Here is a 43311-nt window from a genome sequence, read left to right on the forward strand (position 1 = left end):
GCAGCTTACAATGAACAGTTGGATGGCACTACAAGGTCAAGAAAGAGGCCCAACAGCGGCACTGGAAGAGAGCTGGAATGTTCAGTTTTGGCCAGACAAAAAGAACACCACAGGTCTAAAAATGCGTCAGCTGACTCAGCAAGATAAAGCTTGGTCACAAGACGAAATTGCACAGCAAAGTGTGACCGTTCAGGGGCTTGGCGCCTTGGAGTGGTCTCTGTACGACGAGCAATCTCCACTGCTTCAAGACAAAGCTTCAGGCTGTCTATCTTCACCAGCTATCGCACAAAACTTGGCAATGAAATCGGCCTCTATTGCTGAAGCTTGGCAGGTTAACCCGTGGCTAGCGCTAGACGAGATGCGTTGGGAATCTGAATACATCGCTCTATTGACTAACCAGCTTGATTACAGCATGAAAAAGCTGAGTCGCCCGATGGCGAAAATTGGTCATCCGCGTCCTTACTTCTCAGAATCATGGCGTGCACAAACCTCGATGACTCAACTAAAAGCGAATGTAGCAGCACTTCAGAATTTGTACCTTGCCGATGGCAATGGCCTAGACGGCTTGTTGAGAGAGAAGGGCTTAAACGATCTTGCTGACCGTGTTGCTGACCAGTTCACATTGACGCTAGATACTTGGCCTACAGACTCAAGCTTGTTTGAGTTATTGCAGAGTAAAGAGGGCTACCGAGATGTGCTGACTCAATACAACAAACTAGAACGTTTGAAGTACCTGATTCATGAAGAAGTGGCGATAGAGCTTGGCGTGGTAATAGGATTTAATGCTACCGATGGTGACTGATACTACGCGAAGAACGCTACTCAAGGCTGCACTGGGTTGTGCAGCTGTTCCATTGCTTCCGTTTGGCTGCGCTAGTCGCTCTGGTGCTGTGAGCTCATCTAATGATCCTCAGCTGATAGGATGTGCGCTGAATGGGCGAGGTCAATATTCAGCGGTTGTGGCTGACGAATATGGAATGCCATTGAGTCAACTGCCGATTCCAGATCGTGGTCATGGCGTCGCGATTTGCCCAACCTCATCACATGCGGTGGTTTTTGCTCGTCGTCCTGGTGACTATTTTATGGTGTTTGACTATAAAAACGGTCAGCAGATCAAAATGGTCGTGAAAGGTAAGAACCGTCACTTCTATGGTCATGGCGTTTACTCATTAGATGGTAAGTTACTGTATGCCACTGAAGGGAAAACGGACAGCAGCCAAGGTGTGATTGGCGTTTACGATGTCGCGCAAGGCTATCGTAAGGTCGAAGAGTTCAGCGGTTTTGGTATTGGGCCTCATGAAGTGATCATCATGCCGGATGGTAATCTCGCGATCGGCGTTGGTGGCGTTCATACTGATGGTAGAACACCGAAAAACCTAGATTCGATGCAGCCGAGCTTGAGTTATATTTCTCCTGAAGGTGCGCTGCTTGATCAGGTTGAATTGTTGGATAAGAAGCTGAGCATTCGACACTTAGCCCATGATGGTGCTGAAACCGTGCTTTGTGGCCAGCAATATCGTGGTGAACCAGATGAGTATCCTTCGCTATTGGCGATGCATACTAAAGGCGGGCAGTTTGAATCACTGAACGCAGAGCCAGAGCAATGGGCAAGGTTCAATCACTATATCGCCAGTATTGCGGCGTCAGATGATTGGATTATTGCGACTTCGCCAAGAGGCAACTGCTACGGTATTTGGTCCAAAGAGAGTAAAGAGTTAGTCGAACTTTCTGCGCTATCTGATGCCTCTGGTGCCGTGTTACTTGATGGAGAGTTTCGACTCAGCTCTGGGGCGGGGAGTGTGGTTAGCCAGCGAAAGCCTCATGAGAAATCGACCCAGCAATCTACGGTTCAGTGGGATAACCACTGGTCGTCAATTTGATGCATATAGCACCTTAAAAATTAACATGCTTACTCCAATTTCTTTGCCATACTTATGAGATTATGGGGATGGAGTTAAGCATGTTAGCGAAATACTTCTGTGGATTATTGGTGTTAGTTTCTGTGCACGCATGGAGCTATACGAGTTCTGACGAGAGCCGTTTCATTCCGGCTGATTCAGAGCTCTCTTTTATGCTGATTTATCCAGAGCTTACCCAGAGTATTTATCAAGACACTTCTCTTCCTATCCTTTGGGATTCGCCAGAACTGGTTAAAGCGTTTGAATTTCAATTGTCGCTTCTCGAACAAGCTCAAATGGCACCGCTCTTTGAACGACAACTTAAGCAAATCCGTCACTATCAATCCTATGCTCAATGGCAAGAGTTGGACATATTACTTACCGATACCTTTATCTACTACCTAAGCTACGTTGAAAATGCGCCACTTGCCGGTAAGGAGTGGTACTTTTCGGGTAAGCTACATTCCAAATTACCAGCGCCTTCGCCCCATATTCTGATGAGACTGAAAAGCAGTGTCGCCAATGATTACTTATTGGAGATGGTGTTGTCTTACGCACCGCCAGTGGGGGATTTCGACCAATTCAAGGCGACTTATTCAGTATTAGAAACCGCGTCCGAGCTCAAGATTGATCGGTACAGACAGAAAGGCTTGAAACGCTTGGGCGACCAGCTTTCAGATAAAGCCATTCTTGTTGAACGTATTGCCTTGGTCGGTGTTGATACTTCGATGATCGCGGTCGATTTCCCTAAGTTCGATCGAGATCTGCAAACGGCGATTAAGTCCTTCCAGCGTATGCACGGTCTTACAGACGATGGGATCATCGGCCCTGACACGATAAAGTGGATCAACATGGGCTTTGATGATCGATTAACCTCATTGGCTCTGAATGCTGAACGTGTTCGTTTGTGGCCAAGAGACCGAGATTCTCTCATCGTCGTTAACGTGCCGAGTTTTGACATGAAGTACTGGGAAGATGGCGAAGAGGTGTTTGAGTCTAAAGTCGTCGTGGGAAGAAAATCGCGAAAAACACCGCTTTTAGAGATAAACCTAGATTCTGTCATTCTAAACCCGACTTGGAATGTGCCATGGAAAATCATGGTCAAAGACATCCTGCCTAAAGTAAAAGCGGACGAAAGCTACCTTGAAACGAACAACTTCCAAGTGATTGACGGTTGGCGTTCAATGGAAACGGTCGACACCACAGAGATCGATTGGCAGACAATCAACTTCAATTCGTTTCCATATCGGATGCGTCAGCAGGCTGGCTCGCGAAATGCATTAGGTTTGTATAAGTTCAACACACCTAATAAGCGAGCCATTTACCTGCACGATACACCAAGTAAAGGCCTGTTTAATGACGACTTCCGTGCTTATAGCTCAGGTTGCATACGTGTTGAACACGCAGAAGAACTGGCTGAGTTATTGTTTGCCACTAAGGTAAGGAAAGTCCCGAACCAAAATGCTGACCTCGCTCCGAATACTAAGGTTCGCCTCAAGAAGCGGATTCCAGTGCATATCATCTATCAAACCGTGTTGTTTGAAGAGGGCGGCATACAGTACCGCGGTGATATCTACCAATATGATTAAGAGGGTGGTTGATTGAAATGAGTTCAACTAAGGTGATCTTGACCAAAAAATGACAACCAAGCTTCTATTGATAAAATTATAATGAGTATCAATAACTAACCGTACAAAGGTTACAAATACTAACGTTTTGCGCGGTTTTTGTACGTTGACGCAGCAAATGCCATTATGTATCGTGCATTTTTCGTTCGATCTAATTGGTTTTTTGCTGTATGTCTCAAAGTTTATTTTCACGCCGTCAGTTTCTGACTTACGCTGGTGGTACTGCTGTTGTCGCCTCTCTTACTCCTTCTATCGCTTTTGCTTCATACCCTGATCAACCAAGAACGATTAGCATGAACAATCTTCACACTGGTGAACGTTTAGAGACTTGTTATTTCGATGGCACTAACTATGTCGGTGACGAAATGGCACGCCTTAGCAAACTATGTCGCGATTTCCGTCGTAATGAAATTCACCCAATGGACAAGAACCTGTTTGATCAGATCACTCAGATTCAAAACGTGTTGGGTATTCAAAAAGAAGTTCAGATCATCTCTGGTTACCGTTCTCCAGCGACCAATGAAGCACTTCGTTCTAAGTCGAGTGGTGTGGCTAAAAAGAGTTACCATATGTTAGGTAAAGCAATCGACTTCCGTATTGATGGTGTTGATCTGAAAGAGCTGAGAGACGTAGCTAAAAGCCTAAACGCAGGTGGTGTGGGGTATTATGCGCGTAGCAACTTTATCCATATTGATACTGGCCCAGTACGCAGCTGGTAAAGCGAATCTGAGTTGAAGGGCGATACCGTAGGCACTTGTCAAAGTAGACATCCAATGTCATAGTTTGCCCAAATTTCAGTTTGCCCTCTAAGGTTTGTATATGTCTCTTAAGTATCAAGTTGTACCTGTTACCTCTTTCGCTCAAAACTGCTCGATTGTGTGGTGTGATGAAACCATGGAAGGCATCGTTGTTGATCCGGGTGGTGATGTTCAACAACTGGCTGCGATCATTGAAGAGCTGGGTGTTAAAGTGGTGAACTTGGTACTCACACACGGTCACTTAGACCATGTAGGCGGCACGGTGCCTCTTGCTGAGATGTTGAACGTTGAAATTGTTGGCCCACATAAGGCTGATAATTTCTGGCTTCAAGGCCTAGAGAATCAAAGTCAGATGTTCGGCTTCCCATTGTGTAAAGCCTTTGAACCAAACACTTGGTTAGAAGAGGGCGACAAAGTGACTTTTGGTAACCAAGTTATCGATGTGATTCACACGCCGGGCCACACGCCAGGTCACGTTGTGCTATTCAGTGAACAAGCACGTCTAGCATTTGTAGGTGATGTATTGTTTAACGGTGCAATTGGTCGTACTGATTTCCCACAAGGTGATTTCAATACACTTATCGCTTCAATCAAGACTAAGCTTTGGCCGCTAGGCAGTGACGTAACATTCGTTCCGGGTCATGGCCCTGAATCGACATTCGGTCGTGAGCGTGCATCAAACCCGTTCGTCGCAGATGAAATGCCACTCTACTAAGCCTCTGACCTAGTAAAAGAACGATTGAAAATGAAGCTTAGCTTTTTTTATGAAAGCTAAGCTTTTTTATTGGATGCGAGTTTATTTATGAACCGGTTTGATTTTAATCAGAGAGGCGCTCGGCAGCGGCCAAGTAGCGTCGAGCCAGACCAACAAACTCTTCTCCACTAATATTCAAATCATGGGTTGATATGAAAATGTCATAACCGTGGAAGCCTCTTTGGTACTTCATTCTGTTGGCGAGCATCGCCTGTAACCCTGAATAGTCTTTGATCACCGCGTTTTGATTATTTGCTGCATCGGGTGAATCCGCATCCATTTGCGGTGGTTGAGCGCTGAAATGCACCTCGTCATTACTCTTTGATTCTTTATATTGGCTCAATTCAACACATCCGTTTTCGGTACAACGCGTGTGGTAGTGCGATGAGTCTAAAACCATGTCTTCAAAGTTCGACTCTTTACCCGCTTGCTTCGCTCCCAAGTACAAAAGTGCACGTTGGCTCAGCAATAACTCACAGGTGATTTTGGGGCAGATCGAATCGAGGTAGGGCGAGTAATCTTTAACCTTGATACCAATCCAAGGCAGAGGTTGGTGCCAACCATCTTGTTCATAGGTGCAAAGGCCAATTTTTTGGATGTTGTTCCACTTTAAGACCCAGCCCCCTTTATAAAAATGTTGTTGAAAATGAGTCGGTGTGAGGGTGAACATCACTCTGCTGCGCAACATTAAATAATAGCCAGTTCCTAGTAGGGCAATAATGCAAAATGCACCCACGATCAGTAACTTTGGATTGTCGCTGTAGAGTGCAATGATCAAGCAAACGAAGCCTAAAATAACGGCGAGAATACGGTACGAACGTGTGAACGAGGGCAAAGAGAAATTTGTTAGGTGACGAGTGTCCATAGGCAACACCAAGTTTTCATATTTTTGTCTGGATGGATAACCAGTGTATATGACCCTGAATTGATAAGTCGATGTTTAAATAATAGACGCTAGTAGACAATATCGGTATTTTTCGTCGACTTTCGACGCTTCACTCTACAAATAGCTCCTGTTTTTTGGTATAAATCGCGCTTCAAATTTTCACCACTGCGAAAAGAGCAGTGAACTGGAGAAATATTCAATGAGACTTGCTCATAAGCGTAAGGTGCAGGCTAAACTGCAGAAACGCACTAAAGCGGCTGTAGTTAAAGCAGTGGCAACGCCGAAAAAAGCGAAGCCTGTCGCAGAGAAAGTTGTAGCAGAAAAAACTGTAGCAGCAAAACCAGCGGTAGAGAAAACAGTAGCAGCAACAAAAGAAGTTGCAGTAGCACTGACTCCTAAGCAACAACAAGTTCTAGACATCGTTGTTAGCAATGCTGAAGGCATTAACCCTAAAGGTATCGGCCTAGCAGCTGGTCAAGAAGACGCGAAAGCAGCTTCATGGGCAACAGGCGCATTGAAAAAACTTCTTGAAGAAAACCTAGTAGCGAAAGAGCAACTTGCAGGTAACAAGGTTATCTACAAAGCTATCTAATCCCGCGGGATTATATTCGCTTCGTTAAGTTTTTAAGCCTCGATTATCGAGGCTTTTTTGTATCTGTCATAAACTTCATTTATCGCTTATTCTCATTTACCGGTTATTCCCATTCCAATCTACCGTTTAACTTGTTCACTTTAACTTCTAGCTTTGCTTCTCATCAGCAAGCCCTAAAGTAGGGCGCCTTACTAAAAAGCGCGGGTGACTTTCCCTAAAATGCAGCAATGGATAGAGCTTCATCACGAAATGGGAATCAATTGTTAATCGCGGTTCATTATAACTACTTAGGTATTTATCAATACGCATTCCCTTGGTGAATATCCAAACTCCTTTAAAATCGACACTATTCAATCATCTCCTACGTAGTTCTACTTAATCCTTTGGTCTAATACGTAACTTTGCTCACGCCATGCGTGCGTGCTCTCCCTGATATCTTGTTGCCTCATCACGGTGCACTCTTATGTTGAATCATAAAAAATGCTCATAGAAAGAGTGTTAACCCAACAAAGGACGTGAACATGAGTCTCATTTCTAACTCCCTCACACGAGTTTTTAAAAACGTTGCAGTAACCGCTGCGGCTTGTTTAGCTTTGGTCGCTACTGGTGCTACAGCCGCTGATAAGGTTTACCGTTTAAAGCTTGCAGAAACGTGGGGACCAAACTTCCCAGTTTTCGGTGATGCTACGAAGAACATGGCGGCGATGGCTGAGAAGATGTCGAATGGTCGACTGCAAATCAGAATCGATTCAGCAAACAAACACAAAGCCCCTCTTGGCGTTTTTGACATGGTTAAGTCTGGTCAATACGACATGGGTCACTCAGGCTCTTACTACTGGAAAGGTAAAGTTCCAAACACTCTTTACTTCACTTCTATGCCTTTCGGTATGACGCCAGCAGAACAATACGCGTGGTTCTATCACGGTGGTGGTATGGAGTTGATGGAGCAGGTTTACTCTCCACACAACTTGATGTCGTTCCCAGGTGGTAACACGGATATCCAGATGGGCGGTTGGTTTCAAAAAGAGATCAACAGCGTGGAAGATCTACAAGGTCTGAAAATGCGAATCCCAGGATTTGCAGGCGAGATTCTTGCAGAGCTAGGCGCTAAGCCGACCAACATTGCCCCAGGTGAGCTATACACGTCTCTAGAGCGCCGAACGATTGATGCACTAGAGTGGGTAGGTCCATCACTGGATTTACGTATGGGTTTCCACAAAATCGCGCCTTACTACTACACAGGTTGGCATGAGCCGGGTTCAGAGCTTCAATTCCTAGTGAACAAACGCACATGGAACAAGCTGCCTGAAGACCTACAAGAAATCTTGCGTGTTGCAATGCGTACTGCGGCTTACGACATGTACACACAAGCAACGCACGAAAGTGGTAAGAACTGGGTTTCAATGAAGACAGAATACCCAGATGTACAAGTGAAAGATTTCCCGCCAGAGGTTATGTCTGCACTGAAAGAAGCGAACGATCGCCTACTTGCTGCACATGCTGAGAAAGATGAGTTAGCAAAAGAGATTCAAGCTTCACAAGCAAGCTACCTAGAGCAAGTTCGTTCATGGACGGATATTTCACATAGAGCTTACTTAAATAGCCAAGCGAAATAGTCGACAGTTGTTGAACTGAATCTAAATGAACCCAAAGCTTCCCATATTAGGCAGCTAAGAGTGAGCAAGTGGCGGGTTCATTTAAAACATAATAATTAAATGCTCAAGAACCCTTTCTACGTCGTGCCTATTGCTAGCTATAAACTGAATCGTTTTTAGTTGGGTTAGCTGTACTGCAAGATGTCTTTTCAAATTCCATGGAGTCGGGAATGCGAAGTCTAATTTATATTGAACGCGTGTTTAATCGTATCGGTGATGCACTGGGATGGCTTTCCAGTATGTTGTTTATTCTACTTATCGCTAACGTTGTGTATGACGTTGTCATGAGATATGCCTTCAATGATGTCTCAATCGCTTTCCAAGAAATGGAATGGCACCTCTTCTCAGCCGTTTTCCTATTAGGTGTTCCTTATGCCATTAAGGCTGGTGGTCATGTTCGAGTTGACGTGTTCTACGAGCAACTGAGCTTTAAAGCACAAGCGATAATTGACCTGCTAGGCACACTTATCTTCTTACTGCCGTTTTGTTTGCTGGTGGCTTGGTTTGGTATCGATGTTGCCAAAGAGAGCTATGAACTGGGTGAAACCTCAGGCGATCCCGGTGGCCTGCCGTATCGCTGGATCATCAAAGCCATGATCCCACTGTCATTCTTCTTAATGGCACTCAGTGGCGTAGGTTTGATCCTGCATTCACTGAACAAGATTTTTAATCCCCATCTTATCCATGCCAATAACAAATAGAGGCTAAACATGATTGGAATAGTAATGTTTTTCGTAGCCTTGTTTGCGCTTCTACTTGGCTTCCCTGTGGCGTTCACCTTTGGTGGTATCGCGTTAATCTTTGGTGTTTGGGCTGAGGGCATTGAAATGTTTGCCTTCATGCCATATCGAATTCAATCCATTATGGAAAACACGGTGCTGATGGCCGTTCCATTGTTTGTTTTCATGGGGCTTGTTCTACAAAAGACCAAGCTTGCTGAGCAGTTGCTTGAGTCGATGGGACGACTGTTTGGTGGCGTTCGTGGTGGTATCGCGATTTCAACCGTCTTAGTAGGCTCACTGCTTGCGGCTTCTACTGGTGTGGTTGGTGCTTCTGTGGTTGCAATGGGACTTATCTCGTTGCCAGTAATGCTTAAGTACAATTACGACAAAGGCTTAGCGTGCGGCACCATTTGTGCGTCTGGTACGTTAGGGCAAATCATTCCACCATCCATCGTATTAATCTTATTAGGTGACGTATTAGGTGTGCCAGTAGGTGACTTGTTCCAAGCGGCGATTTGGCCGGGCGTGATGTTAGTTGGTGCTTATATCCTCTACATCTTGATATATGCCAAGTTACACCCTGAAGCGGCTCAACCGATTGAGCGAGACGATTCAATCAGCCGTAAGCAAGAGGTGTTGGATGCACTTAAAGCGATTCTTCCGCCTCTTGCGTTAATCATTGTCGTACTGGGTTCAATCTTTGCGGGTGTGGCTACGCCAACAGAGTCTGCTGCATTAGGTGGCGCGGGTGCGATGGTATTAGCACTGCTTTACGGTCAGTTTAGTTGGTCGATGGTGTATGACGCATCGAAAGAGACGGTGAAAGTAACGGCGATGGTATTTGCTATCTTGCTGGGTGCGACTGCGTTCTCGATGGCGTTCACTTATACCGGTGGTGATTATCTGGTTGAAGAGTGGATGCTACAGCTTCCGGGTGAGAAGTGGGGCTTCCTGATCATCACCATGTTAGTGATTTTGATTCTGGGTTTCTTCATCGATTTCGTAGAGATCTGTTTCATCATCGTGCCAATCATTGCGCCGGTTGCTGAGTTGATGGGCATTAACATGACATGGTTTGCTATCCTGATTGCGATGAACCTGCAAACCTCATTCTTAACACCGCCGTTTGGTTTCAGCCTGTTCTACCTAAAAGGCGTGGCACCAAAAGGCGTAACTACGAAGGATATCTACCGAGGTGTGATGCCATTCATTCTGATTCAGATCCTCGTACTTGGATCACTTCTCGCATTTCCAGCCTTCTATGGAATGTGAGTGAAGCCAAGAATGTGAATGATATGTTTCAAGGGTTAACGATAAATTGCTAAAATAAAACGGCTTATTGGTGTTCAGTAAGCCGTTTTTTGTGAGGAAAAGGAATGCCTCTAAAAGCCAAGCTGATTTTGCTGACGCTGCTCCCGTTGCTACTGGTAACGGCGAGTATTAGTTGGATCTCGTTACACCAAACTAAAACGTTGGGCGCGAAAGAGGTCGAAATCTTCAGAGACAGCTTAATCAAGTCACGTGAAAACGCCCTCAAAGACACAGTAGACCTCGCATTCGATGCCATTGAGCACATCTACAACGACCCTGACATCCAAGAAGCTCAAGCCAAAACGGAAGTTCGAGCCATATTGTCTAAACTTAGATACGGGTCGGACGGGTATTTCTTTGCCTACGATCGCCACGGAACCAATTTAGTTCATCCGATTCAGCCTGAATTGATTGGTCAAAACCTACTTGAACTGCAAGACGAGGATGGCGACTTTCTGATAGAAGCCCTGCTAAGAGAGGCACAAACGGGCGGAGGATTTCACCAGTATTTATGGCAAAAGCCATCGACGGGTGAGGTGGTGTCTAAGTTGAGTTACGCCGCATGGCTAGAACGCTGGGATTGGATGATTGGCACCGGTTTGTATATTGAAGATGTGCACCAAGAAGTGGCTTCAATGCAGGCTGAGATAAACAAGAATATTGAAACCACGTTCTTTTCTATTGTGGTGATTTTGAGTGTGACGGTGGCGGTTATTATCGTGCTTACCTTAGCCATCAACATGCATGAACATCGTATTGCCGATAACAACCTCAAAGAACTGGCGCATAAGACGGTGATGTTCCAAGAAGACGAGAAGAAACACCTAGCACGTGAGTTACATGATGGTATTAACCAATTATTAGTGTCGAGTCGTTGTCACTTAGAGCTACTCGGTAATAAGCTACAGAGTGAGGATCTCAAAGCACATTTGAATAAGTCACAGCATTCACTGATGCGAGCGATTGAAGAGGTGAGGCACATTTCACATCAACTTCGCCCAAGTTCACTGGATGACATAGGCTTAGAAGCGGCATTGTCTTCGTTGTTATTAGATTTTCAGGCGCACTCCGGTATTGAGGTGGAAACTTTATTTAGCACTCAACCGGGTAAGTTAAAATCAGAAGCCGCAACGACCTTGTATCGAGTGGTGCAAGAGTCATTGAACAACATAGAGAAACACGCGCAAGCGACCAAGGTAACGGTTATCGCTCAGCAAATTGGCAACGTGTTGCAACTGCTTATCCAAGATAACGGTGTTGGTTTCAATACCTATAAAGCGATGGAGAAACGAGGGATCGGACTGCGTAACATGAGAGAGCGAGTGGAGTTCATCGGCGGTGATTTTGAGTTGATGAGTGAGATTGGTTTCGGAACGGAAATTACAGTGTTACTGACACTAGAAGGATTAGTGAATGAGTGAAGTTATTCGAGTTGTGATTGCTGACGATCACCAAGTCGTACTGGATGGCTTTATGGCGAGATTAGAACTCGAGCCTGATATTAGCGTGATAGGCACAGCCAGTAATGGATTAGAAGCGGTTGAGACAGTGAAAACGCTGCGCCCTGATGTGGTGCTGATGGATATTAGCATGCCTATCATGAATGGTATTGATGCGACCCACCTGATTAAAGAAGAAGACCCTGAAGCCAAGGTGTTGATGCTGACCATGCATAACAACCGTGAATACATCATGAAGGTGATGCAGTCGGGTGCGGTCGGCTATATGTTGAAAGAGATTTCGGCTGAAAAAATGGTGCAGGCAATCAAAACCGTCAATCAAGGCTCGACCTATTTCTGTGAAAAAGTAACGCAGAATTTGTTTACTCAGCCAATTACTCCGACGCAATCTGTGAAGAATCCATTGAGCAGACGTGAAGAAGCGGTATTGAAATTAGTCGCGAAAGGGGAGAGCAGTAAAGAGGTCGCGAAGGCACTGAATATCAGCTATCGAACGGTCGAAACCCATAGACAAAATATTAAGCATAAGCTAGATATTCACTCTACAGCAGAGCTCGCTAAATACGCAGTCAGCTCCGGGCTTGTGGACTGATCTTACGCTAAATTACATTAAATGTGTAATTTAATTACTAAATGTGTAATTTGGGCCTCCTTTATGGAGGTTTTTTTAGTATTTTTGCGACAGGTTGATATTCTTCTTTTCGAAATTTAAGCGCCGAATGCAATGTTGCAAACAGTGCGCTGCAAATTAGAGAGGAAGCATGGAGCCTGTAAAAGATAGGTATAGTATTGAAAATACCGATTATACAGTAGGACAAGATAACGTTCAGAAATGGGGGTTCGATGTTCATAACCCAGTATTTGGAATCAGTGCAGGAGCGATCATTGTCTTCCTTCTGGCACTTCTAGTCGCAGACCCTGATACCGCAAAAGCGGCGCTTGATGGAATCAAATGGAAAGTCATCGGTAACTTCGATGGTTTCTTCATGTGGGCAGCCAACATCTTTGTTATTTTCTGTTTTGCCCTCATTGTATCCCCGTATGGCAAGATACGTATTGGTGGCAATGATGCCAAAGCAGAGCACTCCAACCTATCTTGGATGTCGATGTTATTCGCCGCGGGAATGGGTATTGGTTTGATGTTCTGGGGTGTGGCTGAGCCAGTAGCTTACTTCACGGGCTGGTATGAAACGCCACTCGGTGTTGAAGCTTATTCTCCTGAAGCGGCTAAGTTGGCGCTCGGCGCAACTATCTACAACTGGGGTCTTCACGGCTGGGCTATTTACGCCGTTGTTGCTCTAGCCCTCGCTTTTTTCACCTTCAATAAAGGCTTACCGCTTTCGATTCGTTCTATTTTCTACCCGATCTTAGGCGACAGAACTTGGGGTTGGTTTGGTCATATCGTTGATATCGTGGCTGTACTTGCAACGCTTTTTGGCCTTGCTACATCACTTGGCTTAGGCGCACAACAAGCTACCAGTGGTATTAACCATGTGTTTGGTACCGATGGTGGTATTGGCATGCAGTTGATTGTTATCGCTGTGGTCACTTTCTTAGCAACAATGTCGGTGGTTCGTGGCATCAATGGTGGCGTAAAAGTACTAAGTAACGTCAACATGCTGGTTGCTTTGGGCTTGCTTATCTTCGTAACCATCGCTGGTGGCATGGCGGGTATTAAAGCTATCCCAACCGCTCTAATGGGCTACATTGAAAACTTCATTCCTTTAAGTAATCCTCATGGCCGTGATGATGAAACGTGGATGCAAGGTTGGACGGTATTCTACTGGGCGTGGTGGATGTCTTGGTCTCCATTCGTAGGTATGTTCATCGCTCGTATCTCTAAAGGTCGTACGATTCGTGAATTCATCGTTGCTGTATTGTTCATTCCAACGACAGTAATCATCATCTGGATGGCAATTTTCGGTGGTATCGCGATTGATCAAGTGGCGAACAAGGTGGGGGAAATTGGTGTGAATGGTCTGCAAGATATTACACTTTCTCTTTTCCATACTTACGATGCGCTGCCAATGAGCTCTGTGCTTTCTGTAGTATCGATTGGTTTGATCATGGTGTTCTTTATCACCTCATCTGATTCTGGCTCGCTTGTTATCGATAGCATCACCTCGGGCGGTAAAGTCGATGCGCCAGTACCACAACGTGTATTTTGGGCGTTGATGGGCGGTGCAATTGCAGCGGTTCTACTGTGGGTTGGTGGCACGGAATCTATTCAAGCACTACAAGCTGGAACGGTCTCTATGGCGCTGCCATTTGCATTCATATTATTGCTTATGTGCCTAAGCTTATTGCTTGGTTTACGAACTGAAAATCAATTGGTTAAGCACCAAAATGCTTTGAGTTAAAAGTATTATTGAAACAACGGCCGACTTGTTCGGCCTTTTTTTCGCCAGCAATTTGAGTAATTACGTGAATATTGGATGAAAACCCATCGAACTGATTCAGGTTTACTGAAAACAATAAGTTCACCTGCTAAACTTCAGACATCCAAGTATTTGAATTATTGTGACAACAACTTGTACTACTTGGATTGTATGTTCGAGTTTGTAATTAAGTCACAGGTAAGTAAGGGATACGAGGTCAATAGACCTTATGAGTATTCCGTAGAGAGGGATAATGACTAAAGGTATAGATAAATACAGTATCGACAGTACGGATTACACTGTTGGTCAAGATAACGTCCAAAAATGGGGTTTTGATGTTCATAACCCAGTATTTGGTATCAGTGCGGGACTTATCGCTTTGTTCCTGATCGGTGTTCTTATTACAGATACCGCTTCGGCAAAGGCTGCACTAGATGGCGTTAAAGGCCAGATTATCAATTCGTTTGATTGGCTTTTCATCTGGTCGGGTAATATTTTCGTAATTTTCTGCTTAGGTTTGATTGTTTCTCCGTACGGCAAAATCCGCCTTGGTGGTGTTGATGCGACGGCAGATTATTCTTTTATGTCTTGGCTATCGATGCTGTTTGCCGCAGGTATGGGTATCGGCTTGATGTTCTGGAGTGTGGCTGAGCCAGCAGCATATTACACCGGTTTGTATGAGACTCCGTTAGGTGTTGAAGCGAATACACCAGAAGCGGCTAAGCTAGCACTAGGTGCAACCATGTATCACTGGGGACTGCACCCTTGGGCGATTTATGGTGTAGTGGCATTGTCACTGGCTTTCTTCTCTTACAACAAGGGATTACCTCTTTCAATTCGTTCTATCTTTTACCCAATCTTAGGCGATAGAGCTTGGGGCTGGGCAGGTCACATTGTTGATATTCTTGCAGTGCTTGCAACCCTATTCGGTTTGGCGACATCACTTGGCCTAGGTGCACAACAAGCGGCAAGTGGTATTCAACATGTATTCGGTATTGAAGCGGGCTTAGGGCTGCAAGTTATTGTGATTACAGCGGTAACTTTATTGGCGGTGGTATCCGTACTTCGTGGTATTGATGGTGGCGTTAAAGTTATCAGTAACATCAACATGTTGGTTGCTTTCCTACTGCTTATCTTAGTGGCTCTAATCGGCTACGCGGTGACTTTAGGTTCTATCCCAACAACATTGATGGCATACATTGAAAACATCATTCCGCTAAGTAACCCTCACGGTCGCGAAGATGAAACGTGGATGCACGGTTGGACTGTATTCTACTGGGCTTGGTGGATCTCATGGTCTCCATTCGTAGGTATGTTTATCGCACGTGTTTCTAAAGGTCGTACCGTTCGTGAGTTCATCACAGCAGTACTGATTGTACCGACTACAGTGACTATCATTTGGATGTCAGTATTCGGTGGCATGGCGATTGACCAAATCGTGAATAACGTTGGTATTCTTGGTCAAGACGGCCTAACGGATGTATCACTAGCAATGTTCCAAATGTTTGATGCACTGCCGTTCGGTACTCTGCTTTCAATCATTGCGGTTGTATTGGTTCTAGTATTCTTCATTACATCGTCTGACTCAGGCTCTCTAGTAATCGACAGCATCACCGCGGGTGGTAAAGTTGATACGCCTGTGCCTCAACGTGTGTTCTGGGCGTTCCTTGAAGGTGCGATTGCTGTGGCTCTATTGTGGGTTGGTGGTACTGAAGCAGTGCAAGCTCTACAAGCGGGTGCAATCTCGACGGCATTGCCATTCACCATCATTCTCTTACTGATGTGTGTGAGCTTGCTAATGGGTATGCGTACAGAAAAACGCTAGGCTTTTTAAGCTGAAATCTACTGCAATTTATACGCAGTAGAACGTTAAATACTATGAAGGCAGAAGAGGAAACTCTTCTGCCTTTTTTGTTTCAATTTACCGTGTTTTTTTGTCTATTTTAACGTGTTTGGTGCGATAAAAAATCTAATAACCGTAGAGGCAATACCGCCTTAAATTTGGCGGCAAGCCAAGGATTTGACATTACTTAAGCTTATGGTTTGCTTAAAATTATATTCCAATATTAAATTGTGAAATCGCTCGAATTTAATACTGATATTGGGTAGTATGCGCGAGATTTCCCACCACTCGTGAAACTTTGACATGAAACTAACACTAAAGCAGAAGTTGATAGGTGCTAGCCTATCTGCTGTTGTCGTTATGGCTACAGCGTTGACTTGGTTGTCAGCAAACCAATTATTTGAACAGACTCGTAATGGCGTATACCTACGAGCTGAAAGCGTATCTGAAGCAGCATCTGAAGGTATTAAAAACTGGATTGATATCCGTACCGATATCGCATCAGCATTTAATGAGTTTTCACGAGAAAGTGATGTTGTTCCTTTCCTTAAGCAAGCTCGTGTAGCGGGTGGTTTTGACGATATCTTTTTAGGTACTCCTGAAGGCGGAATGTACCGTTCACATCCTGAACGTAATCGTGCAGATTACGATCCTCGTCAACGTCCTTGGTACCAAGAAGCAAACGCTGCAGGTAAGCAAATCATTACCACGGCTTATCAAGATGCAATCACGAAAGCACTACTAGTAACGATCGCAGAGCCTGTTCGCCACAACGGCCAACTTGTTGGTATTGTTGGTGCAGACGTACTTATCGACCAATTGGTTAACGATGTCATCAGCCTTGATGTTGGTGACAACGCTTACGCAATGCTAATTGATGCCTCTGACGGCACATTCCTAGCGCATCCAGATTCAGCACTAAGCTTGAAGCCAGTAAGCCAGCTTTCAAACGATATCTCTATGCCTATTATCGAAAACGCAGTGCGTACGGGTAGCATCGAGATCATCAAACAGCGCGGCGCTGACAAGCTGCTTTACTTCACGAAGGTGCCTAACACTAACTGGATCTTCGCGGTTCAGATGGACAAAGCAACAGAAGAAGCGAACCACTCAACGCTACTTACTCAGCTGATCATCACTGCTGTCGTTATTACGCTCATCGTAATCGTACTCGTGTCTTGGTTAGTGAGCTTCCTATTCCGCGACCTAAACCGCGTTTCAGCGGCACTTGAAGAAATTGCTTCAGGTGAGGGCGACCTTACTCAACGTCTTGAGCCTAAGAGCGACGACGAAATTGGTCAGCTTGCTGCAAACTTCAACCGTTTTGTGGGCAACATGCACACCATGGTGATCAAGCTAAGCGAAGTATCTGCTGCGCTGGGCAACCAAGCTCGTCAAACGGCTTCTCAAGCAGAAGAACGTAGTGCTCGTATCCAAATGCAACAAGACGAGATCAACATGGTAGCAACAGCCGTTAACGAAATGGCTGCAGCAACACAAGAGATCGCAGGTAACGCAGACCACACTGCACAGAACTCATCTGAAGCGGTTGGCGCGTGTGAGCACGGTACTGGTCAAGTGACACAGACTCAAAGCTCTATTCAAAACCTTGCTCAAGAAGTTCAAATCGCAACCAACGTGATTCTAGAACTTGAAGAGCACGGCAACAGCATCAACGCTATCTTGTCTAATATTCAAGGTATTGCAGAACAAACGAACCTACTTGCACTTAACGCCGCTATTGAAGCTGCACGTGCCGGTGAGCAAGGTCGTGGTTTCGCAGTAGTAGCGGATGAAGTTCGAGTTCTGAGCCAACGTACACACGGTTCAACGCAAGAAATTCAACAGACGATTGAATTGCTGCAAGGCACAACAGGCAAAGCGGTTAACATCATGAATGATAGCCGTACACTTGCTGAAACCAGCGTTGATGACGCTAACTCAGCAGCAGCGAGCCTAACGCAAATTCATGCAGCTGTTGAACGCATCAGCGACATGGCAACACAGATCGCTTCTGCTGCAGAAGAGCAAGCGTCAGTAACGTCTGAGATCACTCGTAACACTGAAGGAATCCGTGACGTATCTAACGAGCTAGCAGACGAAGCACACCAAGCTGCAGAGCAAGCCGCGCAACTTTCTGAGCTGTCTCACGAGCTAGAGAGCGAAATCAGCCGCTTCAAGCTGTAAGCGCTAACTCGTAATTTAAAAGCCGAATGTGATTGTCACATTCGGCTTTTTTGTGCGTGCTAGTTAGAGTTGTGATCCAAACTAGTTGTTCGGATAACCAGGGAATTTAGCTTTAAGTGCTGCGCGAGTAGGGAAGTACTGCTCCATAAATTTAACCATCTCTGGGTCGTTTGCTTGTAGCTCTGTGAACGTCGCAGAACTTAACTCTTGAGCACGGTAGCCTTTATAGTTCACGTCGTAGTAGGCATACAGAGAGTAAGCTAAGTACTCTTGATCGTAAGACTCAGCATCTAGATCAGCTTCGACAATTGTTGAGTCTTTACCGTTTGGAAAGTAAGAGCCTGCAAGAATCGCTTTCTCATTCAGTTCATCTAACTCTTTCTGCATCACACCCCATTTCGATGAAGATGATTGTACTGCTAGGTTCATCACACCGTAATCGTGAACAAAGTGAATGATCTCTTCAAACGCAGCGTCTCTTTTCATTGCCAAGTCCGGCTTGTTCTCGCCTGTTGTCGTGGTTGTGGTTTCAGTCGCGAACAAATCTTGGAAACGGTAATTCTCATCTAAATATTCGCCTGCATCTCTATTCGGGCCATCAGCCCAATCTTCATCGTAAAAGAATGCCATCGCAGCTTTACTATCGTAAATGGCCTTGGTGACTTCTGCAGGGAAGCTATCAAGGTAATACTGCATGATGTTCTTAACGTGTGCGACCTTTGCTTCCGAATTGTTTACAGTTTTATCTTCAATCAACAATGGAATTTTATAACCGTGTGCTTCTACGCAGGTGCGTTGTTTGATGCCATTGTCGAGCAAATCACCTGTCGTGTTTGAGATAACAGAGCAATCACTCGTTGGGACTCTTGCAAACGCCCCTGACGTACTTTGCGCGAAGGATGGAACAAATTGAATACCGTTACTAAGCGTGTTACCAACACGAACGTAAAGGTTCATCGGTCTCATTTGATCGATATTAAATTTGTCGCCAGTAGCATCAATAATGAACTGCTTATTGATGGTCACGGTATCCGCTTTTTTCCATCGAATGACGTTGTTTATATTGTTTTCAACTTCTGCAATAGCAAGCTTTTCAAGAGTGCTCGTTGAGTTAAAGTTTTCGTAGTAAATACTGAAATTGTCAACGTCGAACGTTTTACCCGCTGAGTTTGTTGCCGTTACAGAGAAGGTGATATCTGCATCGCTTTGGGTTTTATAATTGCGCTCAGGAATGCCGTGAACTTGTGCGAAGCTGCCGCTAGATTTTAGATTATTACCATACTGAGTAATATCAATGTTCACGTTTTTGTCTGTACCCGCAGCAATCGATTTCACGCTGAATTGTAGTGAGTAATTGCTTCCTAAACTAACCACTGAGCTAGCGCTTGATGCATCGATTACATTCTTTGACGCGCTCGTGTTATTGCTGTCGCTGCCGCCGCATGCAGTGAGCATCGTAGTCAGAACAAGAGTTGGAATTGTGAGTTTGTATACCATAGGGGACCAAGTTATCTGCAAGCTATAAAGCCAGCATGTTACAAGAAATGGCATTTGCTCTTAGTAAGCTTTTGTAAGTAATGTATTAATAGTGCTTACAAATAAGCAATAAGTGATTGGCGGTGGTTATCTGTTTGAGCTGCTCGAAACTAGAATCACAGACAAACAAAAAGCCCGAGCATAAACTCGGGCTTTGAATGGTTTTCTTTATAGCTTAAGGAGAAGCTAGATTGCCTGACGAAGTTGGAAATAGCGTCCTTCTTCGTTCAACAGTGTCTCGTGAGAGCCGTTTTCTACAATCTCGCCTTGTTCAATCAGAACGATAGAATCCATCGATTCCAGACCAATCAAACGGTGCGTAATGAAGATAACTGTCTTGCCTTCAAAGTGCTTCTCGAACAGCGCCATGATGCTCTGCTCAGTTTGCTTATCTAAGCCTTCTGTTGGCTCATCAAGAAGCAGGATAGGGGCATCATGAAGGATTGCACGTGCAATACCAATACGGCGTTTCTCACCACCAGACAGTTGACGACCACCGTCACCTAACCAGCTATCAAGTGCATTATTCTCAAGCAGCTTTTCTAGGCCAACGTCTTTAAGGATGTTCGCTAGGTGATCATCATTGGCGTCTGGTTTTGCAATCAACAAGTTGTCACGCAGAGTGCCGTTTAAGATGTCGACACGCTGGCTTACCACACTGATAGATTCACGCAGTTGTGATTCGTTCCATTGTGTCAGCTCAATGCCCGCGATAGAGATGTAACCCTTTTTCGGATCCCAGTAGCGAGTTAGAAGCTGAATCAGTGTCGATTTACCAGAACCCGTTTGACCCACAATCGCAACCTTGTTCGTTGCTGGGATAGTTAGGTCGACAGCGTTCAGAACACTGCGCTCAGAGTCAGGGTAGTTGAAGGTCACGTTTGAGAACGTAATATCAAGCGGCTTGTTGATGTCGAGCTTCTCTTCAGCGAACTGAACTTCAGGCTCTGACAGAATAACCTCGTTCAAGCGACGTGCTGAAGACAGAGTTTGACCTAAATGCTGGAACGCACCTGCAATTGGCATCAACAATTCAAAACTTGCCATAGTAGCGAACGCCATTAGCGCGATGAACGGGTCTGGTGCATTACCACCCACACCGTCAGCCGCAAGCCAAAGCATAAGAACAAGCGTCAAACCATTGAAAAGCATTAGCGCTGCTGACGCCATACCGGTTAGGTTAGCGTTCACAAACTGATTCGCCATCAGCTTCTGCTGTGTTTCTAGAATCGCATTACGGTAACGCTCTTCTGCACCGAACAGAGTCAGTTCGCTGTAGCCTTCAATCCAATCTAGCGTAGTAACACGAAGGTCTGCTTTGTTCTGTGTTAGTTCACCACCGTTACGTTTACCCAACTTGTAGAACAAGACAGGCCAAACCAACAGCATGATCAGAAGGATAGAACCCAAGATTAAACCAAGCGAACTATCGAACCACATCAAGAACAGAGTCAGGAAGAAGATACCAAACACACCAACCGTTACAGGGCTGACTAAGCGCAAGTAAACGTGGTCCATTGCGTCGACATCAGCAACCAAGCGGTTAAGTAGGTCAGCGTCACGAAGGTTTGAAATACGACCTGGGATCAGCGGAGCCAGCTTCTTGAAGAAGAAGATACGCAGATCCGTCAGTAGTTTGAATGTCGCATTGTGGCTCACAACACGTTCACCCCAACGACCAGCAGTACGGCTCATTGCCAAACCACGTACACCACCGCCCGGTAGCATGTAGTTGAAGGTTTCACGCGCAATCGTAAGACCAGCAACCGCAGAAGCTGAAATGAACCAACCCGATAGCGTTAACAAGCCGATAGAAGCCGACAGAGTAGCAAAAGCCAATAGCATGCCTAGCGATAGGCCAAACCAATGCTTTTTATAGAGTTTCAGGTAAGGCAGTAAATCACGCATCTAAATTACCCTTATTGTCTTGTTGAGCTAAGTTCGCGTTTAGCATCTCTTCGAATAAACCACCCGCAGTCGAGAGCTGAGAGTAATGACCTTGTTCCACAAGACCACCATCGCGCATAACCAGAATGTTATCGACCGATTGAAGAGGAGCAAGTTGGTGCGTCACAAGCAGGGCAGTGCGACTTTCGATGTTGCTGTTAATGCCTTTAATCACGAGCTGTTCACTGCGAGTATCTAGGCTGGCAGTAGGTTCATCTAATAACCAGAATTGGCCGTCTTGAATCATTGCACGAGCCAAAGCTAAACGCTGAGATTGACCAACAGATAGGCCACCTGAACGATCAGAAATCATGTAATCCAAGCCATGCTCGTTTACAAATTCGTTAGCAAAAGATTGCTCTAGTGCGTTTTGAACAGTTTGGTCAGTGATATCTTGCTTACCTAGAGTGACGTTGTCACGAATGCTGCCGTGAAGCAACAGTGGGTTTTGACCAACCCAGCTGATCGTCTTGCGCCAAGATACCAAGTCTAAATCACGCAGTTCAATGCCATTGATTTTCAAGCTTCCTTCATAAGGCATGAAACCAAGAATAGCGTTGATCAAACTCGTTTTACCCGCACCACTTGGGCCAACTAACGCAGTCGACTGTCGAGTGTTAAGCGCGAACGAGATAGGACCAACCAATTGAACACCTTCAGGGCTTAACACTTTGAGATCTTGAGCTTCAATATTGATGCCTTGAGCCGGATCGAGTTGAGTGTCGCCTGATTTAACCTTAGTGATGTCTGTTTCTAGGAACTCGACAATACTTTCAGCTGCGCCAACCGCTTGTTGCTTCGCGTGGTAGAAAGTACCTAAGTCACGCAGAGGTTGGTAAAACTCTGGCGCTAAGATAAGGATAAACAAACCAGCGAATAGCGTAATGCCTGCACCGTAGTGGCCAAAGTTCAGCTCACCAATGTAGGTGAAACCAAAGTAAACTGCCGTCATCGCAATAGAGATAGACGTGAAGAATTCAAGTACAGCAGAAGACAAGAAAGCGATCTTCAATACATCCATGGTACGCGTTCTGAACACTTCAGATGCACCTTTCAATACTTCTGTTTCAGCGTTGGTACGATCAAATAGACGGATGGTTGTCATTGATTGCAAACGGTCGTAAAAGTGACCTGAAAGACGCTGAAGCGCTTTGAAGTTTTTACGGTTTGCATCGGCTGCTTTCATACCAACCAATGCCATGAACATCGGCACCAGTGGCGCAGTAATCAAGAAGATCAGACCCGCTGCCCAGTTTACAGGGAATACTACGACCAAAATAATGAACGGAATCATTACCGACAGAGACATCTGAGGTAAGTAACGAGAGAAGAAGTCTTGCATGTCTTCTACTTGTTCTAACAATAGCGTTGCCCACGTACCGGCAGGTTTACCTTTAATGTAAGCAGGACCTAACTCGCGTAACTTATCAAGGATGAGTTGCCTGATGTAGACACGGATTTGTTCACCACAGCGATAACCTGCGATTTCACGTCCCCATGTACAGCCAGCACGGCCAACGACCGATAATGCCAAGCCTGCGAAATGACCAACCAGTTCAGATTTATCGACATTCTCGATGATAAGCTGGTGAAGAATAGAGGCGAGAAGAGCTGCTTGAGCAATTAAAAACACGCTTGAAAGTACGCCAAGGCTAATCGCAATCATAAGCCAGCGTTTCGCTAACTTACTCTGTTGCTTAAGCCACTTGTTCAAGCTGCGTTGTTTTTTCTTATCCATTATGAAGGCTTAATGATAATTATTATTTGTTGAGGGCGGCTAGTATACAAAAGAAAGCCCAGTGGATATACCACTGGGCTCTAGGGATTTACAACAAAATGTGATGACGCCCTGCATCTACTGAGGCGAGAGCACCGATAATCAAATCTGCAATCTCAGATTTACTTATCGTTAAGGCCATCTAGGAAGCGTTCAGCATCCAGTGCAGCCATACAACCTGTACCAGCAGAAGTGATTGCTTGGCGGTAGTTGTGGTCCATTACATCACCCGCAGCGAATACGCCAGGGATGCTGGTTTGTGTCACGTTACCTTCAAGACCAGACTGAACGATGATGTAGTCATCTTTCATGTCCACTTGGCCTTTGAAGATTTCAGTGTTCGGCTGGTGACCGATAGCAATGAACGCGCCCATTACGTCGATGTCTTCTGTCTTGTCAGACTGAGTATCTTTAATACGAACGCCCGTTACGCCCATGTCGTCGCCTAGAACTTCGTCTAGCGTGCGGTCAGTGTGAAGAACAATGTTACCATTCTCTACTTTGTCCATTAAACGCTTCACTAGAATCTTTTCAGCGCGGAACGTGTCACGACGGTGAACTAGATGAACTTCAGACGCGATATTAGAAAGATAAAGTGCTTCTTCAACTGCCGTGTTACCACCACCAACAACCGCTACTTTCTGGTTGCGGTAGAAGAAACCATCACACGTTGCACAAGCAGAAACGCCGCGGCCTTTGAATGCTTCTTCAGAATCTAAACCTAGGTACTTAGCTGATGCGCCTGTTGAGATGATCAACGCATCACACGTGTACTCGCCTGAATCGCCTTTAAGACGGAAAGGGCGGTTTGAAAGGTCGACTTCGTTAATGTGGTCGAACAGGATCTCTGTTTCAAAGCGCTCTGCGTGCTCTTTCATGCGATCCATTAGAGCAGGGCCCGTTAAACCTTCAGCATCACCCGGCCAGTTTTCCACTTCTGTAGTGGTTGTAAGCTGACCACCTTGCTGCATACCGGTAACAAGTACTGGGGTTAGGTTTGCACGAGCAGCGTAAACTGCAGCTGTATAGCCAGCAGGGCCAGAACCAAGAATCAATAAATTACAGTGCTTTACGTCGCTCATGAGGACTCCGAAATTGAAATTGTTTTTATTTATAATCGCTTAGGATTGTATGGAAAATATGGAGGCAATAAAAGGTTAAACAAGGGCTGAAGTGTAATTAATCGTTATAGTTTAGAACTTAATCGAGACAAACGTTTTCGTAGCTGAAATCGATGTTGCAAATGTACCTATTATAAATTATCGTAAACTAGTTTACTAAGTTGCAATCAGCTAGGATGGGAAAAGTGATTTTTGAAGAACGTATTTGTATTGAAGCATCACCTCAAGACATATATTCGCTATATGTCGATGTAGAAAACTGGAATCAATGGGATAAAGAAGTGGTCTACTCTCGGCTACTGGGGGTATTCGAGGTTGGTGTGAAAGGTATTATAAAGCCGACCAATGGACCTAAATCAAAGATAGTAATTACGGATGCTACACCAAATAAGAGCTTTACTGTCATGAGCAAACTGCCATTCTGCCTTCTATCATTTGAGCACCAGTTACAGGTTAAAGGAGAAATAACGGAAGTAACTCATAGAGTTAAGTTTTCGGGGTTAACCAGTTTTTTGTTTGGGAAAGTCGTGGGTAAGAAAATTTATGATGGACTACCGTCTACTCTTGAAGGATTAAAAAAAAGGGCAGAGAACAATGTTTAAGCATGAGCTCCCATCGGACAGCGTAGGGCTACAGCTCTGGGTCGCTTACAATAAATGGCATTCAGAGGTAATGAAACTCCTTAAGCCGCTAAACATCAACCATACTCAGTTCGTTATACTCGCTTCAATACTATGGTGTAACAAGAACAAAAACGAAACCACGCAAACAGAAGTAGTCAATATTACAGGCTTGGATAAGATGACATTATCAAAGTCGATGAAAGCGCTGGTTGCGACTAATCTTATCTCTAAAGATAAAGGTGTTAGAGATTCACGTAGCTTTTCTCTGAGACTCACGGAAACTGGGGAAGCTCTAGCAATAAACGCAATAGCGCAGGTGGAAGAGTTAGACCAACTATATTTCGAAAGCTTAAAGGGCGAAAAAGGACGATTTATTTCTTTGTTAGCAGGCCTTCAAGTTCCTTGAATTAAAACTCACTTTTGGACAATTATGTGTCAGTGTTTTTGCTAAATTAGCAAACCATCAATAACTACAGGTATGGTAAATTGTTAACTTCGTTCCCATTTTAAATGTTTATAGACAAGAGTTATTAAGCGCGCACTCCTACCTCCTATTCAAATACACTTACTTGCTCTTGCAAACATACCCATAACGAAATATAGTAAACTAGTTTACTAACTTCCAATCGAGATGGAACAAAATGATTTTTGAAGAACGTATTTGCATTGAAGCCTCACCTCAAGACATATATTCGTTATATACCGATGTCGAAAATTGGAGTCAATGGGATGAAGAAGTTGACTACTCTCATCTCATGGGAGAATTCAAGATCGGTACTAAAGGTATTCTGAAGCCGAGTAATGGACCTAAATCACAGATTGTAATTGCAGATGCTATACCAAATAAGCACTTTACTGTAACAAGTAAACTACCATTCTGCGTTCTATCATTTGAGCATCATTTGCAGGTCAATGGAAAAGTAACTCAAGTAATTCATAGAGTTAAGTTTTCAGGTTTAACTAGTTTTTTGTTTGGGAAAATCATTGGAAAGAAAATCTATAAAGGTCTACCGTCTACTCTTGAAGGACTAAAAAAAAGGGCTGAACACAATGTTTAAGCACGAACTCCCTTCGAATAGCGTAGGTCTACAGCTCTGGGTTGTTTACAATAAATGGCATTCAGAGGTAATGAAGCACCTCAAGCCTCTAAATATTAATCATACTCAGTTTGTTATACTCGCCTCCATACTATGGTGTAACAAGCATAAAAACGAAACAACACAAGCAGAAATAGTCAATATCACTGGCTTGGATAAGATGACACTATCCAAGTCGATGAAGACTCTAGTCGCTAATGAGATCATAATTAAAGATAAAGACGTTAGAGATACACGTAGTTTTTCGCTCAAACTCTCGAAAACTGGAGAATCTCTAACGAAAAAAGCCATCGCTCAGGTAGAAGAGTTAGACCAGCTATACTTCGAGAGCCTACAAGACCAGAGAGCAATATTCACTTCTCTGCTACTAGGCCTTAAAAATAGTTAAGCGAAAGTAAGGCAAGTTGCAGGGTTTTAAACTGAGTTCAATCCCTCTCTGGCTGACTTTGAGTCATTTTCGAGCTAGGAACTCCCATGCGTTAAAAATCAGACTGTGAAGACTTTGGACAGAAGTTTGTTAGCGGCATTACTAAATTAGAATATAACGGATTAATTGGAGTATGGAAAAGTTATCCGACAGCAGCGCCTTGTTAGCTGCTGTGCGCATCCAGTCGATCAATAGTAAATGCAATGCTTTCTCCTACCACTTTTCGATCACTAGTATCGATTGGTGCTGATAGATGTGTAATACCCACATCAACTATTACCTCAGGATCTATGCCTGTCACGACACCATATGCCCGATAGCGCCAGCCCGATTGATGCTCTAGCTCTTTCTTGGCTTCGGGGTTACCTGAAAACATTGACTCCCATTCTTCGTCTTCATAGTGGAGGCCGACTGATAAACGGATATCGATATTTTCTCCGGCTTGATATCTATCACCTCCAAATTCGTCCATTGCAACAACCTTGACACCATCTACTTCGATGGTTGCCTCAAGATAATCGCCTTCCGTTTTTTTGAAAATTGCTCTCATAGTTTCCCAACAGATAACGCCTGCTGCCGCTTGTTAAGCATATTTTTAAGTTCGCTACTCACAATACGGCCTCTTATCAATTTCGGGATAATCTGACGTATACTCACCCCAACCTCTAAATTGATAATACTTTGTCATAGCTTCGAAATGTGAGTTGGCCTCACATTCCCATATTAGTTTTGAATCAGGCTCCATTAATGATCGAGCATCGTCGCCGTCTGAACCTGCCAGGCAAAACGTATCTAATTCTTGTTCGTTGGACCAAAGTTCGTGCTTCATATTCTTCTAGCGCCTAACGCCAGACATAAACAGTAAGCGATGTTTGATGACCCTGTTAGGCATTATCTTCTGTGCCATATTCGTTCCGGTTTTTGACCTAGCTGCCATTCAATATAATCTTCAGATGGACGATCAATATCAATTACGTGCTCATGAGAAAATGGAATTTCTGCACCGAAGCATAGGTAAATATCGTCTCGACCTGCCTCAATACAGACAGGCTGAAAATCAAGAATACCAATGTATTTGTTACCTACAATCTCGGATACAATCAAGTAACCTCGCTCACCTTCGATGAAGACCTTTCCGTCCTCGTCTTCGCACTCTATTTCCAATATTACTTTCGCCGCATCACCAACTTGTAGCGAGTTTCGTCGTTCAAGTTCTGGAATCCAAAATGTCTCCGGGTTCTCTCTATGAGACTCTTCGCCATTTCTCAATTGCCAATAATCTTCTTCAAAATTGGCTAATTCCATGAAACCTCCTTGATGCGTAACATTATTAATAACAGGCAGTCTCGTTTTTCTACCTGCTCGACTTTCGATTAATTTATCATAAGTAACTAAAAATTAAAGAAAATACATCGAGATTTATACTCTACCCTCATATAAAAACATGCATTGTTATCACTTTTTAACAATGCGCGTTATCCAAGCTGTAACCCACTCAAAAAAAACATTGAAATGCAATAACTTAAAAAGCTAACCATCGGTAAAGAGAGATCAAACATTCAATAAAACATGCCACTTTCCATACTCAAACGATATTAAAACTTAATAAACCGCGAACTGTGTAGATATACAGAAAAGAAAAAAAAGTAAAGATGGTAAGTAATTTATCCATGAACTTGATATTAGGTTTTGTAGGGAAAATGCACGCCCCTAAAATGTGTAGAGTATTTAATCTAAGTAGTTTAGGGGCACAAACGTGTTAGAGAAGAGCATCTGACGCTTGTAAACATGTACCATTTGTCTCGAAGCTACATCCATTTCCGTAGTGGATTTCAAATGCTTTGTACTTCTGCTTCCAAAATTATCCCTGTAACGTCCCACTTCAAACACTCTCTAGACTAAAAGAGTGATCAACTTGGTTCTTTAAAAGAAGTAAACCATTTGGGGCGGCCGAGTTCCCCCCGAACTCGACCTGTTCCAGACGCGCAAGCAAAGGCGTTTGGTTTCTGGCGTACTCATAAATTAACCAATTTCAGTTTGTTGTGTAAATAATCAATAGCTTGCCAACTGATAGGTAGGTCGTATTTCGTTGTGCAAAAGCATAGAAATGAATGATGACGAGTGTGATGCCTGAACTCATGCAAGGAGGCTGGCGTATTGAAGCTAAAGGGCTGACACAATATGAAACACCACTTGCTAGTTAATGATATCGTTAAATTTAAATTTTCAGGGATTTATAACTAGCTAGTGGAGTGTGCTAGTTTTAAGAGTTGGTCATCTTTTATTCTGGTGTAATACACTGCTTTTTAATTTAAAGTTGGATTTAGTATCTGAATTATTAAATCTGACGGGATAAATGATTGTTTAATGTTGATTTGGCAAGATCTTCAAGTATCCTTTATGTAAACAAAACGTTAAATATAGAAAGTTTATTAACAATCATTAAGGAGTCGATGATGTTACATGCTCACGAAAATACCCTACATATTACCCACCTCAGTAACCACGCAGTTGAGGAGTTGTCACCGTCATTCTCTAAGCTTCCAAGCACAGAGCATGCGGATGGTCAGTTTCGATTGAGAAGGTACTCGGTGGTTCAATTCAGTAATGGACAAGTCGTAGAGCTAGACAAACATAACTTTGTTCAGTCTGAAGACATTAATCACTTTCAAGGTGACGTTGTTCGCCAATTCGAGCCAATTGAAGCTCCAATCTTAAGCAGCGAAGGCATGCAAGAGATGTGTGAACTGTTTATTGAAACCAATGGGCTTGAAGACGGACAAGAAATCGAAATCCACCAAATTCGTATCGCTGCCATTTTTGAAGAGACACAGGTTGCGCCAGAAGGTGTTCACCAAGATGGCTTCGACCACATCGCTTTAATTGGTGTTAACCGTCATAACATTGTGGGTGGCGAGATCATGCTGTACCAAGATTCACATGAAGCACCATTCTTTAGAAAAGTGCTTGAAGACGGTGAAGTAGCAATGCTGGCCGACAGCAAGCTTTGGCACAACGCACAGCCGATTCGTACCATAGACCACGATGAGATGGGCTACATGGATGTGTTTGTTCTAACGGCTAAGGATTCGCGCAATGTCCTTCACTCTTAATGATGTGCGCCAGCAGTTTAGCGCGCTAGGCCAATACCATAACGGTAAGCCGGTGACCTTTTTTGATGGGCCGGGTGGCTCTCAGGTTCCTGAAAATGTTTTAGCATCCATGACGGAATACCTAGGGCACTTTAATTCAAACCTAGGCGGTCATTACTTTTCTAGCCAAAAGACTACAAGCTTAATGCAGCAAGCGAGAGAAGCGGCACAAGCGCTACTCAATGCTGAGTCTTCTGTCAACGTTGTGTTCGGTGCGAACATGACTTCGCTGACCTTCCAACTGAGCCGAGCGATCAGCCGCGATTGGAAAGAGGGCGATGAAGTTATCGTCACTGCTTTAGATCATTATTCGAACGTGTCGAGCTGGCAGCAAGCGGCAGACGACAAAGGTGCGATTGTTCGACAAGTTCGTGTCGACGAGTCGGATTGCAGCCTAGACATGGCGCATTTTGAATCGCTGCTTAACGAGAAAACCAAGCTTGTCGCGGTGACGTTTGCTTCGAACACCACGGGTTCGATTGTTGATATGGCGAAAATTATTGAGCTTGCACATCAGCATGGTGCGCAGGTTTATGTTGATGCTGTGCATTACGCTCCTCATCACTTGATCGATGTTCAACAACTGAATTGTGATTTCTTAGCGTGTTCGGCTTATAAGTTCTTCGGCCCGCATGTAGGTATTGCTTACATTGCACCTCAATGGCTGCATACGTTAAAGCCATACAAGGTAGAGCCTGCCACTAACATTGGCCCAGGCCGATTTGAAACGGGTACGCAAAGCTTTGAAGGCCTTGCCGGTGTAATTGCGGCGGTTGATTACTTGGCGCAGTTTGGTGAGCCAACAGATTCACTGCGTTCTCGTTTAGAGCAAAGCTACGCGCTTTATAACAAGCATGAAAGCCAGCTTAGTGAGTACTTCCTTAAACGCTTGTCTGATCTCGAAGGGGCAAAGCTTTACGGGAAAACAGAGTTTGACTCGAATCTAAGAACGCCAACATTTGCCATCACCTTTGATAATCACTCTCCAGAGTTTATCGCTAAGAAGCTGGGCGAGCATAATATCTGTGTGTGGAATGGACACTTCTACGCGCTAGGTTTGGTGAAGCAGCTGGGTATCGAAGAGCAGGGCGTGGTGCGTATTGGTTGTATGCATTACAACTCGATTGAAGAGATCGACTTGCTGTTCAATGTGCTTGAAGGGATCTTGCGAAGCCATTAGCAAGCAGTCACTAGCACTTAATAGCTAAAGAATTAGAAAAGAGCATACTTCTCTCATGAACATTGAGTAGGAAGTATGCTCTTTTTCGTTTCACAGCGCTTATTACTTATTTACGTAACGCCAGTGATTCGATTAAGACCGCTTTTAATCAAGACAGCTGCTCAACAATAGCTACACCCACTGCGTGTGCGCTGGTTGGGTTCTGACCTGTAATGACTCGCTCATCAACAATCACAAGCTCTTGCCAAGGTTGAACCTTGTTGAAACGTGCTGCGCTACGAGCAAGCGACTCTTCCAGTAGGAATGGAATGTCGTTGATCGTACCAAAGTCGATCTCTTCTTCACGTGTAAAGCCAGTCACCGATTTAGAGCTTAGTAGCTTCTCGCCGTTGCTCAGAACAATCGGAAGCAGCGCCGCAGGGCCGTGACATACTGCCGCGACAATACCACCATCTTCATAATGCTTTGCTGCGATGCTAGCGAACTGTTCATTTGTTGCTAAATCTGAAAGCAAACCGAATCCACCTGGGTAGAAGATAGCATCGTAGCTTTCAGTATTGATTTGGCTTACTGGAATCGTATTGTTGATGCGGTTCTGGAAGTCATCATCCGCCAAGATATCAGCGTTAACCACATCTCCTTCAATATCCGTTCCGTAGAGTGGGGCTTTGCCACCATTGATAGAAGCGATGTCGTATTCGAATCCAGCAGCCATGATCTCTTTCAGAGCGTGGGTTAGTTCTGGAGCGTAAGTACCGTTCGCTTGGTCTGTATCGCCAAGTGTTGCGTGGTTAGTTACTGGAATTAGTATTTTTTTCATGATTCATCCCTTTGAGCTGCTGTTTTTTTATTTAGAAACGATGCCTGTAATTAGATGCTGACGCTTTTCGTTAAGCGCTAGGTATCGTGTTGTTACTTAGCTATCGCCGTCTTGTTGTATCTAATACTAGTTCCAAACCAATTAGGTGATAATATACTAAACAGGCAAAACATTGTTGCTATATAGCAAAGATAAGATACGGGTAGATTAAGTATGGACAGCTTTGAAGGTATTAATGAGTTTGTTGCGGTAGCCGAGTGTCACGGCTTTTCTGCAGCAGCAAAACAGTTGGGTTGCAGTACTAGTCATGTCAGTCGCCAAGTTTCAAGGTTGGAAGAGAGAGTTGGCGTGGCGTTGCTTGCGCGTTCAACACGGATGGTGAGCCTGACCGAATCGGGTCATACCTATTATCAGCAGTGCAAAGACTTGGTCATTGGGCTGCAACAAGCGAATGAACAAGTCACGTCTCAACAAACTCAGCTTAGCGGTACATTACGTGTTAGTGCTGCGGGTGCATTTGCAGAAAATCATGTTGCGACAGCGCTGATGGAATTTGCCAAAGATCATCCTGAACTCACCATAGAAATGAACTTCAATACTAAGATGGTGAACTTCATCGAAGATGGTATCGACTTTGCCATTCGTTATGGTCGATTAGACGATTCAGGGCTGGTGGCAAGAAAGTTGGTCGATCGTCCAATGGCGGCTGCAGCCAGTAAAGACTATATAAAGCAATTTGGTTCGCCTACTCATCCAGAGCAGTTGAAAATGCATAGCTGTATTATCGCTAACAGTGATCAGTGGTTATTTGAGAAAGAGGGAAAATCGTTAAATGCAGTACGAGTACATGGGCGCTGGCGCAGTAACAATTCGAGCGCAGTACTCAAAGCATGTGAAGAGGGACTTGGGATTGTTTATCTTCCTAAAAGTAGTTTCAATGGCGGTCTGACTAATGGAAAGCTGGTCCCGGTGCTTGAAGAATATTGGGGAGCAGGAACCAGCAGTTGGGTCGTATACCAAAACCGTCGTTTTTTACCCCAAAGAGCACGACTGGCGATCGACTTCTTAGTCGCTTACTTTTCGGATTGGAATGAATAAGCGACAAGGTGTCAAGCTGGCAGCCAACAAGACAGAAGTTAATACTGAACGGGATTTGAAAAGAGTCGTGATTAACTCTAGCTACGTACTTTAAAGCCGAAAACAGAAAAGTTAATGCTTACATAGATATACGTTATCTTTTTTTGTTTTTTGACGCGCGTAATAGGATTGAGATGCTTGTCTACTTTTGATAACTCGTGTTAGTGATTGAATTGTAGAGAAGCCCGCAACAGTACGATATACTAGATACCATATTAATGTCCCTAACGCGTGAAAGATTCTGTGGAAGCGTTGGCAGGATGTGTTGTTATGCTCCAGTTTATGAAGTGTAGCGAGAGTGCGGAGTTGGCAATGTCTTCAATAAATTTCGAATCCACGTACGGTGTGATAACTATTCAAGATATGAATGTAGTTAGTGTTGACGCTAACTACGCTCGCATCTATGGATACCAATCGCCCGAAGAACTACTTTCTAATATCGATAGCTTTCTAGATTTAATCTCAGAAGATTACCATGTTCTAGCCTATCAAAATTACCTTGAAACGGTGAGTGGTCAACGAGACCCTCAGGTTCATACCTATACCAATGTTGATCGTAATGGCAGAGAGTTCACCGTGTTTTCTATCGACCATGTGACGGAGTGGCAGGGAAGGCCTGCACTGCAAGTCACGGTTATCGATCTTTCCCCTGCGATTCAGCTGCAAAATGCGGTGCGTGAGCAAGATAAGATGTATCACGACATGATCATGCAATCAGGGCAGGGAATCTTGGTTCACCGAGATTTTAAACCTTTGATGGTCAATCAATCGTGGGTCAAATTACAAGGTGGATCGTCCATAGAGCAAGTATTAGCGCTGGATTCGATCCTTGAGTTGGTACCCAAGCAGAACACTGATGGCATCAATAAGCATTATCATGCGCTTATGTCTGGTGAGTTGTCTGGAACGAGCACTGTGGTCGAAAACATTGGGTTTGACGGTGTGCATCGATTTTTCAATATTTACGACAATGCGATTACGTGGAAAGGTCAGCCTGCGGTTCAGGTTGTGCTCGAAGATGTGACGCAAAAGGTGATGTTGGAAAAGCAGTTGGTTCACCAAGCTAATTACGATGAAATGACGGATTTGCTCAATCGTAGGGCTATTTATGAATGGCTAAGAGAGCATATTATCTCTGAAAATTACCTTGTGTGTATGTTGTTGGATATCGATGATTTTAAGTCGATTAATGACACTTACGGTCATATGGTCGGTGATGAGGTCATTTGTGCTTTGGCTAATATTGCCAAGCGCAATGCCGATAGAGTGGGTGGAGTCGCAGGCCGTTGGGGTGGTGAAGAGTTCATTATCTTTATCCCAAATGCGTCTCTTGAACTAGCATACGAGGTGTCAGAAGAGATTCGCCAACAGTTCCATCACGTTGAGTTCAAAATTGATGAACAGGTTCGATTTAATTCGAGTGTCAGTATCGGAATCAGTGATAGTCGAGCTTGTGAAGACGGTGTCACTATTGACGCACTCGTGAATTTAACCGATCAGTCTCTCTATCGCGCGAAAGCCAATGGCAAGAATTGTGTCGACGGAGATGTGGTTGCGCTCTAGTATTTGTACGTTGCTTTATTAAAGCTGATCGTCTCATCTGAAATGAAAAATGCCCTGAAGCTAAAGCGTCAGGGCATTTTTGTATCTCACTTGTGATGGCGCTCAGCTGATTAAGCAGAAACCTCAACTTCGTAAGAACCGAATTTACGGATGTTAATCACACCAGTATCCAAGATAAGGTATTGGCCTTTAATGCCTTGAAGTACACCGGTCACCTCAGGGTTCTTATCAAAGTTGTGCGATACAATCTTCACAGGGTGCTGTTCAACGGGGTAGCTCAATGAAGTGATGTTCTCACTTAGAATTTCGATCGCATCGTCACCAAATTTTGCTCTGATCTCTTGGATTTTATCCTCAACCAGTGGTAGCAGCTCTTTTGCTTTCTCTACCAATTCCATATCGTCGCCGTCGCCTTTTAGCAGCGTGCGCCAGTTGGTTTTATCGGCGATGTGTTTTGCTAATTCAACTTCGATAAGGCCAGAAATCTGACGCGTTTTTACCTTCAAGATTGGTAGGCCTTGAGTCGCACCTTGATCAATCCAACGGGTAGGGATCTGTGTATGACGAGTGATACCTACTTTTAGGCTTGATGTATTTGATAGGTAAACGAAGTGATCAACCATGCAGTTCTCTTCACCCCATTGAGGCTCACGACATGTGCCTTCATCGTAGTGGCAAGTCTCCGGTTTCATGATGCACATATCGCAGCTGGCTAGCTTTTTCATGCACACAAAGCAGTGGCCTTGAGAGTAGCTCTTCTTGGTTTTCTTGCCACACGAGCAGCAAAAAATATTGCCCGTGTGAGTGAGGTTGATGGTTTTACCAATCAGAGGGTTTAGTTCTACAAACTCTTCGCCTACAGGCAAACGGTAGGTTACCGCACCATCAAGGGAAGCACTCATCTTCTTGAGTGTTCCTTTCGCTAATAAAGACATGACATTACTCGTTGTATTTTGATTATTATTTCGTCGACTCGAATGCTCTGTAAGCAGCCTGTTCGGTTAACGATGATTATGCGATGAGTATAACAAATGGAGCCTATTTTTATACGCAATAATACTTGATTCTCGGCGTAAATAATCAGCATGAAATGTAAGCATAAAAATATAGTATGACATTTTGTTCAGGCGTGATATAACGTTTTTTAGTGGATTATTGGTATTAAGCTCACTAATTCACGTAAGTTATTTTATATCGTAAAATCCCAACTCTAGGGATATAAGCCGGAAGCTTAGACGTGAAGTGGATCCATAAGATTGTTATCTTTCTAGTTATCGCAACACTTGCCATTGTGCAGTATTACCGTGTGAGCGGAAATCGTGTGATAACGGCAATTACGCCAGATAAATATGAGTTTATCGCGACCAGCGATCAAGTTGACAGGGGTGTCAGTACCTCTCAATTATCCTATGAAAATGGCCAATATGTTCTTAACTGTGAGCTAAAGGAATCAGAGTATCCTTGGCCTTACTGCGGCTTATCGATTCGTATCGATCCAGATATAACCACAGGTCTTGACCTTTCCCAGTATCACACTTTTAGAGTGAACATCGATTACCATGCAGAGGCTGACTCAAGCGGCCGTTTGAGAACCTACCTACGTAACTATAACCCTGCTTATTCAGTTCCGGATAACGAGTACACACATAAGTACAACGGGATGGAGTTTTCTCCGGGCGTTGATGGTGGTGTGATTGAGATTCCGATCAAAAACCTGCAAGTAATGACATGGTGGTTAGCTGATAACGACATTGCGCTAGAGCACTCAGCACCCGAGTATTCGAATGTGAATATGGTTGAGTTTGCTACCGCATCTGGTGCGAAGCTTGGCCATCATAGAATCGTTATCCGTAGCATCGAGTTTGAAGGCTCTTACATCACAGGCGAGAGCTTGTTCCTTATTTTACTGTTTGTTTGGGTCGGAACCGGCACGGTGTTCTTGCTTTCTGAATTAAACAGTTCAAGAAAGCGTATGCTGATTGCCGAAAAAAGACACCATCACCTTAAGAACGTCAACCGAGCACTGAGAGAGCAAAACTTTGAATTCTCTGAAATGGCACACCGTGATGAGTTGACCGGAATACTAAACCGACACGCGATTCGTGATTGGCTAAAAATGCAGTCTCAGCAGGTTAAGCAGGGGCATGGAAAGCTAAGTATGTTGTATCTCGATATTGACTACTTCAAGAGCGTGAATGACAAATACGGACACCAAATGGGTGACCATATTTTACGCGAGTTTAGCATGGTGGTCGGCAGTTCGATCAGCGCTACCGACAAGTTGGTGAGGTGGGGTGGTGAAGAGTTTATTGTTTTTTGCCCGGAGACTGATCTTGGCGAAGCACAAAGAAAGGCTGAGAAAATCCGACTCTTAGTTAGCCAGCACCTTTGGGTTCATGGCGATCCACTGACATGCAGTATTGGTATCGCTGAGATGAAACAAGAGCGAGTGACAGAGACCATTGCTCGCGCTGATGAAGCTTTATATCAAGCTAAGCATTCAGGTCGAAATCAGGTGATCTTGAGTCACTAATCTGAAAATTGTTTTGATTAGTTTATAAGCCACGCGTGCATATGTGACGTGTGGCGTTTTTATGGCTGCTAGATGAGTTTACCCTCTAGAGCCTTTGTTAGTTTGTTTGGAAAATGTACAAAAATGATTTCCCTGTTCTTTAAATGCTTGCTGGGTGCAGCGGCGGTTTTGTTGATTGCGCTATTGTCGAAGAGTAAGAGCTTCTACATCTCTGGTTTAGTGCCGCTGTTTCCGACCTTTGCTCTGATTGCTCACTACATTGTCGGCACGGAACAAACCATGGTGGAGTTACGCACCACAGCCTTGTTTGGCTTATTTTCGCTTGTGCCATACGCGGCTTATCTTGGCGCTGTGTATGTGTTTAGTTATCGATACAATTTGGTGTCGACACTCTCGTTAGCGACCTTAGTGTGGGTATTGTGTGCTTCGATGTTGCTGCTAGGTTGGACGCGCTTGGTGCCAAGTGTGGCGTGAGAACCAGGTCTTAGAGCGGTAATGATAGGTTGATGGCGAGCTGATACAAAAAAGGTGGCGAAGAGCCACCAAAAGGGAAAAGCGTTTTATTGTTTTTTTGGATGCCCGCTCAGTGATAGCTTCAAGTAACAGAAAGCTTCACACTGAGCGGGCATTTTTGTACTGGTTGAGCCGGGGGAACTGCAACCAGTCTAGGGGAGCACGGCCTATAAGGCGTTATCCTTACCAGAAAATCCAAGCGAACAGTGTCAGAACTAGGATACAAACTAGGTTCAACACCATACCGATTCGCATCATCTCTTTTTGCTTGATGTGGCCTGAGCCAAACACGATTGCGTTAGGTGGTGTTGCTACTGGCAGCATGAAGGCACAAGATGCAGCAACCGCAATCAGTGCAGACAAGATAACCGGCGACATACCCAGCGCTTCAGCAATGGTCGCAAATACAGGGACAAGCAATGCCGCGCTCGCTGTGTTACTTGCGAATTCAGTTAGGAATACGACGAACGCTACTACCGCTAGAATCGTTAGCAGTACGCCTGCTGTTTCTAAGAAACCGCTTAGAGAGTGTGCTAGGAATACACTGGTTCCGGTTGCTTTAAGAATGTTACTTAAACAGATACCGCCACCGAATAGGATTAATACGCCCCAATCCGTTGTCTTCTCAACATCTTTCCATTCGACTGCTCTAGAAGCGCCAAGCAATACAATCGCGCCAATCGCAACCAAGCTATCAAACTTCGAGAAGCCACCGATCATTGCATTGATTGGCTTACCGAATATCCAAAGCGTTACCGTTAAAAGGAAGATAGACAGTGTAATTTTCTTGCTGTTTGTCCACTCAACTGGAGCATGGTCTAGCTCGAATTTATGGTCAAGCTTTGGCTTAGTCATCACGTAAAGAATAATCATCGCGATTGGCAGTAAGATCATTGAGATTGGTAGGCCAAGTGCCATCCACTCTGTGAAGCTCAAGCCAACTTCTGCCGCTGCAATTGCGTTTGGTGGGCTACCAACTAAGGTTGCGATACCACCGATTGAAGCACAGTAAGCGATACCCAGCAGTACGAACACGTAGGTGTTGCGGTCTTCACTTTGGTCGACTTTGTTCATGATGCCAAGAACAAGAGGAAGCATCATTGCAGTGGTGGCCGTGTTTGAGATCCACATGGATAGACCCGCACTCACACCGAACAACATGAACACAGCGACCGACATTCTGCCTTTTGCTATCAGCAGTACTTTGTCAGCAATTGCTTTGTCTAGCTCTTGCTTGTTCAGTGCGGCTGCCAATGCAAAACCACCCATGAATAAGAAGATGATTGGGTTCGAAAAGTTAGCTAGCGCTGCGGGCGTGTTGAATACACCAAACAAGACAGCCAATAGGGGAACGAGCAAAGCGGTGATGCTGACGTGAATCGCTTCTGTTAACCATAGAATGGCAACGAACACGAGAATACTTAAACCTGTATTCACTTGTGCTTCGAATGGCAGGGTATTAAGCAAAACTGCAAATAGCGTGAAATTACCAATTAATATCATGCTGTTGCGGGTAAACAACCAGTGTTTCAGTGTAGTAACAAGTGCCGTCATAAGGCGCTCCTTTTGTTTATCCTCGTTTTATTGGTGCACTACTTCGTTGAGTCGTGCTTATTATTTTCGAGGTATATAGCTTGATGTAGGGTCAGACTTTGTTGGAAGAATGTTACTCAAGTTAATAAAGGAGTGTTGGTGTGTTTTTGCTTAACAACGGGGAAGTGTGAGGCAACAAATTCAAAATGTGTAGTTTTCTACACATCGGTCTCTGTTGGGCCTGCAATCGGGCTTGCTGTAGGGTCTACATCAGGGTTTATAGTGGGGTCAGTAATAGGATTTGGAATCGGAAATGATTCCGGTTTTGGACTGGGTTGAATCGGCTCTTTAGGTCCAAGGAACTTTGGCGTTGTCCCCATAATATACAGATCAAGGAATGCTTTTGTACGCGCAAACACTTCTCGTAAGCGTATTGAGGTTCCGGAATGGTGGGTTGGACCTGAAACCGCTAAACACTGCGCATGAATATCGTAAGAATTGGCGATGAATAGTGCTCTTTCACAGTGGAACTTCTGGGTGATGATCAGAAAGTTATCGGTATCGAATATCTTTTTGGCGCGAACAATCGAATCTAAGGTTCTGAAACCAGCATAATCTAGATTGATGCGTTCATCGGGGACGCCAGCTTTCAACAAGTCGCGTTTCATCGTCCATGGTTCATTGTAAGAGCGGTGAGCGTTATCACCACTTAACAGAAACTGGTCGACTTTTTCACGATCGAAGAGCTCAATCGCGGCTTCGATTCGGTGCTTATAATAATCGTTGAGTGTTCGACCCAAATATTTGCTCGTGCCAAGCACAACAGCGACCTCAAGCTCGGGCACTTCATCAATATCGTAGATGATGCGATCTTCCGCTTGCCATGAAACCCAATAATCGATCGCAATAACCGCAGCGCTGCCTACTAAGAACACGAGGAAAGCGCCAAACAGAAAACCTTGCAGTTTTTTGTAAGCTTTATTTAAGTAGCTACGGATAATGTGAGAATCAAATTTCACTCTCGGTATGGTCCTTTGACTGAGCATTAATTTTTGAGTGCTCGATAATACCAAATAAAAATGAGAAAAATCAGTTAAAAAGACAAGACAGTGTAAAGAAAAAAGCCCCTGCAATGGCAGAGGCTCATATAAGAGTCGTTAACGCTCTTTATTCCAAGCGCAGTACGCTTTATTCAAAGTACAGCACGCTTTATTAGAATGCCGTGCGCTTGTAGCGACGGTAAACTGGCTGCCAGAAGTGCTGGTCAATCGCTTGTTGCAGTGCTTCTTCAGTGATCTCTAGAGCAACGCCCTGTTCAATCGCCTTCTTACCAACAGCAAGAGCAATCTTCTTCGATACCGTGTGGATTTCTTCTAATGGTGGAAGTAGAGCGCCTGTGCCATTGATTGCTAGTGGAGAACACGTTGCAAGTGCACGGCTTGATTCCATTAGCATTTCGTCAGTGATGCGTGAAGCATTCACAGCTAATACACCAAGGCCAATACCTGGGAAGATGTAGCTGTTGTTACACTGAGCGATTGGGTAAGTCGTGCCATTGTGAACTACTGGCTCAAATGGGCTACCTGTCGCAACAAGTGCTTGGCCATCAGTCCAACGAATAATGTCGTTTGGTGTCGCTTCAACACGGCTTGTTGGGTTAGACAGTGGGAACACGATAGGGCGTTCACAGTGCAGGTTCATCTCTTTGATGACTTCTTTGCTGAATAGACCTGGAGCACCAGATACACCAACCAATACGGTTGGCTTCGCGTGGCGAACAACGTCCAGTAGAGAGAAACCAGTGCCGTCGCTTTCCCAGTCTTTAGTGTTTTCGTTGGTTTGAACAAGACGCTGTTGGAAATCAAGTAGGTTTTGCATGCCTTCCTGTAGCAGACCCCAACGGTCAACCATGTAAACTTGAGAGCGAGCTTGTGCATCGCTGATACCTTCAGACACCATTTGAGCAATGATAGCTTCAGCAATACCACAACCTGCAGAACCCGCACCTAAGAAGGTAATACGCTGATCTGACAGTTTGCTGTTTGCTGCTTTACATGCTGCAAGTAGAGAGCCAACCGTTACGGCTGCTGTGCCTTGGATGTCATCGTTGAAACAACAGATGCGATCTTTGTAACGCTCAAGCAGTGGCATTGCGTTCTTTTGTGCGAAATCCTCGAACTGAACTAATGCATCAGGCCAACGGCGTTGAACCGCTTGGATGAACTCTTCAACGAATGCATCGTAGTCAGCACCTGTGATACGAGGGTGACGCCAGCCCATGTACATTGGGTCAGCAAGACGTTGAGGGTTGTTGGTACCCACATCGAGCACGATTGGTAGCATGTAAGCTGGGCTAATGCCGCCACACGCTGTGTAAAGTGCTAGCTTACCAATTGGAATACCCATGCCACCGATGCCTTGGTCTCCCAAACCAAGAATGCGCTCACCATCCGTAACCACGATAACTTTAACGTTGTGGTTTGTCGCATTATTCAGTAGATCATCGATACGATCGCGGTTCGGGTATGAAATAAACAGACCACGACCACGACGGTAAATATTTGAGAAGTTCTCACATGCTGCGCCAACCGTTGGCGTGTAAATGATAGGCATCATTTCAGAGATGTGGTTTTGAACTAAACGATAAAAAAGCGTTTCATTAGTGTCTTGGATGTTACGAAGGTAGATATGCTTATCCATATCACTTTCGAAGTTACAATATTGTTTGTATGCACGTCCTACTTGCTCTTGGATTGTTTCGGTTGTTTCCGGTAACAAACCTTCAAGGTTGAAAGAACTACGCTCTTCAGCAGAGAATGCGCTGCCTTTGTTTAGAAGAGGGGTACTTAGTAGAGCAGGACCAGCATAAGGGATATATAGAGGGCGTTTATCGTTGTTCATTGGATGCCTAATATGGGAGAAAGGGTAACTGAAAAATGATAACGGTTTAGTTATTCAATTGTAAATAGTTTCTCCACGATCTGAGCAAACAAAATGATATTCTTACCTCTGCCCCACACTTATCGAATTTCAACACGATAATTCGTTATACTTTGCTCACACTTTTTCGCGACGCTCCCTTTTTATGTCATTACTTCCCATCGATGCTTATCAAAATGTATTTCACCAACAAATCGTTAATTCTCACCTTGTAGTAGAGGCTGAAACCGGATCAGGTAAATCTACGCGGTTGCCAATTTGGGCTTCCCAACATGGGCGAGTTCTGGTGGTTGAACCAAGACGCATCGCGTGTACTTCACTGGCTAAATATCTCGCACAACAATCGGGCGAGAAGCTTGGTAGCAAAGTGGGCTATGCGATTAAGCTCGAATCGGAATATAACGAGCAAACTGACGTTGTTTTTGTTACGCCCGGTATCGCGCTGCGTTGGTTATCAGAAGATGGACTCATGCGATTAAGCTCGAATCGGAATATAACGAGCAAACTGACGTTGTTTTTGTTACGCCCGGTATCGCGCTGCGTTGGTTATCAGAAGATGGACTCGCTGGCTTTGATGTAGTTGTGGTGGATGAGTTTCACGAGAGGCGCTGGGATATCGACTTGCTGGTGGCGATTCTGAAACAAAAAGCGAGTCATCGTTTAGTGATCACATCAGCAACCATTGAGGGTGAACGCCTTGCTCATTATTTGGATGCGAATCGAATTAGCTGTGAAGGGCGAACTTATCAAGTCGAGATTGAACACCGAGCGAATGAATCCAGAACACTGCCTGATAGTCGACATCTAGAACAGCGCATCGCGGAAGAGGTGAATCATCAACTGATAGCGTCTTCTGGCGATATGTTGGTTTTTCTGCCGGGTAAAAAAGAGATCGTGCAATGCGAACAAGCTTTAGCGAAAAATCCAGATATCCAAGTCGTTAAATTGCATGCCTCGGTGAGTGATAAAGAGCGAGATTTAGCGTTATCGGGTCGGAATACCAATACTGAAGGTGATGGCCAGAGAAAGGTCATCCTTGCTACAAACGTTGCGGAAACCTCATTAACCATTCCTGATATTGGTGTGGTGATAGATTCAGGATTAGAAAGACGCACCGTTCAACGCAACGGCAGAACCACCTTAATGTTGAAATCCATATCACGTGCTAGTGCCAAACAACGCGCGGGCCGTGCGGGTAGGGTAATGGACGGCGTTTGTGTTCGTTTGTATGGCGAACACGCAGCGTTAGAATTGGTTACGCCTCCTGAATTGCAGCGTGAAGAGCTGACCGAACCTATGTTGGCGGCGGCATGTTGTGGTGCGACTCTTGATAGTTTATC

36 protein-coding genes and 1 pseudogene (1 of these 37 running past the window's edge) are annotated in these 43311 nt (G+C 44.5%); 25 read left to right on the forward strand and 12 right to left on the reverse strand.

The features are described 5' to 3' along the window. The 5 genes from CWO27_RS11270 to CWO27_RS11290 all read left to right on the forward strand — a co-directional run. Positions 1-802, forward strand: the 3' portion of a protein-coding gene (locus CWO27_RS11270) for an imelysin family protein (RefSeq protein WP_107898972.1). It extends 260 nt beyond the left edge of the window; the window shows 802 of its 1062 coding nt (coding positions 261-1062); its start codon lies beyond the left edge, outside the window; it ends in the stop codon at positions 800-802. Next, complete coding sequence (locus tag CWO27_RS11275) at positions 792-1880, forward strand: DUF1513 domain-containing protein (RefSeq protein WP_107898973.1); 1089 nt, start codon at positions 792-794, stop codon at positions 1878-1880. The genes CWO27_RS11270 and CWO27_RS11275 overlap by 11 nt, the downstream gene beginning before the upstream one ends. 80 nt (positions 1881-1960) lie before the next feature. Further along, the gene (locus tag CWO27_RS11280; RefSeq protein ID WP_102432393.1) at positions 1961-3487 is read left to right on the forward strand and encodes a L,D-transpeptidase family protein; all 1527 of its coding nucleotides are present in this window, start codon (positions 1961-1963) and stop codon (positions 3485-3487) included. 209 nt (positions 3488-3696) lie between these two features. Continuing rightward, positions 3697-4245 carry a YcbK family protein gene (locus CWO27_RS11285; protein ID WP_102432394.1) on the forward strand — a complete coding sequence of 183 codons (549 nt, stop codon included), beginning with the start codon at positions 3697-3699 and terminating at the stop codon, positions 4243-4245. A 100-nt stretch (positions 4246-4345) separates the two neighbouring features. Further along, positions 4346-4999 (forward strand): MBL fold metallo-hydrolase, encoded by a 654-nt coding sequence (locus tag CWO27_RS11290; RefSeq protein WP_107898974.1) that lies wholly within the window; start codon positions 4346-4348, stop codon positions 4997-4999. A gap of 103 nt (positions 5000-5102) precedes the next feature. Here CWO27_RS11290 and CWO27_RS11295 read toward each other — a convergent pair whose 3' ends face one another. Next, on the reverse strand, positions 5103-5903 hold the full coding sequence (locus tag CWO27_RS11295) for a DUF2982 domain-containing protein (protein WP_107898975.1): 801 nt from the start codon (positions 5901-5903) through the stop codon (positions 5103-5105). A gap of 220 nt (positions 5904-6123) precedes the next feature. On the opposite strand from CWO27_RS11295, the gene CWO27_RS11300 reads away from it, so the two are divergent. From CWO27_RS11300 to CWO27_RS11340, 9 genes are all read left to right on the forward strand, one after another. Continuing rightward, a complete protein-coding gene (locus tag CWO27_RS11300; protein ID WP_004740184.1) occupies positions 6124-6516 on the forward strand; it encodes a hypothetical protein in 393 nt (130 codons plus the stop codon). A 521-nt stretch (positions 6517-7037) separates the two neighbouring features. Next, complete coding sequence (locus tag CWO27_RS11305; protein ID WP_017060957.1) at positions 7038-8132, forward strand: TRAP transporter substrate-binding protein; 1095 nt, start codon at positions 7038-7040, stop codon at positions 8130-8132. Positions 8133-8341: 209 nt separating this feature from the next. Next, positions 8342-8872: a TRAP transporter small permease subunit gene (locus CWO27_RS11310; protein WP_240699185.1), complete on the forward strand. Its 531-nt coding sequence runs from the start codon at positions 8342-8344 to the stop codon at positions 8870-8872. A gap of 9 nt (positions 8873-8881) precedes the next feature. Beyond that, positions 8882-10165, forward strand: a complete 1284-nt coding sequence (locus CWO27_RS11315) for a TRAP transporter large permease (protein ID WP_048664743.1) — start codon at positions 8882-8884, stop codon at positions 10163-10165. 104 nt (positions 10166-10269) lie between these two features. Continuing rightward, positions 10270-11625: a cache domain-containing protein gene (locus CWO27_RS11320; protein ID WP_048664744.1), complete on the forward strand. Its 1356-nt coding sequence runs from the start codon at positions 10270-10272 to the stop codon at positions 11623-11625. Continuing rightward, complete coding sequence (locus CWO27_RS11325) at positions 11618-12256, forward strand: response regulator transcription factor (protein WP_048659561.1); 639 nt, start codon at positions 11618-11620, stop codon at positions 12254-12256. Before CWO27_RS11320 ends, CWO27_RS11325 begins: the two co-directional genes overlap by 8 nt. Positions 12257-12425: 169 nt before the next feature. Beyond that, entirely contained in the window at positions 12426-14024 is a 1599-nt protein-coding gene (locus CWO27_RS11330; RefSeq protein ID WP_061018336.1) for a BCCT family transporter, read from the forward strand. A 271-nt stretch (positions 14025-14295) separates the two neighbouring features. Continuing rightward, positions 14296-15867: a BCCT family transporter gene (locus CWO27_RS11335; protein WP_102432399.1), complete on the forward strand. Its 1572-nt coding sequence runs from the start codon at positions 14296-14298 to the stop codon at positions 15865-15867. A gap of 321 nt (positions 15868-16188) precedes the next feature. After that, positions 16189-18072 carry a methyl-accepting chemotaxis protein gene (locus CWO27_RS11340; RefSeq protein WP_102432400.1) on the forward strand — a complete coding sequence of 628 codons (1884 nt, stop codon included), beginning with the start codon at positions 16189-16191 and terminating at the stop codon, positions 18070-18072. 81 nt (positions 18073-18153) lie between these two features. On the opposite strand, the gene CWO27_RS11345 is transcribed toward CWO27_RS11340, so the two are convergent. From CWO27_RS11345 to trxB, 4 genes are all read right to left on the reverse strand, one after another. Next, positions 18154-19569, reverse strand: coding sequence for a hypothetical protein (locus CWO27_RS11345; protein ID WP_102432401.1), 1416 nt, complete (start codon positions 19567-19569; stop codon positions 18154-18156). 225 nt (positions 19570-19794) lie between these two features. After that, positions 19795-21516, reverse strand: a complete 1722-nt coding sequence (gene cydC / locus CWO27_RS11350; RefSeq protein ID WP_107898976.1) for a heme ABC transporter ATP-binding protein/permease CydC — start codon at positions 21514-21516, stop codon at positions 19795-19797. Continuing rightward, positions 21509-23293, reverse strand: coding sequence for a heme ABC transporter permease/ATP-binding protein CydD (gene cydD, locus CWO27_RS11355; protein WP_102480650.1), 1785 nt, complete (start codon positions 23291-23293; stop codon positions 21509-21511). Before cydD ends, cydC begins: the two co-directional genes overlap by 8 nt. A 161-nt stretch (positions 23294-23454) precedes the next feature. After that, positions 23455-24414 carry a thioredoxin-disulfide reductase gene (gene trxB, locus CWO27_RS11360; protein WP_107898977.1) on the reverse strand — a complete coding sequence of 320 codons (960 nt, stop codon included), beginning with the start codon at positions 24412-24414 and terminating at the stop codon, positions 23455-23457. Between the two features lie 215 nt (positions 24415-24629). Here trxB and CWO27_RS11365 point away from each other — a divergent pair, with 215 nt between their 5' ends. The 4 genes from CWO27_RS11365 (at position 24630) to CWO27_RS11380 (ending at position 26561) form a co-directional block, all read left to right on the forward strand. Continuing rightward, a complete protein-coding gene (locus CWO27_RS11365) occupies positions 24630-25055 on the forward strand; it encodes an SRPBCC family protein (protein ID WP_240493330.1) in 426 nt (141 codons plus the stop codon). After that, a complete protein-coding gene (locus CWO27_RS11370; protein ID WP_017107991.1) occupies positions 25048-25482 on the forward strand; it encodes a MarR family winged helix-turn-helix transcriptional regulator in 435 nt (144 codons plus the stop codon). Before CWO27_RS11365 ends, CWO27_RS11370 begins: the two co-directional genes overlap by 8 nt. A 235-nt stretch (positions 25483-25717) precedes the next feature. Then, the gene (locus tag CWO27_RS11375; RefSeq protein WP_107898978.1) at positions 25718-26134 is read left to right on the forward strand and encodes an SRPBCC family protein; all 417 of its coding nucleotides are present in this window, start codon (positions 25718-25720) and stop codon (positions 26132-26134) included. A gap of 70 nt (positions 26135-26204) precedes the next feature. Then, positions 26205-26561 carry a MarR family winged helix-turn-helix transcriptional regulator gene (locus tag CWO27_RS11380; RefSeq protein WP_240513389.1) on the forward strand — a complete coding sequence of 119 codons (357 nt, stop codon included), beginning with the start codon at positions 26205-26207 and terminating at the stop codon, positions 26559-26561. A 202-nt stretch (positions 26562-26763) separates the two neighbouring features. On the opposite strand, the gene CWO27_RS11385 is transcribed toward CWO27_RS11380, so the two are convergent. Further along, a complete protein-coding gene (locus tag CWO27_RS11385) occupies positions 26764-27150 on the reverse strand; it encodes a hypothetical protein (protein WP_076669526.1) in 387 nt (128 codons plus the stop codon). A gap of 341 nt (positions 27151-27491) precedes the next feature. Continuing rightward, entirely contained in the window at positions 27492-27905 is a 414-nt protein-coding gene (locus tag CWO27_RS11395; RefSeq protein WP_107898979.1) for a hypothetical protein, read from the reverse strand. A 1151-nt stretch (positions 27906-29056) separates the two neighbouring features. On the opposite strand from CWO27_RS11395, the gene CWO27_RS11400 reads away from it, so the two are divergent. Beyond that, a complete protein-coding gene (locus tag CWO27_RS11400; RefSeq protein WP_107898980.1) occupies positions 29057-29713 on the forward strand; it encodes a 2OG-Fe dioxygenase family protein in 657 nt (218 codons plus the stop codon). Continuing rightward, positions 29697-30932: a cysteine desulfurase-like protein gene (locus tag CWO27_RS11405; RefSeq protein WP_107898981.1), complete on the forward strand. Its 1236-nt coding sequence runs from the start codon at positions 29697-29699 to the stop codon at positions 30930-30932. Before CWO27_RS11400 ends, CWO27_RS11405 begins: the two co-directional genes overlap by 17 nt. Before the next feature lie 148 nt (positions 30933-31080). Here the strand turns inward: CWO27_RS11405 and CWO27_RS11410 are convergent, their stop codons facing one another. After that, entirely contained in the window at positions 31081-31752 is a 672-nt protein-coding gene (locus CWO27_RS11410; protein WP_048669269.1) for a type 1 glutamine amidotransferase domain-containing protein, read from the reverse strand. 213 nt (positions 31753-31965) lie between these two features. On the opposite strand from CWO27_RS11410, the gene CWO27_RS11415 reads away from it, so the two are divergent. Beyond that, entirely contained in the window at positions 31966-32850 is an 885-nt protein-coding gene (locus CWO27_RS11415) for a LysR family transcriptional regulator (protein ID WP_107898982.1), read from the forward strand. Between the two features lie 309 nt (positions 32851-33159). Next, a complete protein-coding gene (locus tag CWO27_RS11420) occupies positions 33160-34452 on the forward strand; it encodes a sensor domain-containing diguanylate cyclase (RefSeq protein WP_048669273.1) in 1293 nt (430 codons plus the stop codon). Between the two features lie 110 nt (positions 34453-34562). Here CWO27_RS11420 and CWO27_RS11425 read toward each other — a convergent pair whose 3' ends face one another. Further along, positions 34563-35387: a DUF2797 domain-containing protein gene (locus CWO27_RS11425; protein ID WP_017063586.1), complete on the reverse strand. Its 825-nt coding sequence runs from the start codon at positions 35385-35387 to the stop codon at positions 34563-34565. A 302-nt stretch (positions 35388-35689) separates the two neighbouring features. On the opposite strand from CWO27_RS11425, the gene CWO27_RS11430 reads away from it, so the two are divergent. Together CWO27_RS11430 and CWO27_RS11435 are read left to right on the forward strand one after the other, a co-directional pair. Beyond that, positions 35690-36985, forward strand: a complete 1296-nt coding sequence (locus tag CWO27_RS11430) for a GGDEF domain-containing protein (protein WP_048659547.1) — start codon at positions 35690-35692, stop codon at positions 36983-36985. Positions 36986-37108: 123 nt separating this feature from the next. Continuing rightward, positions 37109-37459, forward strand: coding sequence for a GlpM family protein (locus tag CWO27_RS11435; protein WP_048663603.1), 351 nt, complete (start codon positions 37109-37111; stop codon positions 37457-37459). Between the two features lie 222 nt (positions 37460-37681). On the opposite strand, the gene CWO27_RS11440 is transcribed toward CWO27_RS11435, so the two are convergent. From CWO27_RS11440 to CWO27_RS11450, 3 genes are all read right to left on the reverse strand, one after another. After that, the gene (locus tag CWO27_RS11440; protein WP_048607137.1) at positions 37682-39052 is read right to left on the reverse strand and encodes an SLC13 family permease; all 1371 of its coding nucleotides are present in this window, start codon (positions 39050-39052) and stop codon (positions 37682-37684) included. A gap of 197 nt (positions 39053-39249) precedes the next feature. Continuing rightward, on the reverse strand, positions 39250-40050 hold the full coding sequence (locus CWO27_RS11445; protein ID WP_055319824.1) for a SanA/YdcF family protein: 801 nt from the start codon (positions 40048-40050) through the stop codon (positions 39250-39252). A gap of 193 nt (positions 40051-40243) precedes the next feature. Further along, positions 40244-41932, reverse strand: a complete 1689-nt coding sequence (locus CWO27_RS11450; RefSeq protein WP_019821850.1) for an NAD-dependent malic enzyme — start codon at positions 41930-41932, stop codon at positions 40244-40246. A 184-nt stretch (positions 41933-42116) separates the two neighbouring features. Here CWO27_RS11450 and CWO27_RS11455 point away from each other — a divergent pair. Next, positions 42117-43311, forward strand: a pseudogene (locus tag CWO27_RS11455) (helicase-related protein); the annotation flags it as partial.

This window comes from Vibrio sp. 10N.286.51.C3 (assembly GCF_003050065.1).
GTDB classification, from domain to species: Bacteria; Pseudomonadota; Gammaproteobacteria; order Enterobacterales; family Vibrionaceae; genus Vibrio; species Vibrio crassostreae.

Excerpts from the sequence above, each read along its gene's own strand:
- CWO27_RS11275 (WP_107898973.1), top strand. The coding sequence starts at position 792 with ATGGTGACTGATACTACGCGAAGAACGCTACTCAAGGCTGCACTGGGT.
- CWO27_RS11280 (WP_102432393.1), top strand. The coding sequence starts at position 1,961 with ATGTTAGCGAAATACTTCTGTGGATTATTGGTGTTAGTTTCTGTGCAC.
- CWO27_RS11285 (WP_102432394.1), top strand. The coding sequence starts at position 3,697 with ATGTCTCAAAGTTTATTTTCACGCCGTCAGTTTCTGACTTACGCTGGT.
- CWO27_RS11290 (WP_107898974.1), top strand. The coding sequence starts at position 4,346 with ATGTCTCTTAAGTATCAAGTTGTACCTGTTACCTCTTTCGCTCAAAAC.
- CWO27_RS11295 (WP_107898975.1), bottom strand. The coding sequence starts at position 5,903 with ATGGACACTCGTCACCTAACAAATTTCTCTTTGCCCTCGTTCACACGT.
- CWO27_RS11300 (WP_004740184.1), top strand. The coding sequence starts at position 6,124 with ATGAGACTTGCTCATAAGCGTAAGGTGCAGGCTAAACTGCAGAAACGC.
- CWO27_RS11305 (WP_017060957.1), top strand. The coding sequence starts at position 7,038 with ATGAGTCTCATTTCTAACTCCCTCACACGAGTTTTTAAAAACGTTGCA.
- CWO27_RS11310 (WP_240699185.1), top strand. The coding sequence starts at position 8,342 with ATGCGAAGTCTAATTTATATTGAACGCGTGTTTAATCGTATCGGTGAT.
- CWO27_RS11315 (WP_048664743.1), top strand. The coding sequence starts at position 8,882 with ATGATTGGAATAGTAATGTTTTTCGTAGCCTTGTTTGCGCTTCTACTT.
- CWO27_RS11320 (WP_048664744.1), top strand. The coding sequence starts at position 10,270 with ATGCCTCTAAAAGCCAAGCTGATTTTGCTGACGCTGCTCCCGTTGCTA.
- CWO27_RS11325 (WP_048659561.1), top strand. The coding sequence starts at position 11,618 with ATGAGTGAAGTTATTCGAGTTGTGATTGCTGACGATCACCAAGTCGTA.
- CWO27_RS11330 (WP_061018336.1), top strand. The coding sequence starts at position 12,426 with ATGGAGCCTGTAAAAGATAGGTATAGTATTGAAAATACCGATTATACA.
- CWO27_RS11335 (WP_102432399.1), top strand. The coding sequence starts at position 14,296 with ATGACTAAAGGTATAGATAAATACAGTATCGACAGTACGGATTACACT.
- CWO27_RS11340 (WP_102432400.1), top strand. The coding sequence starts at position 16,189 with ATGAAACTAACACTAAAGCAGAAGTTGATAGGTGCTAGCCTATCTGCT.
- CWO27_RS11345 (WP_102432401.1), bottom strand. The coding sequence starts at position 19,569 with ATGGTATACAAACTCACAATTCCAACTCTTGTTCTGACTACGATGCTC.
- cydC (WP_107898976.1), bottom strand. The coding sequence starts at position 21,516 with ATGCGTGATTTACTGCCTTACCTGAAACTCTATAAAAAGCATTGGTTT.
- cydD (WP_102480650.1), bottom strand. The coding sequence starts at position 23,293 with ATGGATAAGAAAAAACAACGCAGCTTGAACAAGTGGCTTAAGCAACAG.
- trxB (WP_107898977.1), bottom strand. The coding sequence starts at position 24,414 with ATGAGCGACGTAAAGCACTGTAATTTATTGATTCTTGGTTCTGGCCCT.
- CWO27_RS11365 (WP_240493330.1), top strand. The coding sequence starts at position 24,630 with ATGGGAAAAGTGATTTTTGAAGAACGTATTTGTATTGAAGCATCACCT.
- CWO27_RS11370 (WP_017107991.1), top strand. The coding sequence starts at position 25,048 with ATGTTTAAGCATGAGCTCCCATCGGACAGCGTAGGGCTACAGCTCTGG.
- CWO27_RS11375 (WP_107898978.1), top strand. The coding sequence starts at position 25,718 with ATGATTTTTGAAGAACGTATTTGCATTGAAGCCTCACCTCAAGACATA.
- CWO27_RS11380 (WP_240513389.1), top strand. The coding sequence starts at position 26,205 with ATGAAGCACCTCAAGCCTCTAAATATTAATCATACTCAGTTTGTTATA.
- CWO27_RS11385 (WP_076669526.1), bottom strand. The coding sequence starts at position 27,150 with ATGAGAGCAATTTTCAAAAAAACGGAAGGCGATTATCTTGAGGCAACC.
- CWO27_RS11395 (WP_107898979.1), bottom strand. The coding sequence starts at position 27,905 with ATGGAATTAGCCAATTTTGAAGAAGATTATTGGCAATTGAGAAATGGC.
- CWO27_RS11400 (WP_107898980.1), top strand. The coding sequence starts at position 29,057 with ATGTTACATGCTCACGAAAATACCCTACATATTACCCACCTCAGTAAC.
- CWO27_RS11405 (WP_107898981.1), top strand. The coding sequence starts at position 29,697 with ATGTCCTTCACTCTTAATGATGTGCGCCAGCAGTTTAGCGCGCTAGGC.
- CWO27_RS11410 (WP_048669269.1), bottom strand. The coding sequence starts at position 31,752 with ATGAAAAAAATACTAATTCCAGTAACTAACCACGCAACACTTGGCGAT.
- CWO27_RS11415 (WP_107898982.1), top strand. The coding sequence starts at position 31,966 with ATGGACAGCTTTGAAGGTATTAATGAGTTTGTTGCGGTAGCCGAGTGT.
- CWO27_RS11420 (WP_048669273.1), top strand. The coding sequence starts at position 33,160 with ATGCTCCAGTTTATGAAGTGTAGCGAGAGTGCGGAGTTGGCAATGTCT.
- CWO27_RS11425 (WP_017063586.1), bottom strand. The coding sequence starts at position 35,387 with ATGTCTTTATTAGCGAAAGGAACACTCAAGAAGATGAGTGCTTCCCTT.
- CWO27_RS11435 (WP_048663603.1), top strand. The coding sequence starts at position 37,109 with ATGATTTCCCTGTTCTTTAAATGCTTGCTGGGTGCAGCGGCGGTTTTG.
- CWO27_RS11440 (WP_048607137.1), bottom strand. The coding sequence starts at position 39,052 with ATGACGGCACTTGTTACTACACTGAAACACTGGTTGTTTACCCGCAAC.
- CWO27_RS11450 (WP_019821850.1), bottom strand. The coding sequence starts at position 41,932 with ATGAACAACGATAAACGCCCTCTATATATCCCTTATGCTGGTCCTGCT.